At 73.1% G+C, this 56,328-nt stretch carries 47 protein-coding genes (2 of these 47 cut by a window edge); 29 read left to right on the top strand and 18 right to left on the bottom strand.

Features of this window, described 5'->3' with window-relative positions:
• Positions 1–132, bottom strand: partial view of a 1,2-phenylacetyl-CoA epoxidase subunit PaaA gene (gene paaA, locus ACIPM1_RS12180; protein WP_402432561.1) — the start only. The gene continues 876 nt to the left of window position 1, outside the view; 132 of the gene's 1,008 nt are visible here — the first part of the coding sequence; its start codon is at positions 130–132; its stop codon lies off the left edge, out of view.
• 383 nt (positions 133–515) lie between these two features.
• On the opposite strand from paaA, the gene ACIPM1_RS12175 reads away from it, so the two are divergent.
• The 3 genes from ACIPM1_RS12175 to ACIPM1_RS12165 are packed head-to-tail and all read left to right on the top strand — an operon-like array spanning position 516 to position 3,534.
• Positions 516–1,574, top strand: a complete 1,059-nt coding sequence (locus ACIPM1_RS12175) for a DUF5819 family protein (protein WP_402432558.1) — start codon at positions 516–518, stop codon at positions 1,572–1,574.
• A complete protein-coding gene (locus ACIPM1_RS12170) occupies positions 1,571–2,782 on the top strand; it encodes an HTTM domain-containing protein (protein ID WP_402432555.1) in 1,212 nt (403 codons plus the stop codon). The genes ACIPM1_RS12175 and ACIPM1_RS12170 overlap by 4 nt, the downstream gene beginning before the upstream one ends.
• Positions 2,779–3,534, top strand: coding sequence for a TrmH family RNA methyltransferase (locus ACIPM1_RS12165; protein ID WP_402432552.1), 756 nt, complete (start codon positions 2,779–2,781; stop codon positions 3,532–3,534). The genes ACIPM1_RS12170 and ACIPM1_RS12165 overlap by 4 nt, the downstream gene beginning before the upstream one ends.
• Positions 3,535–3,540: 6 nt before the next feature.
• On the opposite strand, the gene paaN is transcribed toward ACIPM1_RS12165, so the two are convergent.
• Positions 3,541–5,232 (bottom strand): phenylacetic acid degradation protein PaaN, encoded by a 1,692-nt coding sequence (paaN, locus tag ACIPM1_RS12160; protein ID WP_402432549.1) that lies wholly within the window; start codon positions 5,230–5,232, stop codon positions 3,541–3,543.
• Positions 5,233–5,392: 160 nt separating this feature from the next.
• Here paaN and ACIPM1_RS12155 point away from each other — a divergent pair, with 160 nt between their 5' ends.
• Complete coding sequence (locus ACIPM1_RS12155) at positions 5,393–6,907, top strand: 3-hydroxyacyl-CoA dehydrogenase (protein WP_402432546.1); 1,515 nt, start codon at positions 5,393–5,395, stop codon at positions 6,905–6,907.
• On the top strand, positions 6,904–7,494 hold the full coding sequence (locus tag ACIPM1_RS12150) for a TetR/AcrR family transcriptional regulator (RefSeq protein WP_356181584.1): 591 nt from the start codon (positions 6,904–6,906) through the stop codon (positions 7,492–7,494). Before ACIPM1_RS12155 ends, ACIPM1_RS12150 begins: the two co-directional genes overlap by 4 nt.
• A gap of 39 nt (positions 7,495–7,533) precedes the next feature.
• Here the strand turns inward: ACIPM1_RS12150 and ACIPM1_RS12145 are convergent, their stop codons facing one another.
• Entirely contained in the window at positions 7,534–8,016 is a 483-nt protein-coding gene (locus ACIPM1_RS12145) for an Lrp/AsnC family transcriptional regulator (protein ID WP_356181680.1), read from the bottom strand.
• Positions 8,017–8,206: 190 nt separating this feature from the next.
• On the opposite strand from ACIPM1_RS12145, the gene pdhA (ACIPM1_RS12140) reads away from it, so the two are divergent.
• From pdhA (ACIPM1_RS12140) to ACIPM1_RS12110, 7 genes are all read left to right on the top strand, one after another.
• The gene (gene pdhA, locus ACIPM1_RS12140; RefSeq protein ID WP_356181587.1) at positions 8,207–9,352 is read left to right on the top strand and encodes a pyruvate dehydrogenase (acetyl-transferring) E1 component subunit alpha; all 1,146 of its coding nucleotides are present in this window, start codon (positions 8,207–8,209) and stop codon (positions 9,350–9,352) included.
• Positions 9,349–10,353 (top strand): alpha-ketoacid dehydrogenase subunit beta, encoded by a 1,005-nt coding sequence (locus tag ACIPM1_RS12135; protein WP_402432541.1) that lies wholly within the window; start codon positions 9,349–9,351, stop codon positions 10,351–10,353. The genes pdhA (ACIPM1_RS12140) and ACIPM1_RS12135 overlap by 4 nt, the downstream gene beginning before the upstream one ends.
• Positions 10,353–11,837, top strand: a complete 1,485-nt coding sequence (locus tag ACIPM1_RS12130) for a dihydrolipoamide acetyltransferase family protein (protein WP_402432538.1) — start codon at positions 10,353–10,355, stop codon at positions 11,835–11,837. Before ACIPM1_RS12135 ends, ACIPM1_RS12130 begins: the two co-directional genes overlap by 1 nt.
• Before the next feature lie 55 nt (positions 11,838–11,892).
• A complete protein-coding gene (locus tag ACIPM1_RS12125) occupies positions 11,893–12,915 on the top strand; it encodes an NTP transferase domain-containing protein (RefSeq protein ID WP_402432535.1) in 1,023 nt (340 codons plus the stop codon).
• Positions 12,912–14,507 carry a molybdopterin molybdotransferase MoeA gene (locus ACIPM1_RS12120; RefSeq protein ID WP_402432532.1) on the top strand — a complete coding sequence of 532 codons (1,596 nt, stop codon included), beginning with the start codon at positions 12,912–12,914 and terminating at the stop codon, positions 14,505–14,507. The genes ACIPM1_RS12125 and ACIPM1_RS12120 overlap by 4 nt, the downstream gene beginning before the upstream one ends.
• Positions 14,504–15,601 (top strand): potassium channel family protein, encoded by a 1,098-nt coding sequence (locus tag ACIPM1_RS12115; protein WP_402432529.1) that lies wholly within the window; start codon positions 14,504–14,506, stop codon positions 15,599–15,601. Before ACIPM1_RS12120 ends, ACIPM1_RS12115 begins: the two co-directional genes overlap by 4 nt.
• 80 nt (positions 15,602–15,681) lie before the next feature.
• Positions 15,682–16,662 carry an NAD(P)H-quinone oxidoreductase gene (locus tag ACIPM1_RS12110; RefSeq protein ID WP_402432526.1) on the top strand — a complete coding sequence of 327 codons (981 nt, stop codon included), beginning with the start codon at positions 15,682–15,684 and terminating at the stop codon, positions 16,660–16,662.
• A 78-nt stretch (positions 16,663–16,740) separates the two neighbouring features.
• On the opposite strand, the gene ACIPM1_RS12105 is transcribed toward ACIPM1_RS12110, so the two are convergent.
• Entirely contained in the window at positions 16,741–17,445 is a 705-nt protein-coding gene (locus ACIPM1_RS12105; RefSeq protein ID WP_402432523.1) for a hypothetical protein, read from the bottom strand.
• A gap of 205 nt (positions 17,446–17,650) precedes the next feature.
• Here ACIPM1_RS12105 and ACIPM1_RS12100 point away from each other — a divergent pair, with 205 nt between their 5' ends.
• Positions 17,651–18,193, top strand: a complete 543-nt coding sequence (locus ACIPM1_RS12100) for a bacterial proteasome activator family protein (RefSeq protein ID WP_356181603.1) — start codon at positions 17,651–17,653, stop codon at positions 18,191–18,193.
• 95 nt (positions 18,194–18,288) lie between these two features.
• Here the strand turns inward: ACIPM1_RS12100 and ACIPM1_RS12095 are convergent, their stop codons facing one another.
• Positions 18,289–19,929, bottom strand: coding sequence for a protein kinase (locus ACIPM1_RS12095; protein WP_402432519.1), 1,641 nt, complete (start codon positions 19,927–19,929; stop codon positions 18,289–18,291).
• 366 nt (positions 19,930–20,295) lie between these two features.
• Between ACIPM1_RS12095 and ACIPM1_RS12090 the strand changes: the two genes are divergently transcribed.
• Positions 20,296–21,933 (top strand): protein kinase, encoded by a 1,638-nt coding sequence (locus ACIPM1_RS12090; protein WP_402432516.1) that lies wholly within the window; start codon positions 20,296–20,298, stop codon positions 21,931–21,933.
• A 110-nt stretch (positions 21,934–22,043) separates the two neighbouring features.
• Here the strand turns inward: ACIPM1_RS12090 and ACIPM1_RS12085 are convergent, their stop codons facing one another.
• Positions 22,044–23,087: a phosphotransferase gene (locus tag ACIPM1_RS12085; protein ID WP_402432513.1), complete on the bottom strand. Its 1,044-nt coding sequence runs from the start codon at positions 23,085–23,087 to the stop codon at positions 22,044–22,046.
• A 529-nt stretch (positions 23,088–23,616) separates the two neighbouring features.
• On the opposite strand from ACIPM1_RS12085, the gene pdhA (ACIPM1_RS12080) reads away from it, so the two are divergent.
• The 3 genes from pdhA (ACIPM1_RS12080) to ACIPM1_RS12070 are packed head-to-tail and all read left to right on the top strand — an operon-like array spanning position 23,617 to position 27,228.
• Entirely contained in the window at positions 23,617–24,798 is a 1,182-nt protein-coding gene (gene pdhA, locus ACIPM1_RS12080) for a pyruvate dehydrogenase (acetyl-transferring) E1 component subunit alpha (protein WP_402432510.1), read from the top strand.
• Positions 24,799–24,800: 2 nt separating this feature from the next.
• The gene (locus ACIPM1_RS12075; RefSeq protein ID WP_356181616.1) at positions 24,801–25,781 is read left to right on the top strand and encodes an alpha-ketoacid dehydrogenase subunit beta; all 981 of its coding nucleotides are present in this window, start codon (positions 24,801–24,803) and stop codon (positions 25,779–25,781) included.
• Between the two features lie 10 nt (positions 25,782–25,791).
• Positions 25,792–27,228 carry a dihydrolipoamide acetyltransferase family protein gene (locus ACIPM1_RS12070; RefSeq protein ID WP_356181619.1) on the top strand — a complete coding sequence of 479 codons (1,437 nt, stop codon included), beginning with the start codon at positions 25,792–25,794 and terminating at the stop codon, positions 27,226–27,228.
• A gap of 67 nt (positions 27,229–27,295) precedes the next feature.
• Here the strand turns inward: ACIPM1_RS12070 and ACIPM1_RS12065 are convergent, their stop codons facing one another.
• Positions 27,296–28,198: a D-alanyl-D-alanine carboxypeptidase family protein gene (locus ACIPM1_RS12065; protein WP_402432506.1), complete on the bottom strand. Its 903-nt coding sequence runs from the start codon at positions 28,196–28,198 to the stop codon at positions 27,296–27,298.
• 189 nt (positions 28,199–28,387) lie between these two features.
• On the opposite strand from ACIPM1_RS12065, the gene ACIPM1_RS12060 reads away from it, so the two are divergent.
• Both ACIPM1_RS12060 and ACIPM1_RS12055 read left to right on the top strand, forming a co-directional pair.
• Positions 28,388–29,038, top strand: coding sequence for a GntR family transcriptional regulator (locus ACIPM1_RS12060; RefSeq protein WP_356181624.1), 651 nt, complete (start codon positions 28,388–28,390; stop codon positions 29,036–29,038).
• Positions 29,035–30,336, top strand: coding sequence for a nitrate/nitrite transporter (locus tag ACIPM1_RS12055; protein WP_402432502.1), 1,302 nt, complete (start codon positions 29,035–29,037; stop codon positions 30,334–30,336). Before ACIPM1_RS12060 ends, ACIPM1_RS12055 begins: the two co-directional genes overlap by 4 nt.
• A 75-nt stretch (positions 30,337–30,411) precedes the next feature.
• On the opposite strand, the gene ACIPM1_RS12050 is transcribed toward ACIPM1_RS12055, so the two are convergent.
• On the bottom strand, positions 30,412–31,236 hold the full coding sequence (locus ACIPM1_RS12050; RefSeq protein ID WP_356181630.1) for a maleylpyruvate isomerase family mycothiol-dependent enzyme: 825 nt from the start codon (positions 31,234–31,236) through the stop codon (positions 30,412–30,414).
• Between the two features lie 219 nt (positions 31,237–31,455).
• On the opposite strand from ACIPM1_RS12050, the gene ACIPM1_RS12045 reads away from it, so the two are divergent.
• Positions 31,456–32,265 (top strand): carbon-nitrogen family hydrolase, encoded by an 810-nt coding sequence (locus ACIPM1_RS12045; protein WP_402432499.1) that lies wholly within the window; start codon positions 31,456–31,458, stop codon positions 32,263–32,265.
• Positions 32,266–32,348: 83 nt separating this feature from the next.
• Here ACIPM1_RS12045 and ACIPM1_RS12040 read toward each other — a convergent pair whose 3' ends face one another.
• Positions 32,349–32,852 carry an LURP-one-related family protein gene (locus ACIPM1_RS12040; RefSeq protein WP_356181635.1) on the bottom strand — a complete coding sequence of 168 codons (504 nt, stop codon included), beginning with the start codon at positions 32,850–32,852 and terminating at the stop codon, positions 32,349–32,351.
• Positions 32,853–32,979: 127 nt separating this feature from the next.
• Between ACIPM1_RS12040 and ACIPM1_RS12035 the strand changes: the two genes are divergently transcribed.
• Entirely contained in the window at positions 32,980–34,785 is a 1,806-nt protein-coding gene (locus ACIPM1_RS12035) for an NHL domain-containing thioredoxin family protein (RefSeq protein WP_402432496.1), read from the top strand.
• Positions 34,786–34,797: 12 nt separating this feature from the next.
• On the opposite strand, the gene ACIPM1_RS12030 is transcribed toward ACIPM1_RS12035, so the two are convergent.
• The 3 genes from ACIPM1_RS12030 to ACIPM1_RS12020 form a co-directional block, all read right to left on the bottom strand.
• Positions 34,798–35,040, bottom strand: coding sequence for a DUF6458 family protein (locus ACIPM1_RS12030; RefSeq protein ID WP_356181640.1), 243 nt, complete (start codon positions 35,038–35,040; stop codon positions 34,798–34,800).
• 123 nt (positions 35,041–35,163) lie between these two features.
• The gene (locus tag ACIPM1_RS12025; RefSeq protein WP_356181643.1) at positions 35,164–36,456 is read right to left on the bottom strand and encodes a M18 family aminopeptidase; all 1,293 of its coding nucleotides are present in this window, start codon (positions 36,454–36,456) and stop codon (positions 35,164–35,166) included.
• 145 nt (positions 36,457–36,601) lie between these two features.
• A complete protein-coding gene (locus ACIPM1_RS12020; RefSeq protein ID WP_402432491.1) occupies positions 36,602–38,428 on the bottom strand; it encodes an acyl-CoA dehydrogenase in 1,827 nt (608 codons plus the stop codon).
• Between the two features lie 169 nt (positions 38,429–38,597).
• Here ACIPM1_RS12020 and ACIPM1_RS12015 point away from each other — a divergent pair, with 169 nt between their 5' ends.
• The 3 genes from ACIPM1_RS12015 (at position 38,598) to ACIPM1_RS12005 (ending at position 41,404) form a co-directional block, all read left to right on the top strand.
• Positions 38,598–39,071, top strand: a complete 474-nt coding sequence (locus ACIPM1_RS12015) for an SseB family protein (RefSeq protein WP_356181649.1) — start codon at positions 38,598–38,600, stop codon at positions 39,069–39,071.
• A gap of 136 nt (positions 39,072–39,207) precedes the next feature.
• A complete protein-coding gene (locus ACIPM1_RS12010) occupies positions 39,208–40,185 on the top strand; it encodes a pirin family protein (protein ID WP_356181652.1) in 978 nt (325 codons plus the stop codon).
• A 184-nt stretch (positions 40,186–40,369) separates the two neighbouring features.
• Positions 40,370–41,404: an AI-2E family transporter gene (locus tag ACIPM1_RS12005; RefSeq protein WP_402432487.1), complete on the top strand. Its 1,035-nt coding sequence runs from the start codon at positions 40,370–40,372 to the stop codon at positions 41,402–41,404.
• A 28-nt stretch (positions 41,405–41,432) separates the two neighbouring features.
• On the opposite strand, the gene ACIPM1_RS12000 is transcribed toward ACIPM1_RS12005, so the two are convergent.
• Positions 41,433–43,565, bottom strand: coding sequence for a SpoIIE family protein phosphatase (locus tag ACIPM1_RS12000; RefSeq protein WP_402432485.1), 2,133 nt, complete (start codon positions 43,563–43,565; stop codon positions 41,433–41,435).
• 274 nt (positions 43,566–43,839) lie between these two features.
• Here ACIPM1_RS12000 and aspS point away from each other — a divergent pair, with 274 nt between their 5' ends.
• Complete coding sequence (gene aspS / locus ACIPM1_RS11995) at positions 43,840–45,603, top strand: aspartate--tRNA ligase (RefSeq protein ID WP_402432482.1); 1,764 nt, start codon at positions 43,840–43,842, stop codon at positions 45,601–45,603.
• Positions 45,604–45,757: 154 nt separating this feature from the next.
• Positions 45,758–46,105: a DoxX family protein gene (locus tag ACIPM1_RS11990; protein WP_356194826.1), complete on the top strand. Its 348-nt coding sequence runs from the start codon at positions 45,758–45,760 to the stop codon at positions 46,103–46,105.
• Positions 46,106–46,207: 102 nt separating this feature from the next.
• On the opposite strand, the gene metG is transcribed toward ACIPM1_RS11990, so the two are convergent.
• From metG to ACIPM1_RS11975, 3 genes are all read right to left on the bottom strand, one after another.
• The gene (gene metG / locus ACIPM1_RS11985; RefSeq protein WP_402432479.1) at positions 46,208–47,923 is read right to left on the bottom strand and encodes a methionine--tRNA ligase; all 1,716 of its coding nucleotides are present in this window, start codon (positions 47,921–47,923) and stop codon (positions 46,208–46,210) included.
• A 180-nt stretch (positions 47,924–48,103) separates the two neighbouring features.
• Positions 48,104–49,924, bottom strand: coding sequence for a VWA domain-containing protein (locus ACIPM1_RS11980; RefSeq protein WP_402432476.1), 1,821 nt, complete (start codon positions 49,922–49,924; stop codon positions 48,104–48,106).
• Between the two features lie 303 nt (positions 49,925–50,227).
• Positions 50,228–51,049 (bottom strand): alpha/beta fold hydrolase, encoded by an 822-nt coding sequence (locus tag ACIPM1_RS11975; protein WP_402432473.1) that lies wholly within the window; start codon positions 51,047–51,049, stop codon positions 50,228–50,230.
• Positions 51,050–51,138: 89 nt separating this feature from the next.
• On the opposite strand from ACIPM1_RS11975, the gene ACIPM1_RS11970 reads away from it, so the two are divergent.
• Positions 51,139–52,497 (top strand): PLP-dependent aminotransferase family protein, encoded by a 1,359-nt coding sequence (locus ACIPM1_RS11970; RefSeq protein WP_402432954.1) that lies wholly within the window; start codon positions 51,139–51,141, stop codon positions 52,495–52,497.
• On the opposite strand, the gene ACIPM1_RS11965 is transcribed toward ACIPM1_RS11970, so the two are convergent.
• On the bottom strand, positions 52,388–53,344 hold the full coding sequence (locus ACIPM1_RS11965; RefSeq protein WP_402432470.1) for a hypothetical protein: 957 nt from the start codon (positions 53,342–53,344) through the stop codon (positions 52,388–52,390). The two genes, ACIPM1_RS11970 and ACIPM1_RS11965, sit on opposite strands and share 110 nt — an antisense overlap.
• Positions 53,345–53,574: 230 nt before the next feature.
• A complete protein-coding gene (locus tag ACIPM1_RS11960; protein ID WP_402432467.1) occupies positions 53,575–54,006 on the bottom strand; it encodes a hypothetical protein in 432 nt (143 codons plus the stop codon).
• 183 nt (positions 54,007–54,189) lie between these two features.
• Between ACIPM1_RS11960 and ACIPM1_RS11955 the strand changes: the two genes are divergently transcribed.
• Positions 54,190–55,407 carry a PP2C family protein-serine/threonine phosphatase gene (locus tag ACIPM1_RS11955; RefSeq protein WP_402432464.1) on the top strand — a complete coding sequence of 406 codons (1,218 nt, stop codon included), beginning with the start codon at positions 54,190–54,192 and terminating at the stop codon, positions 55,405–55,407.
• 87 nt (positions 55,408–55,494) lie between these two features.
• Positions 55,495–56,328 carry the 5' portion of a hypothetical protein gene (locus ACIPM1_RS11950; protein WP_402432461.1) on the top strand. Its footprint extends 510 nt past the window's final position, so 834 of the gene's 1,344 nt are visible here — the first part of the coding sequence; it begins with the start codon at positions 55,495–55,497; its stop codon lies off the right edge, out of view.

Here is a 56,328-nt window from a genome sequence, read left to right as displayed (position 1 = left end):
GTCGCGCGGCTCGACGCGCTCGTCGGCGGCCACGGCGGCGTCGAAGGCCCGCTGCCGGGCGTCGGTGCTCTCCGCGCCCGAGGCGTCGTGCGCCTGGGTGCGGGCCGGCTGGTGCGCGGCTGCTGTCGCCATGCGGTCCCCCTCGACCTCGACTTCGCTCCATGTCTCCCGACCGATCGTTCGGTCCGGTGGGATCCATGGTGGGGCGCGGCGCCGCGGGGTGTCAACCGCTGTGGACGACCGCGGGCTCCCTGTGGACGAACCGCGGACTCTCGTCTCGGCCGCTCGTCGTCGGGTTCGTCTCCGCGGTTCGTCTGGGCGGCATGTCGTCGCGGTTCGTCTCCGCGCTCCCGTTCCTGCGATCCTGTGTCCGGTCTTTTGTCTGTGTCCGGTCATCGCGGCACGGCGAAGGATCGTCGGCGTACCGGCCGGGGGTGTGCCCGGAGGACGGGCATGAGTACCGTTCCGTGCGGCGCCGAGGACCGTGAGACGGACGGGGATGGGAACGGGGCGGAATGGACGCGTACGACGAGGACCCGAACGCCCCGGACGGCGGGGCGCCGGCAGGCGAGGCCGCGGCCGGCGGCCCGTCCGGTGCCCACGACCCGCTCGGCGCCGGGGGCCCACCGAGTGCCGGCGAACGGCCCGGTGACGGCGAGCAGTCCGGTGCGCCGCCCCGGCCCGGCGACGGCGACCCGCCCGGCGCAGGCGACCCGCCCGGGCAGAGCGGTCACTCCGTCGAGCCCGGCCATGGCGGTCACTCCGTGGCGCCGGACCCGGACGATCATCCCGTCGCGCCGGTCCCGGACGGTCGCCCTGTCGCGTCGGACCCGGACGGTCATCCCGTCGCGCCCGGCTCGGGTGGTCACTCCGTCGTACCCGACCCGGACGGTCACCCCGTCGTGCCCGGCCCCCGCGCCGAGGCCCGGGGCGGGGTCGCCGCGCTCTCCACGCCCTACCGGGTCGGTGCGGCGCTGGCGCTCGCGGTGGTGGCGGTGACCGCCTGCGTGCACCTGGGCATGGTGTTCCTGCACGTCGCGCCGTCGAACACGATGACGAAGCAGCACGGCAAGGCCGTGGACGACTGGGTCTACCCGGAGTTCGAGCAGAACTGGAAGCTCTTCGCGCCGAACCCGTTGCAGCAGAACATCGCGGTGCAGGTGCGGGCCGAGGTCGCCACCGGCGCCGGCGGCCTGCGCACGACCGGCTGGTACGACCTGTCGGCACAGGACGGCCGGGCCATCGACGGCAATCCGGTGCCCAGCCACACCGAGCAGAACGAACTGCGCCGCGCCTGGGACTTCTACGGCGCCAGCCACACCAACGAGAACCGCCCGGCGGGCCTGCGCGGCATGCTCGCCGAGCAGTACCTGCGCCGGATCGTCGTGCTGCGCCTCGGCCGCGACCACGCGGCCGGCCCGGACGGGGTGATCCAGCGCGTCCAGGTCCGCAGCCGTACCACCAACGTGCAGCCGCCGGTGTGGAGCGGGGAGAAGGTGCCGGACGCACCCGCCTACCGCGTGCTTCCCTGGTGGACGGTGCCGAGTGGCGAGCTCGAAGGGGGTGTGCGGTGAACCGGCTCTCGCTCTGTTTCTCCCGGGGTATAGCCCGGGTCACCGAGGCGGCCCTCGGCCCGTACCAGGCGGCCGTGATCCGTATCGGCTTCTCGCTGACCTGGCTGCTGTTCCTGCTGCGCGAGTTCCCCCACCGCCAGGAGCTCTACGGGCCGGACGCGCCGTGGAGCTGGGACCTCGCCGAGCAGCTGACCGCGAGCAACGGCTCCTTCACGGCCCTGCTGTGGTCCCGGGGGCAGCTGTGGTTCGAGATCGTCTACGTGCTGGCCGTCCTGGCGAGCCTGCTGCTGATGCTCGGCTGGCGCACTCGCACCCTGTCCGTGCTGTTCATGGTCGGTGTGCTGTCGCTGCAGAACCGCAGCGTCTTCGCCGGTGACGGCGGCGACAACGTCCTGCATCTGATGTCCCTGTACCTGGTCTTCACGCGCTGCGGCCAGGTGTGGTCGCTGGACGCGCGGCGGGCCCGGCGCGCGGCGGCGGCCCACGCGCGCGGGGAGCGGACGCCCGACCGGGCCGGTCCCGTCCTGTGGGCCGTGCTCGGGCTGGTCCTGGTCGCGGTGACCGCGGCGGGCAGGATGCGGGGCGAGTGGCTCGTCCCCGCGCTCCTGTGGGGTGTGTGGGTGGCGCAGGCCCTGTGGTGGGCCGTCGGGCGCCGGGACCGGTGGTCGCAGCCGCGGATCCTGCTCGACGTGATCGCCAACCTGGTGCACAACGCCGCGCTGATGGTGATCGCGGCGGAGGCGTGCCTGATCTACGCGACGGCCGGCTGGTACAAGATCCAGGGCTCGCGCTGGCAGGACGGCACCGCCGTCTACTACCCGCTCCACCTGGACTACTTCTCGCCCTGGCCCGCGCTCGGCGGCCTGCTGTCGGCCAGCGGCACCATGGTGATGCTGGTGACCTACGGGACGGTGGCCGTCCAGGTCGCCTTCCCGTTCACGCTCTTCAACCGGCGGGTCAAGAACGTCCTGCTGGCGGCCATGATGACCGAGCACGCGGTGATCGCCGTCGTCCTGGGGCTGCCGTTCTTCTCACTCGCGATGATCGCGGCGGACGCGGTGTTCCTGCCGACCTCGTTCCTGCGCCGCGTGGGCGGCTGGGCGGCCCACGCGCGGGGGCGGCTGCGCTCACGGGCGGGCCGGCCGGCGCCGCAGGACGCGCGCTCCCCGGGGGACGGCGAGCCCGTCCACGTAGGCTTCGGGGCATGACCGACCCCGTTTCCCGCTGGCGCCGGCTCGCCGGGGACTGCGTGCTGCTCGACGGCTTCCACGCCCTCAAGCACGCGGTGCGTTTCGGTGCCGAGGTGCCGGTGGCGGTCACCGCCGACCGGCGGGCGGCGCTCGCCCTCGCCGACGAACTGGCGCCGGACGTACGGGACCGGCTGGGCGTCCTGCTGGCCGAGGTGCCGCGGGAGACCTACGCCTCCCTCGTGGCCCGGCCCCACCCGACCGCCGTCGCCGCCCTCGCCGTGCGGCCCTCCCGCGAGGACCGGCTGGCGGCGCTGGCCCGCATGCCCCGCAGCGCGCCCGTGGTGGTCCTCGACCAGCCGCGCAACCTGGGCAACGCGGGGGCCGTGATCCGGCTGGCCGCCGGGTTCGGGGCGACCGGGGTGGTCACCACCGGAACCCTCGACCCGTGGCATCCCACCGTGGTGCGCGGCGGGGCGGGGCTGCACTTCGCGACCGCCGTGGAGCGGCTCGGCGTGGACGAGCTGCCGCCCGGTCCGCTGTTCGCCCTCGACCCGGAGGGCGAGGACATCCGGGGGCTGAAGCTGCCGGACGACGCCGTGCTCGCCTTCGGCTCCGAGCGCAGCGGCCTGTCCGGCGGACTCCGCGCGCGCGCCGATCACCTGGTGGCGCTGCCGATGCGCCCCCAGGTCTCCAGCTACAACCTCGCCACCAGCGTGGCGATGACGCTGTACCACTGGAGCGCCGGCGGGGGCGCACCGCTCGCGTCCTGAGGGTGCCTACGCCTCCCGGCGGACCTCCACCACCCGGAACCGGTTGGCCACGAACGCCCCGTCGCACAGGGCCGCGTTGGCCGCCGGGTTGCCGCCCGAGCCGTGGAAGTCGGAGAAGGCGGCGGTCTGGTTGACGTACACCCCGCCGGTGAGGTTGAGGGACAGCTGGGCGGCCTCCTCCAGGCACACCTCCCGCACGGCCTGCTCGACCTCGTCGTCGGTGGTGTAGGCGCCCACCGTCATCGCGCCCTTCTCTCGGACCGTGCGGCGCAGCAGCTCCACCGCGTCCGCCGCCGAGTCGACCGCGACGGTGAAGGAGACGGGCCCGAAGCACTCGCTCATGTAGGCGGACTCGGCGTCCGGCTTGGCGCCGTCCAGCTTGACGATCACCGGGGTGCGGACGACCGCGCCGGGGAAGTCCGGGTTGGTGACCTCGCGGGAGGCGAGGGCGACCTCGCCGAGGCCGGCGGCGGCCTCCAGGCGCGCCTTCACGTCCGGGTTGACGATCGCGCCGAGCAGGGCGTTCGCCCGGGCGTCGTCGCCGAGCAGGCCCTCGACGGCCCTGGCGAGGTCGGCGGCGACCTCGTCGAAGGACTTGGGGCCCTCATCGGTGCGGATGCCCTCGCGCGGGACGAGCAGGTTCTGCGGGGTGGTGCACATCTGGCCGCTGTAGAGGGAGAGCGAGAAGGCCAGGTTGGAGAGCATCCCCTTGTAGTCGTCGGTCGACTCCACGATCACCGTGTTGACGCCGGCCTTCTCCGTGTAGACCTGCGCCTGGCGCGCGTTGGCCTCCAGCCAGTCGCCGAAGGACGTCGACCCGGTGTAGTCGATGATCCTGATCTCGGGGCGGGTGGCCAGGGTCTTGGCGATGCCCTCGCCGGGACGCTCGGCGGCCAGCGCCACCAGGTTCGGGTCGAAGCCGGCCTCGGTGAGCACCTGGCGGGCCACCTGCACGGTGAGCGCCAGCGGCAGCACCGCGCGCGGGTGGGGCTTCACCAGGACCGCGTTGCCGGTGGCCAGGGACGCGAACAGGCCCGGATAGCCGTTCCACGTCGGGAACGTGTTGCAGCCGATCATCAGCGCGATCCCGCGCGGGACGGGCGTGAACTGCTTGGTGAGGGCGAGCGGGTCGCGCTTGCCCTGGGGCTTGGTCCACTCCGCGGTGTCCGGGGTGCGCACCTGCTCCACATAGGCGTACGCGACGGCCTCCAGACCGCGGTCCTGGGCGTGCGGGCCGCCCGCCTGGAAGGCCATCATGAAGGCCTGGCCGGAGGTGTGCATGACGGCGTGGGCGAACTCGTGCGTCCGGTCGCTGATCCGCTTGAGGATCTCCAGGCAGACCACGGCACGCGCCTCCGCGCCCGCGTCGCGCCAGGCGCGCTGCCCGGCCCTCATCGCGGGCAGCAGCTCGTCGAGGTCCGCGTGCGGGTAGGTCACGCCCAGGTCGATACCGTACGGCGAGACCTCGCCGCCCACCCAGTCGTCGGTGCCGGGCTGGCCGAGGTCGAGGCGGGTGCCCAGCAGGGCGTCGAAGGCGGCCTTGCCCGCGGCCGCGTCCAGGCTGCCGTGCTCCCCGTAGGCCTTCGGGTGCTCGGGGTGGGGCGACCAGTACGCGCGCGTGCGGATCGCCTCCAGCGCCTGGTCGAGAGTGGGCCGGTGCCGTGCGATGAGCTCGTGCGCGGTCAGTTCGGCGGCCATGTGGGACCAACTCCTCGTCTCAAGAACTCTTCTTCGAGCTCATGACCTGGGCAGAACCATGGGCAGGAACGACTGGACAGGGCTAGAGTAACCGAACGATCGGTCGGGACAAGGGGGCCTGCCGCATCTGTGGAAAACCCCGTGCGGGAGGATCGCGCACATGACAGCACTCGACCTCAGCAGCCCCGTGGCCGTCGTCGGCACCGGCACCATGGGCCAGGGCATCGCCCAGGTCGCGCTGGCCGCCGGCCATCCGGTGCGGCTCCACGACGCCGTGCCCGGGCGGGCCGGGGAGGCGGCCGCCGCGATCGGCGCGCGCCTGGACCGGCTCGTCGAGAAGGGCCGGCTCTCCGCCGCCGACCGGGACGCGGCCCGCGCCCGGCTGCGGCCCGTCGAGGACCTCGCCTCCCTCGCGGACTGCGCGCTCGTCGTCGAGGCCGTGCTGGAGCGGCTGGACGTCAAGCAGGAGCTGTTCCGCGAGCTGGAGGGAGTCGTCGGCGACGACTGCCTGCTCGCCACCAACACCTCCTCCCTGTCGGTGACGGCCGTCGGCGGCGCGCTGCGCAACCCGGGCCGCCTCGTGGGCCTGCACTTCTTCAACCCGGCGCCGCTGCTGCCGCTGGTGGAGGTCGTCTCCGGGTTCGCGACCGACGTCACGTCGGCCACCCGCGCGTACGAGACGGCCCGCGCCTGGGGCAAGACGCCGGTCGCCTGCGCGGACACCCCGGGCTTCATCGTCAACCGGATCGCCCGGCCGTTCTACGCCGAGGCGTTCGCCGTCCTCGAGGCGCAGGCCGCCGACCCCGCCACCATCGACGCCGTGCTGCGCGAGTCCGGCGGCTTCCGGATGGGCGCCTTCGAGCTGACCGACCTCATCGGGCAGGACGTCAACGAGTCGGTCACGCACTCCGTGTGGCAGTCGTTCTTCCAGGACGTCCGCTTCACGCCCTCGCTCGCCCAGCGGCGCCTGGTCGAGTCCGGCCGCCTCGGCCGCAAGAGCGGACACGGCTGGTACGACTACGCCGAGGACGCCGAGCGCCCCGAGCCGCACACCGCCGAGAAGGCGCACGCGCCCGCGTACGTCGTCGCCGAGGGCGATCTGGGCCCGGCGTCCGAACTGCTCCCGCTGATCCGCGAGGCGGGCATCGCCGTCCGTGAGGAGGACGAGGACCACGGCACCCGCCTGGTGCTGCCCGGCGGCGGCCAGCTGGTCCTCGCCGACGGCCAGACGTCGGTCGAGTTCCGTGACGTCGTCTACTTCGACCTCGCGCTCGACTACCGCAGGGCCACCCGGATCGCCCTGTCCGCCTCGCAGGACACCTCCCCGCAGACCCTGGCCGAGGCCACCGGGCTCTTCCAGGCGCTCGGCAAGGACGTCAGCGTCATCGGCGACGTCCCCGGCATGATCGTGGCCCGTACGGTCGCCCGGATCGTCGACCTGGCGCACGACGCCGTCGCCAAGGGGGTCGCCACCGAGGAGGACATCGACACCGCGATGCGCCTGGGCGTCAACTACCCCCTCGGGCCCTTCGAGTGGAGCCGCAGGCTCGGCCGGACCTGGGCCTACGGCCTCCTGGACGACCTGCACCTGCGCGACCCCTCGGGACGCTACGCGCCGTCCCTGGCGCTCTACCGCCACGCGTACGCCACCGACAAGCGGGAGGGCGCCTCATGACCACCGCCAGGCGCGACACCTACACCCCGGAGACGCTGCTCACCGTCGCCGTGCGGGTCTTCAACGAGCGCGGCTACGACGGCACTTCCATGGAGCACCTGTCCAAGGCTGCCGGCATCTCCAAGTCGTCGATCTACCACCATGTCGCCGGCAAGGAGGAGTTGCTGCGCCGGGCCGTCAGCCGGGCGCTGGACGGGCTCTTCGGCATCCTCGGCGAGGAACCCGCGCGCGTGGGGCGCGCGGCGGGCCGCCTGGAGTACGTCGTGCGGCGCATGGTGGAGGTGCTCATCGCCGAACTGCCGTACGTGACGCTGCTGCTGCGCGTGCGCGGCAACACGGGCACCGAGCGCTGGGCGCTGGAGCGGCGCCGCGAGTTCGATCACCGGGTGGCCGAGCTGCTGAAGGCGGCGGCCGCGGAGGGGGACGTGCGCGGCGACGTGGAGGTGCGGCTCGCGACCCGGCTCGTCTTCGGGATGATCAACTCGATCGTGGAGTGGTACCGGCCGGACGGGCGCGGCATGAACGAGCGCGAAGTGGCCGACGCGGTGGTGCAGTTGGTCTTCGGGGGCCTGCGAAGGGCGGACTGAGCGGCTGCCGCAGGCCGCCGCCGGCCGCCTCCCGGCCGGTCAGCCCTGGGGCTCCAGGTCCTCCTCCTCGAACACCAGCAGCGTGCGGGTGCTGAGCACCTCGGGTATCGCCTGCAGGCGGGTGAGCACCACCTCGCGCAGGGCCCGGTTGTCCGGGGTGTGCACGAGGAGCAGCACGTCGAAGTCGCCGCCCACCAGCGCGATGTGGGACGCGCCGGGCAACTGCCTGAGCTGCTCGCGCACCGTGCGCCAGGAGTTCTGCACGATCTTCAGGGTGATGTACGCCGAGGTGGCCTGACCCGCGCGTTCGTGGTTCACACGGGCCCCGAACCCGCGGATCACGCCGTCGTCGATGAGGCGGTTGATCCGCGCGTAGGCGTTGGCGCGCGAGACGTGGACCCGGTCGGCGACCGACCGTATCGAGGCGCGGCCGTCCGTCTGGAGCATCTGCAGGATGTCCTGATCGATGGCGTCCAGCGGGCGCGGCGGCGGAAGCGCGGCACCGTTCGGGCCCTCGGCCATTTGTTCAGACGCCATGTCCCCCCGCCTCTCCGCTGTGGACGTACTGCGTACATCTCAGGTTGTGGAGAACCGTTTGTCCACAGCCTGGGGCCGCCTGTAGCCAAAATGTGCCGACGACCGAACAATCGGTAGGTGAGGCGGGTCACAGCCGACACGCCTCCCGTAGCCACTCCCACGAGGAGGTGCCGTCATGACGGTCATGGAGCAGCGGGGCGCGTACCGGCCATCGCCGCCGCCCGCCTGGCAGCCCCGTACCGACCCCGCGCCGCTGCTGCCCGACCCGGAGCCGTACCGCGTCCTCGGCACGGAGGCCGCCGCCAAGGCCGATCCGGAGCTGCTGCGCCGCCTGTACGCGCAGCTGGTGCGCGGCCGTCGGTACAACGCGCAGGCAACCGCGCTCACCAAGCAGGGCCGTCTGGCCGTCTACCCCTCCAGCACCGGCCAGGAGGCCTGCGAGGTCGCCGCCGCGCTCGCCCTGGAGGACCGGGACTGGCTCTTCCCCAGCTACCGTGACACGCTCGCCGTCGTCGCGCGCGGTGTGGACCCCGTCGAGGCCCTCACCCTGCTGCGCGGTGACTGGCACACCGGCTACGACCCCTACGAGCACCGGGTGGCGCCGCTGAGCACCCCGCTCGCCACCCAGCTCCCGCACGCCGTGGGCCTGGCCCACGCCGCCCGACTCAAGGGCGACGACGTGGTCGCGCTGGCCATGGTCGGCGACGGCGGCACCAGCGAGGGCGACTTCCACGAGGCGCTGAACTTCGCCGCCGTCTGGCAGGCCCCGGTCGTCTTCCTCGTCCAGAACAACGGCTTCGCCATCTCCGTCCCGCTCGACAAGCAGACCGCCGCCCCCTCCCTGGCCCACAAGGCCGTCGGGTACGGGATGCCGGGGCGCCTGGTCGACGGCAACGACGCCGCCGCCGTCCACGAGGTCCTCTCCGACGCCGTACGCAACGCGCGCGCGGGTGGCGGTCCGACGCTGATCGAGGCGGTGACGTACCGCATCGACGCCCACACCAACGCCGACGACGCCACCCGCTACCGCGGCGACGCCGAGGTCGAGACCTGGCGCGACCACGATCCGATCGCGCTGCTGGAGCGGGAGCTGACCGGGCGGGGCCTGATCGACGAGGATGGGATCCGGGCCGCGCGCGAGGACGCCGAGACGATGGCCGCCCGGCTGCGCGAGCGCATGAACCAGGACCCGTCGCTCGACCCGGCGGACCTCTTCGCCCACGTGTACGCCGAGCCCACCCCGCAACTGCGCGAGCAGCAGGCCCAGCTGCGGGCCGAGCTGGAGGCCGAGTCCGAGTCCCAGGAGGGTACGGCCCGATGACCACCGTCGCGCTCAAGCCGGCCACCATGGCCCAGGCCCTCACGCGCGCGCTGCGCGACGCGATGGCCGCCGACCCCGCCGTGCACGTCATGGGCGAGGACGTCGGCACCCTCGGCGGGGTCTTCCGCGTCACCGACGGACTCGCCAAGGAGTTCGGCGAGGACCGCTGCACGGACACCCCGCTGGCCGAGGCAGGCATCCTCGGCACCGCCGTCGGCATGGCCATGTACGGACTGCGCCCGGTCGTCGAGATGCAGTTCGACGCCTTCGCCTACCCGGCCTTCGAGCAGCTCGTCAGCCATGTCGCGCGGATGCGCAACCGCACTCGCGGCAGGATGCCCCTGCCGATCACCGTCCGCGTCCCCTACGGCGGCGGCATCGGCGGCGTCGAGCACCACAGCGACTCGTCCGAGGCGTACTACATGGCGACTCCGGGGCTCCATGTCGTCACGCCCGCGACCGTCGCCGACGCCTACGGCCTGCTGCGCGCCGCCATCGCCTCCGACGACCCGGTCGTCTTCCTCGAACCCAAGCGCCTGTACTGGTCGAAGGACTCCTGGAACCCGGAGGACCCGCAGACCGTCGAGCCCATCGGCCGTGCGGTGGTGCGGCGCACCGGGCGCAGCGCCACGCTGATCACGTACGGCCCGTCCGTGCCCGTCTGCCTCGAGGCCGCCGAGGCGGCGCGGGCCGAGGGCTGGGACCTGGAGGTCGTCGACCTGCGCTCCCTGGTGCCGTTCGACGACGAGACCGTCTGCGCGTCGGTGCGGCGCACCGGGCGGGCGGTCGTCGTGCACGAGTCGGGTTCCTTCGGCGGTCCGGGCGGGGAGATCGCCGCCCGGGTCACGGAGCGCTGCTTCCACCACCTGGAGGCGCCGGTGCTGCGCGTGGCCGGATTCGACATCCCCTACCCGCCGCCGGTGCTGGAGCGGCACCACCTGCCGGGTGTCGACCGGATCCTGGACGCCGTGGCGCGTCTGCAGTGGGAGGCGGAGGGCTGATGGCACAGGTGCTGGAGTTCAAGCTCCCCGACCTCGGGGAGGGGCTCACCGAGGCGGAGATCGTCCGCTGGCTGGTGCAGGTGGGCGACGTCGTCACCGTCGACCAGCCGGTCGTCGAGGTCGAGACGGCCAAGGCGATGGTCGAGGTGCCCTGCCCGTACGGGGGCGTGGTCACGGCCCGGTACGGCGAGGAGGGCACCGAACTGCCCGTCGGCGCCCCGCTGCTGACGGTGGCGGTCGGCGAACCGGCCGCCGGGGACGACGGCCAGGGCTCCGGCAACGTCCTGGTCGGGTACGGCACCGGAGCCCCCCCGGCGCGCCGTCGGCGGGTGCGCCAGGCGCCGGTCGCCCGGGCATCGGGCGGGCCGGCTTCGGACATGTCCGCTCCGGGTAAGCCGGCCGCGGGCGCGGGCGAAGGGGTGGCCGCCGCCAACGGCGGTCCGGCAGCGTCTGCCGCCGCCCAGGCGATGACGGCGGGGGTAGCGGCCCTGAACGGCCGCGCCGGTACGGCCGTCCCCGGCCCGTCGGCCGACCGTTCGGCCGACGGACCCGTCCCGGTCATCTCCCCGCTCGTCCGCCGGCTCGCCCGGGAGAACGGCCTGGACCTGCGCCGGCTCTCGGGTTCCGGCCCCGACGGGCTGATCCTGCGCGCGGACGTCGAGGGCGCGCTCAGGGCCGGCACGGCGCCGGGCCGTACGGGGGCGCCGGGCACGGCGGTCGCGACCGCGTCCGGCACGGCCGTGTCCGCCGCCGAGCGGCCCGCCGGTACCCGGGGTGCCTCCCGCGCCGGTGCCGGAGGCACGCGCATCCCTCTCAAGGGTGTGCGCGGTGCCGTGGCCGACAAGCTGTCCCGGAGCCGCCGGGAGATCCCGGACGCCACCTGCTGGGTGGACGCCGACGCGACGGAGCTGATGCGGGCGCGGGCGGCGATGAACGCGGCCGGGGGCCCGAAGATCTCCCTTCTCGCCCTCCTCGCCCGCATCTGTACGGCCGCGCTCGCGCGCCATCCGGAACTCAACTCCACGGTGGACATGGAGGCCAGGGAGGTCGTCCGGCTGGACGAGGTGCACCTCGGCTTCGCCGCGCAGACCGAGCGCGGGCTCGTCGTCCCGGTCGTACGGGACGCGCACGCGCGGGACGCCGAGGCGCTGACCGCCGAGTTCGCCCGGCTGACCGAGGCGGCCCGCGCGGGCACCCTGACGCCCGCGGAACTGACCGGCGGCACCTTCACGCTGAACAACTACGGGGTGTTCGGCGTCGACGGCTCCACGCCGATCATCAACCACCCCGAGGCCGCCATGCTCGGCGTCGGCCGCATCGTCCCCAAGCCCTGGGTGCACGAGGGCGAGCTGGCGGTGCGGCAGGTCGTCCAGCTCTCGCTCACCTTCGACCACCGGGTGTGCGACGGCGGCACGGCGGGCGGTTTCCTGCGGTATGTGGCGGACTGCGTGGAACAGCCGGCGGTGCTGCTGCGCACGCTGTGACGCCGAGCTCCCGCCCGCATTCCCTGTGATCGCGGGCGGGACGCATACTCGGGGGGTGACCGCCTACGAGCCCCCCGGCGCACCCGGCGCCCGTGACGTGCCCGACGAACCCGGCACGCACGGCGCGGTGGACGCGGCCGGGCGTGTGCCGAACGAAGGTGCCGGGTACGACGCCGTCGTGCTCGCCGGCGGTGCCGCCCGGCGGCTCGGCGGCGCGGACAAACCCGGGGTGCGGGTCGGTGGCCGCGCCCTGCTCGACCGGGTGCTGGGCGCCTGCGCCGGAGCGCGCACGACCGTCGTCGTGGCCGAACCCCGGCCGACCGCGCGGCCCGTGCTGTGGGCGCGCGAGGAGCCGCCCGGCGCCGGTCCGCTCGCCGCGCTCGACGCCGGGCTGCGCCGCACCACCGCGGACCATGTCGTCGTGCTCTCCGCCGACCTGCCGTTCCTCGAAGAGACCACCGTGCGACGGCTGTTGGACGCCCTGCGGGCGGGCCGCGCGGACGGCGCGCTGCTCACCGACGCCGAGGGGCGCGACCAGCCGCTCGTGGCCGCGTACCGGACGGCCGCGCTGCGCCGCGGGCTGGCGGCCCTCGCCGCGTCCGTACCCGGCGGCGGCTCCGTACCCGGCGGCGGTTCCGCACCCGGCGGCGGCGCGGGCGGCCCCCTCACCGGGCTGCCGCTGCGCCGGCTGACCGCCGACCTCGACCTCACCCGCGTCCCCGACCCCGTCGCCTCCTTCGACTGCGACACCTGGGACGACATCGCCGACGCCAGGGCACGCATCAGGGAGCATGGGCACGTGTTGGATGAATGGATTTCCGCAGTCAAGGACGAGCTGGGCATCGACCTGGACGTCGACACCGGCGGTCTGCTGGACCTGGCCCGCGACGCCGCCCACGGCGTGGCCCGGCCGGCGGCACCCCTGACCACCTTCCTCGTCGGTTACGCCGCCGCGAAGGCGGGGGGCGGCCCCGAGGCGGTCGCCGAGGCCGCCCGCAAGGCCGTCGCACTCGCCCAGCGCTGGGCGGACGAGAGCGCCGCCGACCCGGGGTCCGGCGCGGGCCGGGACGCCGGATGACCGCCCGCGGCGTCCGCACCGGCGAGGACGCCGAGGATCTCGACGTCGAGGAGGTGCTCGCGCTCGTGAAGGAGGGCAATGTCCCCGCACCGGGCGACGGCCACGACGACAGCCGAACTCCGGGCCACGGCCACGGTGACGGCCCCGGGACCGCCCCGGGGTGCGGCGCCGGAGACGCCCCCGGTCCGGCCCACGTCCGCGACACCGCCCCCGCGGGATACGACGACCTCCTGTGGGACAGCCGTGACACCACCGCCTCCGCACCCGGCGCCGCGCCCCCCGAGGGGGAGCACTCCGGCCGGGGCGGCGCCGCGGCCGGCCACGGCGGCCCGCACTCCGCGGCGGCCCGCCACCGGGCCACTCCCTGGCCCGCCGCCCGCGAGATCGCCGCCCGGGCGGCCCGTGCCTCCGTCCCCCGGGGAGCCGCCGCCGGTGACACCCCCGCCGGCGCCCGCCGCGCCACCGTGTCGGTGCCCCTCGACGCCGCCCTGGGCCTGGTCCTGGCCGCCCCCCTCGCCGCCCTCACCGACCTGCCCTCCTTCGACACCTCCGCCATGGACGGCTGGGCCGTGGCCGGCCCCGGCCCCTGGGACGTCCGGGACGAGGGAGTTCTGGCCGGGCACGCGCGGCCCGAGCCGCTGACCGACGGCGAGGCGGTGCGGATCGCGACCGGCGCCCGCGTCCCGCAGGGCTCCACGGCGGTGCTGCGCCGCGAGCACGGCCGCATGGACGACAAGGACCGGCTGCACTCGACCCGCGAGGTCGTGCACGGGCAGGACATCCGCCCGCGCGGCCAGGAATGCGGCAGCGGCGACCAGTTGCTGCCCCTCGGCACTCTCGTCACCCCGGCCGTGCTGGGCCTCGCCGCGGCCGCCGGGTACGACACCCTCACCGTGATCCCGCGGCCCCGCGCCGAGGTCTTCGTGCTCGGCGACGAACTGCTCGCGGAGGGCCTGCCGCACGACGGCCTGATCCGGGACGCGCTCGGCCCGATGCTGCCGCCCTGGCTGCGGGCGCTCGGCGCCGAGGTCACCGCCGTACGCAGGATCGGCGACGACGCCGGAGCCCTGTACAAGGCGGTCACCGGATCCGGGGCCGACCTGATCGTCACCACCGGGGGCACCGCCGCCGGTCCCGTCGACCACGTCCACCCCGTCCTGCGCCGCATCGACGCCGAGTTCCTGGTGGACGGCGTCCAGGTGCGCCCCGGCCACCCCATGCTCCTGGCCCGCACCAAGGAGCACCAGCACCTCGTCGGCCTGCCCGGCAACCCCCTGGCGGCCGTCTCCGGTCTGCTCACCCTCGCCGAACCGCTGCTGCGCACTCTGGCGGCGCGCCCGGCGCCGGAGCCGTACACGCTGCCGCTGAGCGACGCGGTGCACGGGCATCCGTACGACACCCGGCTGGTGCCCGTCGTGCTGCGCGGAGACCACGCGGTTCCGCTGCACTACAACGGACCGGCCATGCTGCGGGGCGTCGCGGCCGCCGACGCCCTGGCCGTCGTACCACCGGGCGGCGCGCGGGCGGGGCAGGAGGCGGAGCTGCTCGATCTGCCCTGGGCCGCGGCCGGCATCGGGGTGTGTTTCACGTGAAACTTCCGGGCCATGACGCGATCGCCCGGCAAGCGGACGAACACCTCGTGACCCATCGGGTGAGACTCCCGAAGAGGGTGGTGGAGCGCCCGGTCCGGCAGGTGGGCAAGCGGCTGGCCCTCGCCCTGCTGGTGCTGATGGCGACGGTCCTGATCGTCTACGCAGACCGCGAGGGCTACAGCGACAGCTCGGACGGCTCGGTCGACTTCCTGGACGCGGCGTACTACGCGACGGTCACCCTCTCCACCACGGGCTACGGCGACATCACGCCTGTCAGCGACGCCGCCCGGCTCACCAACATCCTCGTCATCACGCCGTTGCGCGTGCTGTTCCTGATCATCCTCGTCGGCACCACGCTCGAGGTCCTCGCCGAACGCACGCGGGAGGAATGGCGCCTCAACCGCTGGAGGTCCACCTTGCGTGACCACACCGTCGTCGTCGGCTTCGGCACGAAGGGGCGGTCGGCCCTGCAGACCGTGTGCGCGACGGGGTTGCAGAAGCAGCGGGTCGTCGTGGTCGACCCGAGCGCGAAGGTGGTCGACGCGGCCACGGCGGACGGGTACGCGGGGGTGATCGGGGACGCCACGCGCAGCGAGGTCCTCAAGCGGGCGGAGGTGCAGCGGGCGCGGCAGATCATCGTGGCCACGCAACGGGACGACACCGCGGTGCTCGTGACGCTGACGGCGCGGCAGCTCAACCGGGGGGCGAAGATCGTGGCGGCGGTGCGCGAGGAGGAGAACGCGCCGCTGCTCCGGCAGTCCGGGGCGGACGCGGTCATCACGAGCGCGAGCGCGGCGGGGCGTCTGCTGGGGCTGTCCGTGCTGAGTCCGGCCGCCGGCATGGTCCTGGAGGACCTCATCCAGCAGGGGAGCGGCCTGGACATCGTCGAACGGCCCGTCATACGGGCCGAGGTGGGCAGGGGCCCGCGGGAGACCGACGACCTGGTGGTCAGCGTCGTACGGGGGCACCGGGTGCTCGGATACGACGATCCGTCGGTCGGCACACTGCAACTGACGGACCGTCTGATCACCATCGTGCGGGCCACACCGGGCACCCAGGTCACCCCGCACGCGCGGCCGCTGCCCACGGACTGAGCGCCGTCCGCCCCGTGGCCGGGCGCCCGCCGGGGCCTTGGCACGCCGTTCCCGCGGGGGCGAGGAGTAGCGTCGGCCCCATGCATGCGATCACGATTCCCGAACCTGGCGGACCCGAGGCGTTGGTGTGGGACGAGGTGCCGGATCCGGTGCCCGGCGAGGGCGAGGTGCTGGTCGAGGTGGTGGCCGGCGCCGTCAACCGGGCCGACATCCTGCAGCGCCAGGGCTTCTACGACCCGCCGCCCGGTGCCTCCCCGTACCCCGGTCTGGAGTGCTCCGGACGGATCGCCGCTCTGGGGCCCGGCGTGTCGGGCTGGGCGGTCGGCGACGAGGTGTGCGCGCTGCTCTCGGGCGGCGGCTATGCCGAGAAGGTGGCCGTGCCGGCGGGTCAGCTGCTGCCCGTGCCCGAGGGCGTCGACCTGAAGCAGGCCGCGGCGCTGCCCGAGGTGACCTGCACGGTCTGGTCCAACGTCTTCATGATCGCCCACCTGCGTCCCGGCGAGACGCTGCTCGTGCACGGCGGCTCCAGCGGCATCGGCACGATGGCGATCCAGCTCGGCCGGGCCGTGGGCGCCCGGGTGGCCGTCACCGCGGGCACCAAGGAGAAGCTGGAGCGCTGCGCCGAGCTGGGCGCCGAGGTCCTGATCAACTACCGGGAGCAGGACTTCGTGGCCGAGGTGAAGCAGGCCACCGGCGGCGCCGGGGCCGATGTCATCCTCGACAACATGGGCGCCAAGTACCTCGACCGCAACGTCAAGGCGCTCGCCGTCAACGGCCGGCTCGCGATCATCGGGATGCAGGGCGGTGCCAAGGGCGAGCTCAACATCGGCGCCCTGCTCGCCAAGCGGGCCGCGATCAGCGCGACCTCGTTGCGGGCCCGTCCGCTGGAGGAGAAGGCGGCCATCGTCGCGGCCGTGCGCGAGCACGTCTGGCCGCTGATCGCCGCCGGTCACGTCCGGCCGGTCGTCCACAGCGAAGTGCCGATGAGCGACGCGGCGGCCGCCCACCGGATCGTGGAGGAGAGCAGCCACGTCGGCAAGGTGCTCCTCGTCGACGGCTGACCTTCCTGGTCCCGGGCCCCCGAACGTCGGCGCGCCCGCCACGGCGAGACCAGCCGTGGCGGGACCAGCCCCGCGCGACTATCCGCGGCGCACCCTGAGGCCGACGAACGCCAGGCCCAGGCCGAGGCCGATCAGGACGAGCCCGCTGCCGAGGGGCAGGATGCGCAGCACGGGCTCGGCCGCGGAGTCGTTCCGGGCGGCGGACCGTGCCTGCGGGTCGCCCGGAGGCACGGACGCGGCGGGAGTGGCCTCCTCGGGTATCCGGGGGGCGGCCGTCTGCGTCTGCGCACCGGTCGGGTCCGCGCCTTCCTCCCGCGCACCGTCGTCCCACGCGCCGTGGTCCCGTCCGCCCTGGTGCCGCCCCCTCGCGCCTTCGTCCTCCGGCGGGGCCGTGTCGTCGCCCTCCACCCGGGCGTCCGGTTCCGTCGACCGCCCCGGCCGCTGCCGTCCCTCGCCCGGCCGGCTCCCGGCCCGGGACGGCTCGGCGGAGTGCGGGGAGGAGGCGGCGGAGGGCGCGGCAGCCGGACGGGCGGAGGCGGGCGCCGGGGCCGGGCGGTGGGCGGACGAGGCCGTCGGGGACGTACGGGCGGAGGCGGGCGCCGGGTGCCCGGGGGCACCGTCGGGCGCCGGGCGCGCGGAGGCGGGCGCCGGCCGGGCGGCCGTGGGGCCCGGGGAGACCTTCGCCCGGTCGTACGCCGAGGCGGAGCCGCAGGGCAGGGCGACGGCTCCCAGTACGGCCAGCACTCCCGTCGTGCGCAGTGCGATGCGCGGCCATGGAGTCACGTCGTGGACCCCCTCACGGTGCCCGGTCGGTGGATCGGTGGATCCGTGGCACCACACTCACATCACCCTCCCGCCCCGGCACTCCGGGCGCGGCCGATGGGTCGACACGGCCTCGCGGGGCGCCCCGGTCCGGGGCGACACGGTGGATCAGCTTCCTCGGGGGGCACCACGGAGGTGAGGTGTACGGGTGCGAGAGAATGGCGGCATGGAGATGCCGAGGAACGAACGGTCGCCGGAGAACCCCCAGATCCTGGTCGTCGGCCAGGACGGCATGGCGCTCGGCGGTGGTGGTGGCGACGACGACGTCCGCGAGATCCCGGTGACGGAGCAGGTGGAACAGCCTGCCAAGGTCATGCGGATCGGGAGCATGATCAAGCAGCTTCTGGAGGAGGTGCGGGCGGCTCCTCTGGACGAGGCGAGCCGGAACCGGCTGAAGGAGATCCACGCCAGCTCGGTCAAGGAGCTGGAGGACGGCCTGGCGCCGGAGCTCGTCGAGGAGCTGGAGCGGCTGTCCCTGCCGTTCACGGACGAGGGGACGCCCAGTGACTCGGAACTGCGCATCGCGCAGGCCCAGTTGGTCGGCTGGCTGGAGGGCCTCTTCCACGGCATCCAGACCACGCTGTTCGCCCAGCAGATGGCCGCGCGGGCCCAGCTGGAGCAGATGCGCCGCGCGCTTCCCCCGGGCCTCGGCCACGAGGGGGGCGACGACCCCCGCGCCGGCGGCCGTTCGGGCGGACCGTACCTGTAGGCCGGTGAGCCCGCGGGCCGCGGGCCCGCGGGAACCACGGAAGGGGCCCGGCAGCCGAACTGCCGGGCCCCTTCACCGTGTCACGGACGGACCGCTCAGGAGGCGGGGTTGCCCGTCGAGACGCCGAGCTGGATCTCGGGCATGTTCTTCGGGTCGACGTCCGTGCCCGCGGCGGGGAACTGGTTCATGACGGTGCCGTCGCCGTAGGTGTTCTCGTCCATGTCCTTGACGCTCACCTTCCAGCCCGCGGCCTGCAGGCAGGCCTTGACCGACTTGACGTACTTGTACTGGAAGTTGGGCACCTTGATCTTCGCGGGGTCGTTGTACGACTCCTGCGGCTCCGTGCACTCGCTGCTGTCGATCGTCCTGGACGGGTCCGGCCCCCGGTAGCCCGCCGCCTTGGACGCCGAGGCGCTCGCGCTGCCGCTCGCGCCGCCGGTGCCGCCGTTGTCGTCGCCCTTGTTGTGCAGCACCAGGGCCAGGATCAGGCCGAGGACGGCGATGCCGGCGACGGCGACCGAGCCGATGACCACCGGCCGGCCGCTCCGGCTGCCCGGGCCGCCGCCCATGGGCGTGGTCTGCGGCGACATCGTGTACGGCGGCGGGGTCGAGGCCTGCTGGTGCGCGTACGGCGACGGGGCGGGCGTCTGGTAGCCGCCCTGCTGCGGATAGCCGTACGCCGGGGACGGCCCGGAGGGGACCGGGTTGCCGTACGGGTTCGGGACCGGCTGGTACGGCGTCCGGACGTTGCCCGAGGGCGCCGGGTTCGCCTGGTCGACCGGCGGGAAGACCGCGGAGCCGACGCCCGCGCCGCTGGAGGTCTGGACGCCGGGGACGATGCTCGGCGGGGCCGCCTGGACGGAGGACGCCACGCGCAGGCACTCGTCGCGCATGGCCTCGGCGTTGGGGAAGCGCTCGTTCGGGTTCTTCTTCAGCGCGCGGGCGACCAGCGCGTCCACCGCCGGCGGCAGGGAGCGGTTGATCGAGGAGGGCGCCACCGGCTCCTCCTGCACGTGCGCGTAGGCGATGGCCAGCGGCGAGTCGGCGTCGAACGGCAGGCGTCCGGTGACCAGCTGGAAGAGCATGATGCCGACGGAGTACAGGTCGGACCGCGCGTCCACGCCCCGGCCGAGGGCCTGCTCCGGCGACAGGTACTGCGGGGTGCCGACGACCATGCCGGTCTGCGTCATGGAGGTGACGCCGGACTGCATGGCGCGGGCGATGCCGAAGTCCATCACCTTGACGACGCCGCGCTTGGTCATCATCACGTTGCCCGGCTTGATGTCGCGGTGGACCAGGCCCATCTCGTGGCTGATCTCCAGCGCGGCGAGCACGTCCGCGGTGATCTTCAGGGCCTTGTCGGCGGGCATGGCGCCCTGCCGGCGGACGTCCTCGTCGAGCACCGAGCCCAGCGGCCGTCCCTCGACGTACTCCATGACGATGTACGGCATCGTGGTGCCGTCGAGCTCGTCCTCGCCGGTGTCGAAGACCGAGACGATGTTCGTGTGCGTGAGTTTCGCCACTGACTGGGCCTCGCGGCGGAACCGCTCCCGGAACGCCTGCTCCCGGCCCAGCTCGGTGTGGAGCGTCTTGATGGCCACCTGGCGGTCGAGTACGGAGTCGTAGGCGAGATGCACCGAGGCCATGCCGCCCTCACCGAGCAAGTCGCGCAGCTGGTAGCGGCCGCCGGCCAGTGCCCGCCCCGCGAACCGGCCCTGTGCGCCGTCCTGGCTCATGTTCTGCGTCCCCCATAGGCGCGGCGGCAGCGGATGCTGTGCTCCCGCGTTCGGCTGTCCGTCGACCGGATCCGGTGATCGAAAGTGCTATTCCCGGCCAAGTCTGCCCGAGGGCACGGACACGTCAAGCTCGGTGCCCGTTCCGTGACCGTACGCGAAAGAAGCGTCGCGCAAGCGTTACAGCCGGCGTACGGCTGGTACACGCAATTTGCACGACCGCACCCGTACGGGGTTTCATGGCCGGTCCGTCTCGGGCCGGTTCCCGCGACGCTTCTGGACCGGCGGCTTGCGCCGAACCTGTAGCGTGGCCGACGGAGACCGTGACAACACCGCGCGCACCGCGGGCAGAAACGACGGCGAGGACTGATGGCACAGACGCAGCGCGCCCAGGGCCCGTCCGACCCCGAGGCGTCCGGCGGCGGCATGTCAGAGACGCCGGAGATGTGGGGCAACGGCGGCCTGGTCGGCGACGGCCGGTACCGGCTGACCCGCAGACTCGGGCGGGGCGGCATGGCCGAGGTGTTCGCCGCCGAGGACGTGCGCCTCGGACGCACCGTGGCCGTGAAGCTGCTGCGCGCCGACCTCGCCGAGGACCCGGTCTCCAAGGCCCGCTTCACCCGCGAGGCCCAGTCGGTGGCCGGCCTCAACCACCACGCGATCGTCGCCGTGTACGACTCCGGCGAGGACCAGGCGAACGGCCAGGCCGTGCCGTACATCGTGATGGAGCTGGTCGAGGGCCGCACCATCCGCGACCTGCTGCTCAACGCCGAGGCGCCGGGTCCTGAGCAGGCCCTGATCATCGTCTCGGGCGTCCTGGAGGCGCTGGCCTACTCGCACCAGCACGGCATCGTGCACCGCGACATCAAGCCCGCCAACGTGATCATCACGGACAACGGCGCCGTGAAGGTGATGGACTTCGGCATCGCCCGCGCCCTGCACGGGGCGTCCACGACGATGACGCAGACCGGCATGGTGATGGGCACCCCGCAGTACCTGTCGCCGGAGCAGGCCCTCGGCAAGGCCGTGGACCACCGCTCCGACCTGTACGCGACGGGCTGCCTGCTCTACGAACTGCTCGCGCTGCGTCCCCCGTTCACCGGTGAGACCCCGCTGTCGGTGGTGTACCAGCACGTCCAGGACATCCCGGTGCCGCCGTCGCGGACCTCGGAGGGCACGTGCCCGCCGGAGCTGGACGGCCTTGTCATGCGCTCGCTCGCCAAGGAGCCCGACGACCGTTTCCAGACGGCGGAGGAGATGCGCGGGCTGGTCCAGTACGGGCTGCAGATGCTCTACGACCAGGGCGGCCACACCGGCACCTGGAACACCGGCCCGGTGGGGGCGCACGACGGCCGCCACACCCCGGCGGCGGGCTTCGCCGGCACGACCGTGATGCCGCACCCCGCGGACTCCGGCTCCGGCACCGCGCAGATCCCGCAGCCGATCCTGCCGGGCGGGTACGGCGGGGGCGACGACGGCGGCTTCGAGGGGCACGGCAACCGGGGCAGCGGCCGCGGCAAGCTGTGGATCCTGGCCGCGCTCGCGCTGATCGCCGTCGCGGCGGGCGTCGCGCTGGCGCTGAACAACCAGGGCGGCGGAGGCGGCGGAGGCGGCGGCGCCACCAAGTCGCCGACGAGCACGCACGCCACCAAGGACCCCAAGTCCAGCTCCACGCCGAGCGACTCGACCACGGACCAGCCGACGGACACGTCGACGGACAACGGCGGCGGGGCTGGAGGCTCCGGAGGGGACTGGACCCCGTCCAGCCAGCCCTCGTACACGCCCTCGCAGTCCGCGCCGGACCAGCAGTCCGGCCAGCCGTCGAACCCCGCCAGCTCCGCCCCGCCGTCCAGTTCCCCGACGGCGGGGAGCACGACCGGCGGCGGGACGACGGACGGCGGCACGACGACCGGCGGCACGACGACCGGCACCACCACCGGCGACACCAGCGGAGGCACCCCCGGTACGACCACGGGGGACCTCACCAACGGCGGCACCACCGGCTGACCGTTCTCCCACGCGCGCGTGGAGCCCCCTCGGGCCGCACGCGCGCGTCCCGGACGCCACCGGCACGCCGGACGCGCCTGAGCCGGTACGCCGGACGCGCCTGAGCCGGATCACTCCGCGAACGCCCCGCACACCGCGTCGTACTCCCGCGTCCACCACACCACGAGCGCCGAGGCGGCCGGGAACTGCGGGTCCGCGCGGGTGTCGCCGCGTTCGTAGTGCCAGCGCAGCATCCAGAAGTCGTTCAGGCGCTCCCACCACACCCGGTGCACCGCCGCGGCGAGCTCCGAGGGCGTCGCCCCGGCCGCCCGGCGGTACGCGCGCACGTACGCCCTGACCTTCGGCAGGTCGAGGGTCCCGACGGGCCGGACGAAGAAGATCGCGGCCGCCCGTACGGCCTCCTCCGCGCGGGGCTGCACCCCGAGCCGGTCCCAGTCGACGATCGCCGCGGGCGCGTCCCCCCGGTAGAGCAGGTTGAACGGGTGGAAGTCCCCGTGCACCCAGCCCACCGGGCCGCCGGGCGGCGGACGCCGGTCCGTGTGCTGCTCCAGCAGCGCCCGCCGCTCCAGGAGGCGGTACCTGGCCAGCTCGTCGAAGGTGTCGAGGGGGCGCCGCCGGCGGACGTGGGCGAGCAGGCCGTCGATCAGGGCGAAGGTGTCGTCGGGGTCGGCGCTCTCCACCGGGTGGGGGCCGGTGGCCGGGCGGGTGCGCCCCTTCGGCGGCATCACGCGCTCCAGGCAGGCGTGCACGGCTCCCAGCAGCGCCCCGAGGCGCGCGCACTGCTTGGTGGTGAGCTGGCCGCCGTGGCGGTGCCGGCCCTCGACCCAGGGGTGCAGGGCGTACGCGTGGCCGCCGACGACGGCGACCGTGCGCCCGTCCCGGCCGGGGAGCGGGGGCGCCACCGGGACGCCGAGATCGGCCAGCCGCTGGGTGGCGCGGTGCTGGCGGGCGATGGCCGCGGGGTCGGCGGTGTCCGGATCGAAGTGGTGCTTGAGGAAGTAGCGGCCGCGGGTCGTGCACAGCCGGTAGCCGCGGTTGAGCAGGCCCTGGTCGACGGGTTCACAGGTGAGGGCGGATCCGGCGGCGTACTGGCGCAGCAGGGCGCTCAGAGGGGGCGCGAGGGGTACAGGGGGTGGTACACAAGGGCGCGGCACGCGCCAGATGCTAGGGCACCCGGCGAGGCCGTGAGCTGCGCGTTGTCACAGGCAGTCTCCGGCAGTCGCTTTCGGTCACTACAGGTCGCATGCCGTTCCCTCCCCGACGCCGGTGCGCACCCCGCCGGCTACGCGGAGTCGTCCCCCGGCGGGAGCATTTCCGGCCGTCCGCTAACCCTTCCCGTCGCCGGGGTGACCGGGATAACGTGCCGGTGTTCCGGCCCCCTGCAAGGCTGTGACCAGCGGCTGTCCCGAAGACCGGCGAGGTACTTGGACTTCCTAGTGAAAATACTTGGAAATCCAAGGAAAAACGCAGGTCAGGAGGGGTTTCACAGAAATGTGGAGCACTGGGTAACGTGACTGTTGCAGGGCGCTCGCCGGGGCACCTGTCACGCCTGTTCCCGGCTGAGTGGCACCCACCCCGTGCCCGGTGGTCGGACCAGGCGAGCCTCCCCGGGCTCTCGACGAGCAAGGGGAGACCCCCAGGCCGACCGGCAACCCCGGGGGCCGGACCGACGGAGGAGCACACGTGACCGTGGAGAGCACTGCCGCGCGCACATCGCGACGCAGCGCCGGAAGCAAGGCCGGCACCACCGGCACCAAAAGTCGCGGGGGCGCGCGGAAGAGCGCCGACCCCGAGCTCGTGCAGCTGCTGACCCCCGAGGGGAAGCGCGTCAAGAACGCCGAGTACGACAAGTACGTCGCCGGTATCACCCCCGAAGAGCTCCGCGGCCTGTACCGCGACATGGTGCTCACCCGCCGCTTCGACGCCGAGGCCACCGCGCTGCAGCGCCAGGGCGAGCTGGGCCTGTGGGCCTCGCTGCTGGGCCAGGAGGCCGCGCAGATCGGCTCCGGCCGGGCCACCCGCGAGGACGACTACGTCTTCCCGACCTACCGCGAGCACGGCGTGGCCTGGTGCCGCGGGGTCGACCCGACCAACCTGCTCGGCATGTTCCGGGGTGTGAACAACGGCGGCTGGGACCCCAACAGCAACAACTTCCAGCTCTACACGATCGTCATCGGCTCCCAGACGCTGCACGCCACGGGCTACGCGATGGGCATCGCCAAGGACGGCGCGGACTCCGCGGTCATCGCGTACTTCGGCGACGGCGCCTCCAGCCAGGGCGACGTGGCGGAGTCCTTCACCTTCTCCGCGGTCTACAACGCCCCGGTCGTGTTCTTCTGCCAGAACAACCAGTGGGCGATCTCCGAGCCGACCGAGAAGCAGACCCGCGTCCCGCTCTACCAGCGCGCGCAGGGCTTCGGCTTCCCCGGCGTCCGCGTCGACGGCAACGACGTGCTGGCCTGCCTGGCCGTCACCAAGTGGGCGCTGGAGCGTGCCCGCGGCGGCGAGGGGCCCACCCTGGTCGAGGCGTACACCTACCGCATGGGCGCCCACACCACCTCCGACGACCCCACCCGCTACCGCCACGACGACGAGCGGGTGGCCTGGGAGGCGAAGGACCCGATCCTGCGTCTGCGCCGCTACCTGGAGGCCGAAAACCACGCGGACGAGGGATTCTTCGCGGAACTGGAGGCCGAGAGCGAGGCGTTGGGCAAGCGAGTGCGCGAAGCGGTCCGCGCCATGCCCGACCCGGACCACTTCGCCATCTTCGAGAACGTGTACGCGGACGGGCACGCGCTCGTCGACGAGGAGCGCGCCCAGTTCGCCGCCTACCAGGCGTCGTTCGCGGACGCAGAGGGGGTCTGATCATGGCAGCGGAGAAGATGGCCCTGGCCAAGGCGATCAACGAGTCGCTGCGCCGTGCCCTGGAGTCGGACCCCAAGGTCCTGATCATGGGCGAGGACGTCGGCAAGCTGGGCGGCGTGTTCCGGGTGACGGACGGCCTGCAGAAGGACTTCGGCGAGAGCCGCGTCATCGACACCCCGCTCGCGGAGTCCGGCATCGTCGGCACCGCGATCGGTCTCGCCCTGCGCGGCTACCGCCCGGTGGTGGAGATCCAGTTCGACGGCTTCGTCTTCCCGGCGTACGACCAGATCGTCACGCAGCTCGCGAAGATGCACGCCCGCTCGCTGGGCAAGGTCAAGCTGCCCGTCGTCGTCCGCATCCCCTACGGCGGCGGCATCGGCGCGGTCGAGCACCACTCGGAGTCGCCCGAGTCGCTCTTCGCGCACGTGGCGGGCCTGAAGATCGTCTCCCCGTCGAACGCGTCGGACGCGTACTGGATGATGCAGCAGGCCATCCAGAGCGACGACCCGGTGATCTTCTTCGAGCCGAAGCGGCGCTACTGGGACAAGGCCGAGGTCGCCACGGAGGCCATCCCCGGCCCCCTGCACAAGGCACGCGTGGTCCGTGAGGGCACGGACCTCACCCTCGCCGCCTACGGCCCGATGGTGAAGCTCTGCCAGGAGGTCGCGGACGCGGCGGCCGAGGAGGGCAAGGCCCTGGAGGTCCTGGACCTGCGCTCGGTCTCCCCGCTCGACTTCGACTCGATCCAGGCCTCGGTGGAGAAGACCCGCCGCCTGGTCGTCGTCCACGAGGCGCCGGTGTTCTTCGGCTCGGGCGCGGAGATCGCCGCCCGGATCACCGAGCGGTGCTTCTACCACCTGGAGGCCCCGGTGCTGCGGGTCGGCGGCTACCACGCGCCGTATCCGCCGGCGCGGCTGGAGGAGGAGTACCTGCCGAACCTGGACCGCGTGCTCGACGCCGTCGACCGCTCGCTGGCGTACTGAGGAGAGGGTCGTGACGACGATGACGGAAGCGTCCGTGCGCGAGTTCAAGATGCCGGACGTGGGCGAGGGGCTCACCGAGGCGGAGATCCTCAAGTGGTACGTCCAGCCCGGTGACACGGTCACGGACGGTCAGGCGGTGTGCGAGGTGGAGACGGCCAAGGCGGCCGTCGAGCTCCCCATCCCCTACGACGGCGTGGTCCGCGCGCTGCACTTCCCCGAGGGCACCACGGTGGACGTGGGCACGGCCATCATCGCGGTGGACGTGTCGGGCGGCGCGCCCGCCGAGGTCCCGGCCGCCGCCGAGACCCCGGTTGCCGCCGAGGCCCCGGCCCCGGCCGAGCAGACGGCGGAGGAGCCCAAGCCGGAAGGCCGCCAGCCGGTGCTGGTCGGCTACGGCGTCGCGACGTCCTCGACGAAGCGCCGCCCCCGCAAGGGCCCCGAGGCCGCGGCGACCGCCGCCACGGCGGCGGTCCAGGCCGAGCTGAACGGGCACGGCGCGGCCGCGCCGGCCGCCGGGCCCCGCCCGCTGGCCAAGCCGCCGGTGCGCAAGCTCGCCAAGGACCTCGGCGTGGACCTGGCCACGGTGGTCCCGTCCGGCCCGGACGGCATCATCACGCGCGAGGACGTGCACGCGGCGGTGGCGGCGGTCCCGGCCCCGCCGCAGGCCGCCGAGCCGGCGCCGCAGGCCCCCGCGGCCGCCGCACCGGCCCCGGCCGCCCCCGCGCCGGCGGTGACGTACGACGGTGCGCGCGAGACCCGCATCCCGGTCAAGGGCGTCCGCAAGGCCACCGCGGCGGCCATGATCGGCTCGGCCTTCACGGCGCCGCACGTCACGGAGTTCGTGACGGTGGACGTGACCCGGACGATGCGCCTGGTCGAGGAGCTGAAGCAGGACAAGGAGTTCGCGGGCCTGCGGGTGAACCCGCTGCTGCTCATCGCCAAGGCCCTCCTGGTCGCCATCAAGCGCAACCCGGAGGTCAACGCGTCCTGGGACGAGGCCAACCAGGAGATCGTGCAGAAGCACTACGTCAACCTGGGCATCGCGGCCGCCACGCCGCGGGGCCTGATCGTGCCGAACATCAAGGACGCGCACGCCCAGACCCTGCCGCAGCTGGCGGAGTCGCTCGGCGAGCTGGTGTCCACGGCGCGGGAGGGCAGGACCTCCCCGTCCGCGATGCAGGGCGGCACGGTCACCATCACCAACGTCGGCGTCTTCGGCGTCGACACCGGCACGCCGATCCTCAACCCGGGCGAGTCCGCGATCCTCGCGGTCGGCGCGATCAAGCTCCAGCCGTGGGTCCACAAGGGCAAGGTGAAGCCGCGCCAGGTCACCACCCTGGCGCTGAGCTTCGACCACCGCCTGGTCGACGGCGAGCTGGGCTCCAAGGTCCTCGCGGACACCGCGGCGATCCTGGAACAGCCCAAGCGCCTGATCAGCTGGGCGTAGGGAGCCGAAAAGGGACGGGCCCGCCGCGCGTGCGGCGGGCCCGTCCCCTTGTTCGGGTGCTGGGGCGTCAGCCCAGCCTGGCGAAGCCGTAGTTCAGGATCTTGGTCGAGTCCGTCGCGCGCTGCGCGTACGTCGTCGACGCCAGAACCGTGCCGATGACGGTCTTGCCGTTGCGGGTGGCGGCGAAGACCAGGCAGGCGCCCGCCTCGGGGCCGGAGCCGGTCTTCACGCCGATGGTGCCGCTGTAGCTGCTCAGCAGCGAGTTGGTGTTCGTCCACGTCGCCATCGTGCGGGTGCTGCCCGTCTTGGTGATGGTCTTGGCCGTGTACGACTTCGTCTTCACGACCGTGCGGAACGTGGAGTTCTTCATCGCGCTGCTCGCGATCTTCGTCAGGTCGCGCGGCGTCGAGTAGTTGGACCCGTTGCCGATGCCGTCGAACGAGTCGAAGTGCGTGTTCTTCAGGTTGAGGGCGACCGCGGCGCTGTTCATCTTGCCGATGAACGACTTCACGCGCGCCGCCCGGGTCGAGCCCGAGCCGAACTTGTCGGCCAGCGCGTACGCGGCGTCGCAGCCCGACGGCAGCATCAGCCCGTACAGCAGCTGGCGGACGGTGACCTTGTCGCCCACGATCAGGTGGGCCTGGGAGGCGTTGTTCGCCACCACGTAGTCGCTGTACGCCTTCTGGATGGTGACCTTGGCGTCGAGGTTCAGGTTCGGCTGCGCGAGCACGACCTTCGCGGTCATGATCTTCGTGGTGGAGCCGGTGGAACGCCTGGTGTCCGCGGCCTTGGTGAACAGCGTCGTACCGGTCGCGTTGTTCATCGCGTAGCCGCCCTTGGCCACGATCGAGGGCGCGGTCACGGCCTGTGCGGGCGCCGCGGTGAGGGCCCCGGTGGCGAACACGGCGCCGGTCGTCACGACGACGGCTGCGGCTCTGCGGACACGGAAACCCTGAATGCCGGTTTTCAAGTGAGGTACCCCGATTACGTCGAATGCCCCTGGATGCGGCCGAGTTGAGTGCCACGGAGAAAGTGGGGCCGCACCTGTGTGACTCGTAACTAGCACAGATGGTTGTGCGCGCGCTGGGAATGACTTCCCGTCCGGTCCGCATCGTGGACGGACGGGGGCATGCGTACGTGTTGTATCTATGCTGTGGGCATGAGCCTGGCCGTCAAACAACCTCCCGCCGCGGACCGCGTCTACACCCACGTCAAACAAGGAGTTCTGGACCGCCGTTACGAGGGCGGGACGCTGCTCACCGAGGGAGAGCTGGCCGAGGCCGTCGGGGTCTCGCGCACACCGGTGCGCGAGGCGCTGCTGCGGCTGGAGGTCGAGGGGCTCATCAAGCTCTACCCGAAAAAGGGAGCCCTCGTCCTCCCGGTCTCCGCGCAGGAGATCGCCGACGTCGTCGAGACCCGGCTGCTGGTCGAGGAGCACGCCGCGCGCAAGGCCGTACCCGCGCCGCCCGCTCTGCTCGAACGGCTTCAGGAGCTGCTCGACCGGCAGAAGCGGCAGGCCGCCGCGGGCGACTTCGCCGAGGCCGCCGTCACCGACCGCTGCTTCCACGCCGAGATCGTCCGCAGCGGCGGCAACGAGATCCTCTCCCGCCTCTACGACCAGCTGCGCGACCGCCAGTTGCGGATGGGCGTCGCCGTCATGCACTCCCACCCCGACCGGATCGCCAAGACGCTCGCCGAGCACGGGGAGATCCTCGACGCGCTGCGCTCCGGCGACGCGGAGGCGGCCGTCGACGTCGTCCACCGCCACGTCGGCTGGTTCTCCCACCTGGCCCGGGGAGAGGTGCGATGAGCTCGTCGTCCGTCTCCCTGCCGGGGGACCCGCCCGGCGGCCGGCGGGCCGTCGCCGTCTGGGGCATCGGCGTCGCCGTCTACTTCGTCGCCGTCATCTTCCGTACCTCGCTGGGGGTCGCCGGCCTCGACGCCGCCGTCCGCTTCCACGTGAACGCCTCGGCGCTGTCCACCTTCTCGATCCTCCAGCTCCTCGTCTACGCGGGCATGCAGATACCCGTCGGCCTGCTCGTCGACCGGCTCGGCACCAAGAGGGTGCTCGGACTCGGCGTCGTGCTGTTCACGGCCGGGCAGCTGGGCTTCGCCTTCTCCACGTCGTACGGCACGGCGCTCGCCTCGCGCGCACTGCTCGGCTGCGGCGACGCCATGACCTTCATCAGCGTGCTGCGGCTGGGCACCCGCTGGTTCCCCGCCCGGCGCGGGCCGCTGGTCGCCCAGCTCGCCGGGCTGGTCGGCATGGCCGGCAACCTGGTGTCCACGCTGGTGCTGGCCCGGCTGCTGCACTCACTGGGCTGGACCGCCGCCTTCGCCGGCAGCGCGCTGGCCGGCGTGACCGTGCTGGTCCTGCTGCTCCTGTTCCTCCGGGACCACCCCGAGGGCCACGAACCGGCGCCGCTGTCCCACCATGGCGCCGCCTATGTGCGCCGGCAGATCGCCGCGGCCTGGCGGGAGCCGGGGACCCGGCTCGGGCTCTGGGTGCACTTCACCACGCAGTTCCCGGCGATGGTGTTCCTGCTGCTGTGGGGGCTGCCCTTCCTGGTGCAGGCGCAGGGGCTGTCCCGCGCGAGTGCCGGGGAACTGCTCACCCTGGTCGTCCTGTCCAACATGGTCGTCGGCCTCGTCTACGGCCAGGTCGTCGCCCGGCACCACGCGGCCCGGCTGCCGCTCGCGCTCGGCACGGTGACGGCCACGGCCGGCATGTGGGCCGCGACGCTGGCGTACCCCGGTGAACGGGCGCCGATGTGGCTGCTCGTCGCGCTGTGCACGGTGCTCGGGGCGTGCGGTCCGGCCTCCATGATCGGATTCGACTTCGCCCGGCCCGCGAACCCGCCGGAGCGTCAGGGCACGGCGTCCGGAATCACCAACATGGGCGGTTTCGTCGCCTCGATGACGACCCTGTTGGCGATCGGCGTCCTCCTGGACGCCACCGGGGACGACTACACGATCGCCTTCTCGGCGGTGTTCGTGCTCCAGGCGCTGGGCGTCAGCCAGATCCTGCGGCTGCGCGCGCGGGCGGCACGCAGGGAGCGGGAGCGGCTGGTGGCGAGCCGGGTGGAGACGGTGCACGTCCCCGCGTAGGGCACCCGCCGCCGGCATGCCCGGGGGCGGGAGCCCCCGGGCCCCCGCTTCGGGGCGGACCCCAGGAGAAGTCCCCTACTGCGTCACCCTGAAGTTCCGCAGGATCGCCTCCGTCAGATCCGGGTCGCCCTCCGCCTTCACCCGGTCCGCCACCGCCTCCGGAGCGACCCGGCCGCAGGCGAGGCGGACGTACGTCTCCCAGTCGAGGGTGAGGGTCGCGGCCGGGCCGAGAGCCGGTGCGGTCTCCAGCGTGCCGCGGCCCTGGATGTCCACGCGGATCGTGCGCAGGAACTCCACCGGCCCGTGCACGTCGAAGACGATCGCCGAGCTGCGCGGGGCGTCGGCCTTGACCGCGACCACGTCGGGCAGCTCGCCCAGCAGGTAGTCACGGGCCACCAGCGCACCGGGCGCGTCCAGCCCGCCCGGGCGGCCGAGGGCGGCGCGCAGGTCCTGCTCGTGCACCCAGATGTCGAACGCGCGGTAGCGCATCGCCTCTTCGAGGGTGATCTCCGTGCCGAGCGGCCCGCGGATCTTGGTGCCGGGGTCACGGGACTCGTTCCGCAGCTGCCGGTTGCGGCGGATGATCGTGTACTCCAGCTCGGAGGTCATCTCCGGCGCCGTGTGATGGCGGCGGACGTCGACCTGCATCTCCATGTAGCGCTGGTGCTCGCTGGCGACATGGAACAGGTCGCGCGGGAGCGAGTGGATGGGGCGGGGGTCGCCGAGCATCTCGCAGTCCATGCCGATGACGTGGGAGACCAGGTCGCGGACCGACCAGCCCGGGCACGGTGTCCGCCGGTTCCACTCGCCCTCCACGAGCGGCTGCACCAGCTCGGATATCGCTTCGACGGAGTGGGTCCAGGCGTCGGCGTAGGGCTGGAGGGTGGGATGCAGACTCACGGAACGGGACCCCTCGGCGGTCGGTACACGGGCTGATGGCGGCGGCGTTGCCAGGCAGAGGTGGCTGCTGTCGGCGGGTGTCTTCGAGCTCCCCCAGGCTCTCCGCTCCGCTTCGAGCAGGGGACCCCCAAGTTACGCTGCTGTGAGGCACCCCGGCAGTGCTTTCGTGTGACGATCGTAGGCCCGTGTGGACGACTCGAATGTCAGGACGGTGGTAGTGTGCGCGCCTCGCTGATCCAGATCGCCGTAAACGAGGACGAACCCGTCGAATCGCGTCGTGAACGGGTGGCCGCGCTGGTACGAGAACAGGCCGGAGCCGATCTCGTGGTCCTGCCGGAGCTGTGGACCACCGGAGCCTTCGCCTTCGAGGAGTTCGCGGGCCGGGCCGAACCGCTCGAAGGCCCGACGTACGAGGCGATGGCCAAGGCGGCGAGCGACGCCGGCGTGTGGCTGCACGCCGGCTCGATCCCCGAGCGAGACCCCGACGGCCCGCTCTACAACACCTCCCTGCTGTTCACCCCCTCCGGGGAACTCGCCGCCGCCTACCGCAAGATCCACCGCTTCGGCTTCGACAAGGGCGAGGCCGTGCTGATGGGCGCGGGCAGCGAACTGGTGACGGTGCGTCTGCCCGAGACGACCCTGGGCCTGGCCACCTGCTACGACCTCCGCTTCCCCGAACTCTTCCGCGGGCTCGTCGACGCCGGGGCCGAGATCCTGGTGGTCCCGGCGGGCTGGCCCGAACGCCGCCGCGCGCACTGGACGCTGCTGGCCCGGGCGCGGGCGGTGGAGGACCAGGCGTTCGTGCTCGCCTGTGGAACGGCCGGGACGCACGCGGGGGTTCCGCAGGCGGGTCACTCGATCGTGGTGGATCCCTGGGGCGAGGTGCTGGCCGAGGCGGGCCCCGGCGAGGAGGTCCTCACCGTGGACCTGGACCCCGGCAAGGTCGCCACGACCCGGGAGCAGTTCCCGGCCCTGAAGGACCGCGTGCTGGGACTGGAACCGCCGCGCCGCCGGGCCGGCGGCCGGTAGCCGGTCGTGCCGGTTGCCGGTCGCCGGCACCCGCCTGATCCGCGGGCGCCAGGAGGGCCGCTGGGACGGGCGCCGGGACGGCCCTAGTCGTCGTCCCGGTCCTCCCGCTCCTTCTCCGCCAGATGGATCACGCACACCGCCACCGCGATCACCAGCGCCGGGTCCATGTCCTCCCGTACGACGTCGACCCCGTACGTCTCCACGACGGTGAGCCACCGACGCGAGATCACCGCCAGCAGTTCGCCCTCGTACTCGACGGCGAACTCGCGGTCGAGGATCTTGCCGCTGACGTCGAGCTCGGTGCCGTCCACCAGGGACACCCGGTAGTGGTTGCGCAGCAGCGACAGCCGCTTGCGGCGGATCTTCGCCAGGGCCTCCCCGCCCCGCTCGATCACCATGGTGTCCCGCAGGGCGAACATCTTCTGGTGGATGTCGATCAGGATCCGGCCCTGGGCGTCCTTCAGCTCGAAGGTGTCCCGCAGCCGCATCGCCTTGCCGTCGACGAGGAAGACCTTGCGGCCCTGCTCGTCCTCGATCCAGTAGTCGTCACCGATGCCGAGGATCCGGTCGCGCACGAGGAATCTCATGCCCTCACCGCTTCCCCGGCGGCCGCTCCGGAACGCCGCCGGTAGGCCGACGGGCTGACGTCCGGGGAACACCGCCCTCACATGTCCCTGGGGAATCGCGTCCCCAGCCGTGTGGTTGGCTTGACGCATGGCAAAGCGCGCACGTGTCCGCGCCCCCGAGCTGACCGGCAGGGGCGGCTGGCTGAACACCGGTGGCAGGCATTACACCCTCGCCGACCTGCGGGGTCGCATCGTCGTCCTGGATTTCTGGACCTTTTGTTGCGTGAACTGCCTGCACGTTCTCGACGAGCTGCGGGAGCTGGAGGAGAAGCACCGGGACACGGTGGTGATCATCGGGGTGCATTCGCCGAAGTTCGCGCACGAGGCGGAGCACCGGGCGGTGGTCGACGCCGTGGAGCGGTACGGGGTGGAGCACCCGGTGCTCGACGACCCGGAGCTGGCCACCTGGAAGCAGTACGCGGTGCGGGCCTGGCCGACGCTGGTGGTGATCGACCCGGAGGGGTACGTCGTCGCGCAGCACGCCGGCGAGGGGCACGCGCACGCCATCGAGCGGCTGGTGGAGGAGCTGGAGGCCGAGCACGCGGCGAAGGGCACCCTGCGGCGCGGCGACGGGCCGTACGTGGCGCCGGAGCCGGAGCCGACCACCCTGCGCTTCCCGGGGCGGGCGCTGCTGCTGCCGAGCGGGAACTTCCTGGTCAGTGACACGACCCGGCACCAGCTGGTGGAGCTGGAGCCGGACGGGGAGACGGTCGTCCGGCGGATCGGCCAGGGTGGCCGGGGGCTGACCGACGGCGCCCCGGACCGGGCCCGGTTCCAGGAGCCGCAGGGGCTCGCGCTCCTGCCGGACGGCACCGTCGTGGTCGCGGACACGGTGAACCACGCCCTGCGGCGCTTCGATCCGGAGACGGGACGGACCACGACCCTGGCCGGCACCGGGTACCAGTGGATGCAGGGCGAGGCGACCTCCGGCCCCGGCCGCGAGGTGCGGCTGTCGTCCCCCTGGGACGTGGCCTGGTGGAACGGCAGGGTGTGGATCGCCATGGCGGGGGTGCACCAGCTGTGGGCGTACGACCCGGCCGAGGGGACGGTCGGCGTCACCGCGGGCACCACCAACGAGGGGCTCGTCGACGGGCCGGGCGCCGAGGCGTGGTTCGCGCAGCCGTCCGGCCTCGCCGCCACGCCCGAACGGCTGTGGCTCGCCGACTCGGAGACCTCCGCGCTGCGCTGGGTGGAGCCCGACGGCTCCGTGCACACCGCCGTCGGTACCGGACTGTTCGACTTCGGGCACCGGGACGGGGCGGCCGAACAGGCGCTGCTGCAGCACCCGTTGGGCGTCACGGCCCTTCCGGACGGCTCAGTCGCCGTGTCCGACACCTACAACCACGCCCTGCGCCGCTACGATCCGGCGACCGGCGAGGTGACCACGCTGGCCACCGATCTGCGCGAGCCCAGTGGCGCGGTGCTCGTCGGTGAGGACATCGTGGTCGTGGAGTCGGCCAGGCACCGGCTGACCCGGCTGCGGCTGCCGGAGGAGGCGGTGCGCGTGGAGTCGGTCGCCCACCGCACCCAGCGGGCGGCGACCGAGGTGGCCCCCGGCTCGCTCCGGCTGGATGTGATCTTCGAGGCCCCCGCGGGCCAGAAACTGGACACGCGGTACGGCCCGTCGACGCGGCTGCTGGTCTCCTCCACCCCTCCGGAGCTGCTGCTCAAGGGCGAGGGCGCGGGGACGGACCTCTCACGCGCCCTGGAGCTGAACCCCGCGGTGGCGGAGGGTGTGCTGCACGTCTCCGCGATGGCCGCCTCGTGCGACGACGACTCGGCCAACCAGTACCCGGCCTGTCATGTGCACCAGCAGGACTGGGGCGTCCCGGTCCGCCTCACCGGGGGCGGGGCGGACCGGCTGCCGCTCGTGCTGGCGGGGCTGGACGCCTGATCGGGCGCCCGCTCACACGCCGTAGCCGTCGGTGTAACCGTCGTGGACGTGGTGGTGCCGTTCTTCTTCGACGACTGTCGTGGGCACGACGCGGCGGCGCCGCGCGATGCTGCTGAACGTCACCACGCCGATCAGGCCGACGATCATCAGGATGATGCCGACGAGGTCGAGGTTGACGCCCTGCATGTGCCAGTCGGTCGCGAACGTGAGAATGGCTCCCACGGCGATGAGGACTATGCATCCGCCGAGGCCCATGAGTGTTGCCTCCTGTCCGGTGTCAGGTCCGGTGGTTCCGGCCTGTTCCGGTCCCTTCCGGTCACCGTCGTGTACCCGGACATCCGGCGAGCATGCTGAAGCGATTCCTCATGGGCCGGCCGGTCAGCCCTCCAGGAACGCCGCCAGCGCGTTGGCCAGGAGGAACGGGTCGTCGGCCGCGCACAGTTCGCGGGCGCTGTGCATGGACAGGATCGCCACGCCGATGTCGACGGTCTGGATGCCGTGCCGGGCCGCGGTGATCGGGCCGATGGTCGTGCCGCACGGCATGGAGTTGTGGGAGACGAAGGACTGGAAGGGCACGCCGGCCTTCTCGCAGGCCGCCGCCCAGACCGCCCGGCCCGAACCGTCCGTGGCGTAGCGGTTGTTGACGTTGACCTTGAGGATGGGGCCGCCGCCCGCGCGCGGGTGGTGCGTGGGGTCGTGCCGCTCTGCGTAGTTGGGGTGCACGGCGTGGCCGGTGTCGGAGGACAGGCACACGGTGCCCGCGAAGGCGCGCGCCCGGTCCTCGTACGACCCGCCGCGCGCGAACACCGAGCGCTCCAGCACGTTGCCGAGCAGCGGGCCGTCGGCGCCGGTGTCGGACTGGGAGCCGTTCTCCTCGTGGTCGAAGGCGGCGAGCACCGGGATGCAGGGCAGCTCGGCCCCGGCCACCGAGGCGAGCGCGGCCGTGGCGGCGTGCACCGACAGCAGGTTGTCCATGCGCGGGCCCGCGACCAGTTCGCGGTCCCGGCCGAGGTAGGCCGGCGGCTCCACGGAGTGCACCATCAGGTCCCAGCCGGCCGCCTCGCCCGCCGGGACGCCGGCCTCCTCCTCCAGGAAGGAGACGAGGTCGCCCTCACCGACCTCGTCGCCCAGCCCCCACACCGGCTGCAGGTGCCGCTGCTTGTCGAGCTTGAGGCCCTCGGAGGACACCGAGCGGTCGAGGTGGATGGCGAGCTGGGGGACCCGCAGCAGCGGCCGGTCGACGTTCACCAGGCGGGTGGAGCCGTCGCGCAGGGTCAGCCGTCCGGCCAGGCCGAGGTCGCGGTCGAGCCAGGAGTTCAGCAGCGGGCCGCCGTAGATCTCCACCGCGACCTGGCGCCAGCCGTGCGCGCCGAGGTCGGGCTGCGGCTTCACCCGCAGGTTGGGGGAGTCGGTGTGCGCGCCGACGATGCGGAAGGGGGTGTGCGGCGCGGCGCCCTCCGGGACGTACCAGGCCACGATCGCCCCGCCGCGCAGCACGTACTTGCCGCCGGACGTGCCGTCCCAGGCGTCCGTCTCGGCGACCTGGCGGAAGCCGGCCTTCTCCAGCCGCGCGGCGGCGTTCGCCACGGCGTGGTACGGCGACGGGCCGGCCGCCAGGAAGGACATGAGGTCGTCGGTGTGGCCGCGGTCGAAGCGCTGGCTTGTACTCATGGGTTCACCTTAACGACGGACGAGGGCCCGTTCCCTGTGATCGGGAACGGGCCCTCGTGAGGGCGGTGTGGAGTTTCCGGAAAGCCCGGAGTGCGGGCCGCCGGGCCCCGCGGGAGGGCCGCCGGGCCCTCCCCCCACGGGCGGACTAGAAGGCGGCCTCGTCCAGCTCCATGAGGTCGAGGTCGACGTTCTCCGAGACCTTGCGGGCCAGGGTGACGCCCGGCAGGACGTTGGCCGCGAAGAACTTCGCCGCCGCGATCTTGCCCTGGTAGAACGCCTTGTCCTTGGCGGAGGCGGTCTCCAGCTTCTCGGCGGCGATCGCCGCGCCCTTGAGCAGCAGGTAACCGACGATCACGTCACCGGAGGCCAGCAGCAGGCGGGTGCTGTTCAGGCCGACCTTGTAGATGTTCTTGACGTCCTGCTCGGTGGCCGCGAGGTCGGTCAGCATCAGGCCGACGATGGCCTCCAGCTCGACGGCCGCCTTGGCGAGGTGCTCGCGGGCGCCGGCGAGCTCCTCGCCGCCGGTGCCGAGGGCGAGGAACTTCTTGATGTCCTCGGCGAGCGAGTTCAGCGCGGCGCCCTGGTTGCGGACGATCTTCCGGAAGAAGAAGTCCTGGCCCTGGATGGCGGTGGTGCCCTCGTACAGGGTGTCGATCTTGGCGTCGCGGATGTACTGCTCGATCGGGTACTCCTGCAGGAAGCCGGAGCCGCCGAAGGTCTGCAGCGACTGGGCGAGCTGCTCGTAGCCCTTCTCGGAGCCGTAGCCCTTGACGATGGGCAGGAGCAGGTCGTTCAGCGCGTGCTCGGTGGAGGCGTCCTCGCCGTTGGCCTCCTTGACCGCGATCGTGTCCTGGACCGAGGCGGTGTGGAGGACGAGGGCGCGCATGCCCTCCGCGTACGCCTTCTGCGTCATCAGCGAGCGGCGGACGTCGGGGTGGTGCGTGACGGTGACCTTGGGCGCGGTCTTGTCCATGAAGTTCGCCAGGTCCGGACCCTGGACGCGCTCCTTGGCGTACTCCAGCGCGTTCAGGTAGCCGGTGGAGAGCGTGGAGATCGCCTTCGTGCCGACCATCATGCGGGCGAACTCGATGATGCGGAACATCTGGCGGATGCCGTCGTGCTTGTCGCCGATCAGCCAGCCCTTGGCGGGGTGGCGGTCGCCGAAGGTCATCTCGCAGGTGTTGGAGGCCTTCAGGCCCATCTTGTGCTCGACGTTGGTGGCGTAGACGCCGTTGCGCTCGCCCAGCTCGCCGGTCTCCCAGTCGAAGAGGTACTTCGGGACGAGGAAGAGGGACAGGCCCTTGGTGCCGGGGCCGGCGCCCTCGGGGCGGGCGAGGACGTAGTGGAGGATGTTCTCCTCCATGTCGTGCTCACCGGAGGTGATGAAGCGCTTCACGCCCTCGATGTGCCAGGAGCCGTCCTCCTGCTTGACCGCCTTGGTGCGGCCGGCGCCCACGTCGGAGCCCGCGTCGGGCTCGGTGAGGACCATGGTGGAGCCCCAGGTCTTCTCGACCGCGATCTGCGCGAGCTTCTGCTGCTCCTCGGTGCCCTCCTCGAAGAGGATGCGGGCGAACGCCGGGCCGGAGGAGTACATCCACACGGCCGGGTTGGCGCCGAGGACCAGCTCCGCGTACGCCCAGATCAGGGACGGGGGAGCGGTGGTGCCGCCGATCTCCTCCGGCAGGCCCAGGCGCCAGTACTCGGAGTCCATGAAGGCCTTGTAGCTCTTCTTGAAGCTCGCGGGCACCGGGGCGGTGTTGGTCTCGGGGTCGAAGACCGGCGGGTTGCGGTCGGCGTCCGCGAACGACTCGGCCAGCTCGTTCTCCGCGAGGCGGGTCAGCTCCTCGAGGATGCTCTTGGCCGTGTCGGTGTCCATCTCCTCGAACGGGCCGGTGCCGTAGAGCTTGTCCCGCCCGAGGACCTCGAAGAGGTTGAACTCGATGTCGCGGAGGTTCGACTTGTAGTGCCCCATGGCTACGGCTCCCGTGTGAGGACTCGGGCGAGGCACTGGCTCCTCGCGACTGGTTCACGTACCAACAAGTAGCTCCGATGATGCTACCCGTCGGTAATAAGAAGCAACCCCGATCGGTCATCTGTGACGAGCTCTACTCGGGGCCGGGCCGTTGACTACTCTTGCGGGCATGTACGGCTACGAGCAGAGCGCGGGCGCGCAGCAGGGTTACGTCCCGCCGCAGCAGCAGATGCCCGGCGGCGTCGGCGGATACGGCCAGCAGCCGCCCCTCTACCCGGAGCCGTCTCCGCCGTCGCTCGCCGACGCGGTGCGGGCCTTCACCACGGGCCAGATGCCCGCCGAGGACTTCCAGCAGATCTTCGCCACGTCGAAGGTGTACTGCCCGCGCGGTGACACCCCCGGCTTCCTGGCCCTGCACAACACCCAGCAGCCCGTGATCCCGATGTTCACCTCGCTGAAGGAGCTGCGCCGGTACGCGGGCAAGGAGTCCAAGTACTTCGTGATCACCGGCTCCGAGGTGATCGACCTGCTCCCCACCGGCTACGGCTTCGTCCTCGACATGGAGGGCGAGCACCGGATCGTCTTCGACGCGAAGGCCGTGGAGCAGATGGTCGACTTCGCGATGCGCCGTATGTATGGCTAGACGCCCTTGCTGCGCAGACGGCTGGACGCCATCGCCGTGCACCGAGCCCGGAGGGAATGCCCTCCGGGCTCTCTCTGTTGGGGGTGGCAGAAAGTTCAACGCTCAACTAAAGTGTCCGCACAAGGAGGTACCGACCATGCCTGCAGTGACCGTCGAGAACCCGCTGGCGCTCCCGCGCGTGAGCGCGCCGGCCGACGCCGTGGCACGTCCCGTGCTCACCGTCACGACCGCGCCCAGCGGTTTCGAGGGCGAGGGCTTCCCGGTGCGCCGGGCGTTCGCCGGGATCAACTACCGCCATCTCGACCCGTTCATCATGATGGACCAGATGGGCGAGGTGGAGTACGCGCCGGGCGAGCCCAAGGGCACCCCGTGGCACCCCCACCGCGGCTTCGAGACCGTCACCTACATCATCGACGGCGTCTTCGACCACCAGGACTCCAACGGCGGCGGCGGCACCATCACCAACGGCGACACCCAGTGGATGACCGCGGGCTCGGGTCTGCTGCACATCGAGGCCCCGCCGGAGTCGCTGGTGGTGTCCGGCGGTCTGTTCCACGGTCTGCAGCTGTGGGTGAACCTCCCGGCCAAGGACAAGATGATGGCCCCGCGCTACCAGGACATCCGCGGCGGCAACGTCCAGCTGCTCACCTCCCCCGACGGCGGCGCGCTGCTGCGCGTCATCGCCGGTGAGCTGGACGGCCACCAGGGCCCGGGCATCACGCACACGCCGATCACCATGATCCACGCCACGCTGGCGCCGGGCGCGGAGATCACCCTGCCCTGGCGCGAGGACTTCAACGGACTCGCCTACGTGCTGGCGGGACGCGGCGCGGTGGGCGCCGAGCGCCGGCCGGTCCGCCTCGGCCAGACCGCCGTCTTCGGCACCGGCTCCGCGCTGACCGTCCGCGCGGACGAGAAGCAGGACGCGCACACGCCGGACCTGGAGGTCGTCCTCCTCGGCGGACAGCCGATCCGGGAGCCGATGGCCCACTACGGCCCCTTCGTCATGAACACCCGCGACGAACTCATGCAGGCCTTCGAGGACTTCCAGAAGGGCCGGCTGGGCACCGTCCCGGCCGTGCACGGGATGTCGGAGAGCGGGCCGCGGGCCTGACGCTCCGGCACCTCCCTCCGGAGGGCGCCGGACCCCGCGGGCCCCGCCCGCTCGTCACCGTCGCCGGCCTCCGTCACCTCCACCCCCTCCGCCACCGCAAGCTCCCCTGGCCTCCACCGCCGTCCGTCACCCGGGCGGGCCGTCCGCGCAGGACAGCCCGTCCGGGGCGTGTTCGGCTGGGGACGTGCTGCTGCTCCCCGAGCCCGTCCGGCGTCTCGGCGCCTGGTGCGCCGTCGTCCTGCTGGTGTCCGGGGTGGTCTGGGTCGGCGTCCGGCTGTGCGTGGAGTTCCGCACCGCCGTGACACCGGTGCTGCTGGCCCTGCTCGGCACCGCCCTGCTGCAGCCCTTCTTCCGCCGGCTGGTGGCGGCCGGGGTCAACCGGTCGCTCGCCGCCGGACTCACCTGCGTCGCCGTGGTGGCCGTGGTCGGCGGGGCGGTGTACATCGTGGTGGCGGCGCTGGTGGACAGCGGGGAGCAGATCGTCTCCTCCCTGAAGTCGGCGGGCCGGTCGCTCGCCGAGCACTTCGGCGCGGCGGGGACCTCCCTGGACGACCTGGCCTCGAACTCCCGGAACCTGCTGAGCAAGTTCGGCGGGACGGCCGCCTCCAACGTCATCAGCGGGGTCAGCGTGGTCGGCGAGAGCCTCGCCATGGCCGTACTGGCGCTGCTGCTCGTGTTCTTCTTCCTGCGGGACTCCCACCGAGCCGCCGAAGCCCTGCGCTCCTTCGCCCCGCACGGCACCTCCGACACGGTGGAGGCCATGGCCCGCCGGGCGTTCCGGGGCGTCGAGGGGTTCATGCGGGGCACGACCCTCATCGCCCTCATCGACGCCGTCTGCATCACCGTCGGCCTGCTCGTGCTGCGGGTGCCGGGCTCGGTCGGGCTCGGCGCGCTCGTCTTCGTCGGCGCCTACATCCCCTACCTGGGCGCCTTCCTCTCCGGCGCGGTGGCCGTGCTGGTCGCGCTCGCCGACCGCGGGTTCGTCGTCGCGCTGTGGGCGCTCGGGGTCGTCCTGGCCGTGCAGGTGCTGGAGGGGCATGTGCTCCAGCCGGTGATCCAGAGCCGGACCGTGCAGATGCACCCGGCGGTGGTGATGCTGGCGATCACCGCGGGCGCCTCGGTCGCCGGGATCGTCGGCATGCTGCTGGCCGTGCCCCTCACGGCGGCCGCGTTCGGCGTGGCCCACGAGCTCCGCGACCGGTACGCGTCCCAGGCCTAGCCGGGCTGCGGCCGGTGACGCGCGCGCCTCATTTGGCCGCCGGTTCGTAGAGCTCGAACCAGATGCTCTTGCCCTGGCCGCGCGGGTCCACGCCCCAGGCGTCGGCGAGGAGCTCGATCAGCACCAGGCCGCGGCCGGAGGAGGCCAGCTCCCCGGGGCGCCGCTTGTGCGGGAGGTCGTCGCCGGCGTCGGTGACCTCCACCCGCATCCGGCGCTCGCCCTGCTCGCCCGCTATCTCGGCGAGCAGCAGCGCGTCGGTGTCGGTGTGCAGCAGGACGTTGGCGAGCAGCTCCGACAGCAGCAGCACGGCCGAGTCCACCTGCTCCTCCGACGACCAGTCGTGCAGCAGCTCCCGCAGCTGCTGCCGGGCCACCGAGACCCGCTCGGGCTCCGCCTGCGCGACGCTCAGCAGCGTGCGCCGGACCTCGGGCCGCACGGCCGCCGTGCCGCCCTGCTCCTCGCCCCGGCGGCTGAGCAGCAGTACGGCGATGTCGTCCTCGCGGCGGTCGGCCAGCGGGCCGGTGGTGTGGTGCGAGGAGGGCCCGTGCACGGCCTGTACGAGCGCGTCGGCGAGTTCCTCGGAGCCGCCGTCGTGCTCCTCGAGGATGGTCCGGATCCGCTGCCAGCCGGTGTCCAGGTCGTGGCCGCCGGTCTCGATCAGGCCGTCGGTGCAGATCATCATCGTCTCGCCGGGTTCCAGCGTGAACCGGGTGGTCGGGTAGTCGGCGTCCGGGTCGATGCCGAGCGGCAGCCCGCCCGCCGTCGGCCGCAGCAGCACCGTCCCGTCGGCCATGCGGATCACCGGGTCGGGGTGCCCGGCTCGGGCGATCTCCAGCACCCCGGTGCGGGGGTCCACCTCGGCGTACAGGCAGGTCGCGAAGCGCAGATCGGCGCTGTCGGGGTCGTTGGTGATGCCGTGCAGGAACCGCGAGACGCGGGAGAGCACCGCGTCGGGTCGGTGTCCCTCGGAGGCGTAGGCGCGCAGCGCGATCCGCAGCTGCCCCATGAGCCCCGCGGCGCGCACGTCGTGCCCCTGGACATCGCCGATGACCAGAGCGAACCGTCCCCCGGACGCCGTCCGGGAGGAGCCGCCGGGCAGCGGGATCATGTCGTACCAGTCGCCGCCGACCTGGAGGCCGCCGCCGGTGGGGATGTACCGGGCGGCGACGTCCATGCCGGGGATGCCGGGGCCCAGTGTGGGCAGCATCGTGCGCTGGAGCCCCTCGCTGAGCTCCCGCTCGGTCTCGGCGGTGCCGGCCCGGGACAGGGCCTGGGCGAGCATCCGGGCCACCGTGGTGAGCACGGAGCGCTCGTCGGGCGTGAAGGCGACCGGATAGGTGAAGGCGGCCATCCAGGCGCCCATCGGGCGGCCCTGGACGGTCAGCGGCAGGAACGCCCAGGACTGGCGGTTGAAGCGCTGGGCGAGCGGCCAGGTGAGCGGGTAGCGGCTGCGGTACTGCTCCGGGGAGGAGAGGTAGACGGCGCGGCCGGTGCGGACCGCCTCGGCGGCCGGGTAGTCCGTCTCCAGCGCCATGTGCACGAAGGGGCCCTCGTCGCCGGGGCGCTGCCCGTGGTGGCCGATGATCGTCAGCCGGTCGCCCTCCACGCCGAAGACGGCCAGGCCGTCCGGCGAGAAGCCCGGCATCGACAGTCCGGCGGCGACCCGCAGCACCTCCGCCGTGGACCGCGCCTCGGCCAGCGCCCGGCCCGCGTCCAGCAGGAACGCCTCGCGGGAGCGCCGCCAGTCGCCGGTGACCGCGCTGCGCCCGGCCGGCGAGCCCGGCGTCGGCTCGGTGACCTCCTGGAGGGTGCCGATCAGCTCGTACGCCTTCTTGCCCGGGTCGAAGGTGGGCTTGGAGCGGCTGCGCACGATCCGGACGATCCGGCCGCGCTCGTCCATGATCCGGACCCGCACCTCGGCGAGGGTGCCCTCGGCCACGGCGAGCTGGATGACGCCGGTGATCTCGTTCCAGTCGACCGGGTGGAGGCGGGCGCGCACCTGGGCCTCCGTGAGGGTGGTCCCCTCGGGCGGCAGTCCGAGCAGGCGTGCCGCCTCGCCGTCGACCGCGACCAGACCGGTGGAGGTGTCCCAGTGCCACAGACCGGTCGCGAGCGAGGCGAGGACGTCCCCCACGGCGGGCAGGGGCTCACCAGTGCGCATTGCCCCACTGTAAGAACAGGCCGTCGCACACTGCCACCGATGACGCACAGGTGTGCGATCTCGAAATTCGGGCCGGACGGTCGCGGGGCACCCGTCGGGCCGCGGATCGGCGGCCGCGGGGCCGCCGCCGGGCCGCGGACGGGCAGCCGGTAATGGTGGGGAGGCGATCTCGGGGTGGCCGGTACCCTGGGGAGGTCCGGGCCGTGTGCGTGCCCGGTCGTCCCGGGGAGTGGCCCCCGGGGAAACCCCGATCGCGAAGACTGGATGAACGACGATGCATCGGTACAGGTCCCACACCTGCGGCGAGCTCCGCGCCTCTGACGTCGGCAGCGACGTCCGGCTGAGCGGCTGGCTGCACAATCGGCGCGACCTGGGCGGCATCCTCTTCATCGATCTGCGCGACCACCACGGCATCACGCAGCTCGTCGCCCGTCCCGGCACGCCCGCCTACGAGGCGCTGGACAAGCTGTCCAAGGAGACGGTGGTCCGCGTCGACGGCAAGACCGTTTCACGTGGAACCGAGAACGTGAACTCCGACCTGCCCACCGGCGAGATCGAGGTCGAGGTCGGCGAGGTCGAGGTGCTCGGCGCCGCCGCCCCGCTGCCGTTCACGATCAACGCCGAGGACGGGGTCAACGAGGAGCGGCGCCTGGAGTACCGCTTCCTCGACCTGCGCCGCGAGCGCATGCACCGCAACATCATGCTGCGCACGGCGGTCATCTCCGCCATGCGCCACAAGATGGCGGCGATGGGCTTCAACGAGATGGCCACGCCGATCCTGTCCGCCACCTCCCCCGAGGGCGCCCGCGACTACGTGGTGCCCTCCCGGGTGCACCCGGGCCGGTTCTACGCCCTGCCGCAGGCTCCGCAGCAGTTCAAGCAGCTGCTGATGATCTCCGGCTTCGACCGCTACTTCCAGATCGCGCCCTGCTTCCGCGACGAGGACGCCCGCGCGGACCGCTCGCCGGGCGAGTTCTACCAGCTCGACGTGGAGATGAGCTTCGTCGAGCAGGAGGACATCTTCCAGCCGATCGAGAAGCTCATGACGGAGCTGTTCGAGGAGTTCGGCGGCGGCCGGCACGTCACCTCGCCGTTCCCGCGGATCCCGTTCCGCGAGGCGATGCTGAAGTACGGCTCCGACAAGCCCGACCTGCGCGCCAAGCTGGAGCTCGTCGACATCACCGACGTCTTCGAGGGCTCGGAGTTCAAGGCGTTCGCCGGCAAGCACGTGCGCGCACTGCCGGTGCCGGACGTCGCGTCGCAGCCCCGGAAGTTCTTCGACCAGCTCGGCGACTACGCCGTCACGCTCGGCGCGAAGGGCCTGGCCTGGGTCCGGGTCACCGAGGACGGCTCGCTGACCGGCCCGATCGCGAAGTTCCTCACCGAGGAGAACGTCGCGGAGCTGACCAAGCGCCTCTCCCTCGCCGCCGGACACGCGGTGTTCTTCGGCGCGGGCGAGTTCGACGAGGTCTCCAAGATCATGGGCGCGGTGCGCGTCGAGGCGGCCCGCCGGGCGGGTCACTTCGAGGAGGACGTCTTCCGCTTCTGCTGGATCGTCGACTTCCCGATGTACGAGAAGGACGAGGACACCGGGAAGATCGACTTCTCGCACAACCCGTTCTCGATGCCGCAGGGCGGCCTGGAGGCCCTGAAGACCCAGGACCCGCTGGACATCCTGGGCTGGCAGTACGACATCGTCTGCAACGGTGTCGAGCTGTCCTCCGGCGCCATCCGGAACCACGAGCCGGAGATCATGCTCAAGGCGTTCGAGATCGCGGGCTACGACCGGGACACCGTCGAGGAGCAGTTCGCGGGCATGCTGCGCGCGTTCCGCTTCGGCGCCCCGCCGCACGGCGGCATCGCGCCCGGCGTCGACCGCATCGTGATGCTCCTCGCCGACGAGCCGAACATCCGGGAGACGATCGCGTTCCCGCTCAACGGCAACGCCCAGGACCTGATGATGGGCGCCCCCACCGAGCTGGACGAGACCCGCCTGCGCGAACTGCACCTGTCGGTGCGCAAGCCGCAGCCGAAGTAGTCCCGGCCGGGCCCCGCACGGGCCCGCCGGCACCGAGGTCACAGGGGCCCGGGATCACCTCGATCCCGGGCCCCTGTCACATGTTCCGCGTCTCCCGCGTCAGTGAGGCAGCGGCCGCACGGCCGCCCCGGCCCACCGTCCGAAGGAGACCGTCATGCACACCGCCCTCGTCGTCGTCACCGTCCTGGCCGCCCTGATGGCGGGCCTCTCCGGCACGGTCCTGCTGCTGCGGGTCCGGTGGATCGTGCAGGCCCTCCAGGAGTACGGGGTGCCGCGGTCGTGGTGGACCTGGCTGGGTCTGGCCAAGACAGCCGGGGCCGTGGGTCTGCTGGTCGGCCTGTTCGTGCCGGTGATCGGCCTGCTCGCCGGGATCGGCCTGGTCCTGTACTTCACCGGCGCGGCGATCACCGTGGCCCGGGCGCGCGCCTACGCGCACATCCCCTTCCCCCTGGTCTACGCCGCTCCGGTGGTCGGCGCGCTCGTCCTCGCCCACGCGGCCTGAGAGGCGGCACGCGCGCCCGGCCGTGGGCGCGCCCCGCGCGACGGGGCCCGGTGACCTCGCAGGGAGGTCACCGGGCCCCGGTGCGGACGGCTGGAGCGGCGGCTACGCGGCCTCGCCGCCGAAGCGCTCCTTGTACGCCTCCAGGTCGTCGTCCGTGAGCTTCGCGAACAGGACCGGCGGGACGGTGAAGGGGATGCCCGGGGCGAGCTTGCTCAGGGAGCGGGCCTCGTCCGGGGTGCTCCACGCCGCCGTGTCGTCCGGCAGGGCGAAGGCCTCGCGCATCGCCTTCGCCGTGGTCGGGATGAAGGGCTCCGAGACCACCGCGTACAGGTGGATCAGGTTCATCGCCGTGCGCAGGGTGAGGGCCGCGGCCTCCTGGTCGGTCTTGATCTCCAGCCAGGGGGCCTTCTCCTCCAGGTAGGAGTTGCCGGCCGACCACAGGGCGCGCAGGGACGCGGCCGCCTTGCGGAACTGGAGCGCCTCAATGTGGCCCTCGTACTCGGCGAGCAGCCGTGCGATCTCCTCGCCCAGCCTGGCCTCCGCCTCGCCCGGCTCGCCGCCCGCCGGGACCTCCTCGCCGAAGCGCTTCTTGGAGAAGGACAGGACACGGTTGACGAAGTTGCCGAGGGTGTCGGCCAGGTCCTTGTTCACCGTCGCCGTGAAGTGCTCCCAGGTGAAGGACGAGTCGTCCGACTCGGGGGCGTTCGCGATCAGGAAGTAGCGCCAGTAGTCGGCGGGCAGGATCTCCAGGGCCTGGTCGGTGAAGACGCCCCGCTTCTGGGACGTGGAGAACTTTCCGCCGTAGTACGTCAGCCAGTTGAAGGCCTTGACGTAGTCGACCTTCTTCCACGGCTCGCGGACGCCGAGCTCGGTGGCCGGGAACATCACCGTGTGGAACGGGACGTTGTCCTTGGCCATGAACTCCGTGTAGCGGACGGCGGTGTCGACGTCGTACCACCAGGACTTCCAGTCGCGGTGGTCCGGGTCCTGGTCGGCCCACTCCTTCGTCGCGCCGATGTACTCGATCGGGGCGTCGAACCAGACGTAGAAGACCTTGCCCTCGGCGGCCAGCTCCGGCCAGGTGTCGGCCGGGACCGGGACGCCCCAGTCCAGGTCGCGGGTGATGGCGCGGTCGTGCAGGCCCTCGTTCAGCCACTTGCGGGCGATGGACGCCGCGAGCTGCGGCCAGTCGTCCTCGTGGCGGGCGACCCACTCCTCGACCTCGTGCTGCAGCTTGGACTGGAGCAGGAAGAGGTGCTTGGTCTCGCGGACCTCCAGGTCCGTGGAGCCGGAGATCGCCGAGCGCGGGTCGATCAGGTCCGTCGGGTCCAGCACGCGGGTGCAGTTCTCGCACTGGTCGCCGCGGGCCTTGTCGTAGCCGCAGTGCGGGCAGGTGCCCTCGACGTAGCGGTCCGGCAGGAAGCGGCCGTCGGCCGGGCTGTAGACCTGGCGGATGGCGCGCTCTTCGATGAAGCCGTTCTCGTCGAGCTTGCGGGCGAAGTGCTGGGTGATGTCCCGGTTCTCCGCGGAGGAGCTGCGGCCGAAGTAGTCGAAGGCGAGCGCGAAGCCGTCGTACACCGCCTTCTGCGCGTCGTGCGCCTGCGCGCAGAACTCGTCGACCGGCAGGCCCCGCTCCTTCGCGGCCAGCTCGGCCGGGGTGCCGTGCTCGTCGGTCGCGCAGATGTAGAGGACGTCGTGGCCGCGCTGGCGCAGGTAGCGGGAGTAGACGTCCGCCGGGAGCATGGACCCCACCATGTTGCCCAGGTGCTTGATCCCGTTGATGTACGGAAGGGCGCTGGTGATGAGGTGTCGAGCCATCGCGGGCTGCTCCCAAGTCGCTACGCGGGGTGACGTCCGGGCGGTTTTCCGGACCGCCCGATTTCGTCTACGAACCTTGAAATCGTAGCCGACACGACCGCGCCGCCCGCTTCCCGTTTTACGGGCTGGGAAGCGGGCGGCGCGGTGTGCGGTGCGGCGGCTGCGGGCGGTCGCGAGCGGTTACGGGCGCCAGGCGGCCAGGATGCCCTCGTACAGCTCCTGGTCGGTGAGCTCGCGCGGGGTGGGGCCCGCGTGGAAGAAGGCGGTGTTGCCGGTCTTCAGCTTGCGGAGGTAGTCGAAGGCCTTGTTGTCGTGCTCGCCGAAGGCGACGAAGGAGAAGAACACGGTGGGGTGGTTCTTCGCCGCGTCGGTGAGGGACTGCGTGGCCGGGGTCTTGGCGTCGGGGGCGCCGTCCGTCTGGAAGACGACCAGGGCGGGGGTGCCGGGGGCCGACTTCTCGTGCTGGGCGACCACGGCCTCGACGGCGGCGTGGTAGCTGGTACGGCCCATCCGGCCGAGGGAGGCGTGCAGCTCGTCGATCTTGTTCTCGTGCTCGGTGAGGGTGAGCTCGCCGGTGCCGTCCAGCTCCGTGGAGAAGAAGACGACGTGGACCGCGGCCTCGGGGTCGAGGTGCGCGGCGAGGGCGAGGGTCTGCTCGCCGAGGGCCTGGGCGGAGCCGTCCTTGTAGTACGGGCGCATGGAGGCCGACCGGTCGAGGACGAGGTAGACCTTGGCGCGGGTGCCGGTGAGGCCGGTGTGGGCGAGGGTGGTGGCGGCTGCCTGGTAGGCGGTGGTGAGGGTGGAGGGGACGGCGGCGCCGGGTTCGGTGGGGGTGCCGGCCGCAGCGGGGGTGGACGTCTCGGCTTCGCCTTCGCCGGAAGCGTTCCCACCCGCACCACCCGTGCGGGTCTCGTGGTCGGGTGCGGGTGGCCCCTGCGGGGCGGTCTCACCGTCGGCGGCTTCCGGTTCGGTCGCCTCCTCGGCCTCCGGGACCTCCGGGGCATCGGCGGCGGTCGCCTCCGGCTCGGGGGTCTTCTCGGCCTTCTCGGCCTTCTCGGCCTTCTCGGCCTTCTCGGCCTTCTCGGCCTTCGGCGTCTCCGGCTCGGCGGCGGGAGTGGGCTCGGGCTCGGTCGCCTTCTCGACGTCCGGGGTCTCGGTCTTCGCCGCGAGCGGCTCCGGCTCCAGCTCTGCCTCGGGCTCCGCGGCGGCCTGCGGCTCGGTGGCCTCGGGTGCCGTCGGCTCGGGCGTCCCGTCGGCCTGCGGCTCCATCGGCTGAGGGGCTTCCTCGGCCGACGGGGCCTCCGCCTTCGGCGTCTCCGGCTCGTCGGCGGCCTCGGCCTCGGTCTCGGGCTCGGTGGCCTCCTCGGCCTGCAGGGCGTCCGCCTCTGCGGTCTCCGGCTCGGCGGCCTCCGCTGCCTCAGGCTCCGGGGCCGTCTCCGGCTCGACGTCGGCGGCCTCGGTCTCGGGCTCGGTGGCCTCCTCGGCCTTCGGGGCTTCGGGCTTCGCCGCGACCGGCTCGGGGTCCGTGGCCTCCGGCTCCGCCTCCTCGGCCGTGACCGGCTCCGTGACCTTCGCCGCCTCCGGCTCCGGCTCCGGCTCCTCGGCCTCGGCGGCGGTCGGCTCTTCGGCCTGTGCGGGCTCCGGCGTCTCGGCCTGGGCCGGCTCGGGCTTCGTCGCCTCCGGCTCCGGCGTGGGCTCGTCGAGGGGCTTGGACTGGGCGGGGACGGTGATGTTGTCGAAGGCCTCGCTGACGAGGTCGTGTTCGTCCGGGGAGGACGGGCGGGGGTCCGGGACGTGGGGAGTGGTGGGGGTGGGTTCGGGGGAGGGGGACGGGAGCTTGGCCTCCGGCTGTTCGGCGGGGGCCGCCGGTTCGGGGGACTGAGTCTCCTCGTGCGCGGGGGCGATGTCCTGGGACGGAACCCGTTCCGCACCCTCTGCCTCGGCCGTGCGCCCCTTGCGTGATCGGCCGAACGCGTTCCGCAGGAGAGTGAGAATGCCCATGTGCGCAGCCCTTCGCATGAGTTAAGCCCGTCGATCCCTGGCCAGGACGGACACGTAAGGTTAGCGGCCCGAAGTGATGATCTTGGGCAGGGGCGAGAGCCCGGGTACAAGCCGTGTCCATGGTGCCCGAGCACGCCCGACCGGCCGCCCCTCGACGCGGGGCTGTCCGCCGGTGGAGGGGCAGGTCGGCGAGCGGCGCGCGGTGGTCGGCCCCGGCGCGCCCGAGGCCCCCCGCCGCCCCGGGCCGGGAACCGTCCCGGCGCCTACGGGACGCTGTCCGCCCGTGCCAGGAACCCGCTCGGCCTACGAGACGCCGTCCACCCGTGCCAGGAACCGGCCGAGCGCCTCGTTGAACACCTGCGGGCGTTCCAGGTTGGGCAGGTGCGCCGCCCCCTCGATCACGCGCAGGGCGGAGTCCGGGAGCGCGGCGTGCATCGCCTCCGCGTCGGCGACCGGGGTGAAGGTGTCGTCCGCGCCCACGACGACGAGGGCCGGGACCGGGACGCGGGTCAGCAGGCCGCGGTAGTCGGGGCGTTCGGCGCGGCCGCGCAGCGCCGCCGCGGCTCCCTCGGCGGGGGCGGCCGTCATCATGCGGTGGACATGGGCCTTGACCGCGGCGTCGGCGTACGGGGCGACCATCCTCTCCAGCACCTCGTCGGCGTAGCCGCCCATGCCCTCCCGCAGCAGGCGGTCCGCCATGGCGTTGCGGGCCGCCCTGCCCTGCGCCGTCTCCGGAGCCGGGAAGGTGTCCGCGAGGACCAGGCCCCTGATCCGGCCGGGGAAGCGCCGGCAGCACTCCATCGCGATCTGCCCGCCCATCGACAGCCCGGCGAGGACGAAGGTCTCCACCTTCAACTCGTCCAGCAGGTCCTCGATGTCCTGCGCGAACCGCGCCAGCGGCGTGACGCCCGGGACCACGGGTGAGGCGCCGTAACCGCGCAGGTCGGGGGCCACCACCCGGCGGGCGGCGGAGAAGGCGTCGAGCTGCGGGGCCCACATCGTGCGGTCGAAGGGGTGGCCGTGGATCAGGACGAGAGGGGTGAGAGGTGCGGCGGGCGCGGCGGGGGCGAGGGAGGCCGGTGACTCTTCGGGGCCTTTGTCCTCGTATGCGAGGAAGGGTGCCATGACAGCGACCCTAGAGGCGGTCAACTCCTCGGTGCAATAAAGTCTTTGCCCTCGGAGCAATGGAGGCGGAAGCCGGACGAGGGATCTTCGTGGACGACTACCGGCGCATCGCCGACCGGATCGCCGACGCGATCGCGGACGGGCGGCTCGCGCCCGGCCGGAGGCTGCCGCCGCAGCGGGCGTTCGCGCGACGGCACCGCATCGCCGCCTCGACCGCGGCGCGGGTCTACGGCGAACTCGTGCGGCGCGGGCTGGTGGTGGGCGAGGTGGGGCGCGGCACCTTCGTGCGGGCCGCGGCACCGGGGCCGGCCGGCCGTGCGCTGGCCGAGTCCCCGGCTGTCGCCCCGCCGGCGGTCAACCTCGAGCTCAACTACCCCACCGCGCCCGGCCAGTCCGAGCTGCTCGAACCCGCCCTCGCCGCCCTGCTGCGGCCCGGCGGCCTCACCGACGCGCTGTGCCCGGCCGCCGCCACCGGCACCCGCGCCGCCCGGGAGGCGGCCGCCGCGCTGCTCGCCACCCCGGACTGGCGTCCCGAGCCGGACCGGGTGCTGTTCGCGGGAAACGCCCGCCAGGCCATCGCCGCCGCCCTCGCCTCCCTGGTCCGGCCCGGCGGGCGGGTCGGCGTCGAGGCGCTGACGTATCCGCTGGTCAAAGAGGTCGCGGCCCGGCTGGGGATCATCCTGGTGCCGCTGGCCACGGACGCGGAGGGGATCAGCCCGGACGCCCTGGCCGCCGCCCACCGTTCGGCGCCGCTGTCCGCGCTCTACCTCCAGCCGACGCTGCACAACCCGACCTCGCTCACCACGAGCCCGGCGCGGCTCCTCGGGCTCGCCCGCGCGGTGACCGAACTCGGCCTGCCCGTCGTGGAGGACCGCGTCTGGGCCTTCCTGCACCCCGGCTCCCCCGATCCGCTCGCCGCCCACGCACCCGGCCTCGTCCACGTCGTCGACGGGCTGTCCAAGCGCGTCGCCCCCGGTCTCACGGCCGGCTTCCTCGTCGTACCGGCGGACCGGGTCGAGGCCGTGGCCGCGGCGGTGCGTTCCGGGGGCTGGAGCGCGGGAGGCTTCGCGCTGGCGGCGGCCGTGCGGTGGGCCGGGGACGGGACGGTGGCCCGGCTGGTGGCGGCGAAGCGGGCGGAGGCGGCCCGGCGGCAGCGACTGGTGCGCCGCCACCTGGGCGCCTTCACCGTACGGTCCGATCCGTACGCCTATTTCGCCTGGTGGGAGCTGCCCGCGCCGTGGCGCGCGGACACCTTCACGGCCGCGGCGGCCGCGCAGGGGATCGCCGTCACGCCCGGACCGGCCTTCGCCGTCGACCCTGCCCGCACTCCGGACGCGGTCAGGCTCGGGCTTGCCTCGGCCCCCGAGCCGGAGCTGGACCGGGCGCTGCGGACGCTCGCCGACGTCGCCCGGGGCGGGGCGGACGGGGGCGCCCGGAGCGGGCGGTGACCCACGTGAGGGCGGCGACCGTCAGACCGATCGCCACCAGCAGCCAGGAGGTCGTGCGCAGGGTGGCCGTGAGGGCGTCGTAGACGGCGCCCGCCGCCGGGTGGGACACCTCGCCGGGCAGGTCGGAGAGGGTCAGGTCGCGGCCCACGGCGAGGGCGAGGGCGAGCAGCGCGCCGCCGAGGGCGGTGCCGAGCGCGGTCGCGAGGACCGCGCGGCGGCGGCGGGCGGCCAGGGCGATGCCCGCGACGGCGAACACGACGGCGGCGACGGGGAGCCAGAAGCCGGCGACTTCGAGCACGTGGAACCCTTTCCGCAGGCGGCCCAGCTGCTGGGCCGGGACCAGGGAGACCTCGGTGTGCTCGACGGGGATGCGGCCGGCGAGCGGCACGTGGTCCTGGGTGAGCTGGTGTTTGACCTGGGCGGTCACGGGGGCGAGGTCGACGGTGACCGGGCGGTCGTGCTCGGCGCGCTCGTCGCGCAGGGCGTGCAGCACGGCATGGTGGGCGGCCCGGTTGCCCTCGTTCCACGCCGTGCGGAAGGCGGCGGTCCGCGTGAACGAGCGCACCGCCTCGTGGACGAAGGGGTCCACCGTGCTCCGGATCACGCGCGCGTCCAGCTCGGGGCCGATCCCGCGGGTGTCGATCTCGTGCATGATCCCGTCCCCGACGGTGTCCGCGACGGCGTCACGCACGTCCGGGTCGCCGGCGAGCGGCGCCATCGTGGTGACGTAGCGGCTGGTGTCGGCGAGTCCGTACGCGGCCCAGGCCGACAGCGCGCCGAACGGCACGAGCAGGCACGAGAGCGCGATCAGTGCGGTCGCCGGACCGCTTCGCAGACGTGGGGACACCCTCCCAGGCAACGGCCCCGGGGCGGAGGGCGCGAGTGGGGGTGGGCGAACGGGTGAGGGCCCCGAGGCCCCGAATGGAGGCGTGGGTCCGGCGTCCGGGGCAGGCGTGGCACGGCGCGGGGCCCGACGGACAGGCCGAGTCCCGGCGGAGCGGTGCGCGCCCCGGAGGCCGAGCCCCGGCGGACAGGCCGAGCCCCGGCGGAGCGGTGCGCACCCCTGGCGGGGGTGGGTCAGAGGCGGTGGCCCTCGGCGTCCTCGTGGGTGTAGCACCAGTAGAAGAGCGAGACGCCCACCAGGGCGGCGCAGCCCAGGCCGATGAAGAGGGCGGTGACGACCGAGTTGCCGGTCTGGGCGTAGAGGAAGCCCACGGCGATGCCGGTGAAGGCGCCCCACAGGGTGGCGTGCAGCTCGCGCCTCAGGCGCGGCGCCAGATACAGGACACCGACCATGGCCAGCATGAACACGATCGCGGTGACCCAGCCGAACAGCAGGTTCCAGCCGGTGACCGGCCCGCCGTGGCGCTGGTTGGCCGCGGCCCAGAAGCCGTAGACGAGCCCCAGCACGGCGGGGATCGCCCAGCGGGCGACCGCGTGGGTCCGCTCGCTGAAGACGTCGGGCGGGTGGGTGCGCCTGGTGCCGCCGGGCGCGAGCGCCTGAGTCATGAGAGCTCTCCTCTCTCTCCGCCCCCGCCTACCAGGGCACACCGGGCGGCGGGCGTCGGCAAGTCGGCGGACGGGGATTGTTCCAGAGGCTTTCCGCGGCCGCGCCCGGCGTGTGGGCCGCCCGGCCCCACCCCGCCCCCGGCCCGGATGCGGCCGGTGCGCCGCTGTGTTTCGCTGAGGCGCGTGAATGACGGCGGTGGGGGTGCGGAGCCGCTCGACCGTTATCCGGAGCACGGTCGCGGCGACGTACTGCACCGCGGCCAGCTGCTGCGCGTGCGCGGGCGCAGTGTGGCCTGGGTGCCGCCGCTGCTGCTGCTCGTGGCGATCGCGGTGGTCGACTGGAACACCACCGGCGAGTTCCGGATCATCTCCTGGATCGTGCTGGTCCCCGGCATCTCCGCGGCGATCTGCGGGGTGTGGGCGACGGCCGTGTTCGCCGCGCTGTCGGTCGTCACCTATCTGCTGGTGGACAGCGCCTGGCCGCACCAGTTCCAGACCGGGGTCCCCGACTTCATCCTCGTCGCCACCGGCGGCATCCTCGCCGTGCTGGCCTGCGCGGTCCGGGTGCGCGGCGAGCAGCGCATGCTGCACATGCGGGACGTCGCGGAGACCACCCGCCGCACCGTGCTGCGTCCGCTGCCCCCGGGCTTCGGCGGGCTGGACCACTCGGCCGCCTACCTGGCGGCCGACACCGAGGCCCGCGTCGGCGGCGACTTCTACGACATCCAGCCCGGCCCCGGCAGCACCTGGGTCCTCATCGGCGACGTGCAGGGCAAGGGACTCGGCGCGGTCGAGGCGGCGGCCGCGCTGCTCGGCACCTTCCGCGAGGCCGGCTTCCACGAACCGTCCCTGGCGGCCGTCGCCGAACGCCTGGAGACCCGGATGCTGCGGCACCGCCGCCACACCACGGCGCTCGGCCGCGAGGACGGCGACCGGTTCGCCACCGCCCTGCTCCTCGGCTTCCCCGCGGACGCCACGAACGCCGTGGAGATGGTCAATTTCGGCCATGAGCCGCCGCTCGCGGTCGGCCCCGGCGGGGTACGGCCGCTGCCGCAGGGCGACCGCCTTCCGCTCGGCCTCGGGGAGCTGGCCCCCGGCCGTCCCCAGCCGGTGCGGCGGGTGGAACTCGGCCCCGGCGAGACCCTGCTGCTGTTCACCGACGGCGTCACGGAGTCCCGCGACGGCGCGGGGAGGTTCTACCCGCTGGTCGCCGAGCTGGCCCGCGCCGTGGCCGCCGACCCGCGCACCGCCGAGCCGCGGCGCCTGGTCGCCCACGTCCGGGACGGCACCCTGCGCCACTCCGGCGGCCACCTCGGCGACGACACCACGATCTTCGCCGTCCGCCGCGCCGCCGGGCGGCCCACCGGGCGGGGACCCTGGTACGGCCTCGACCGGCGCTGACCGGTCCGAAGCCCCCCTTCGCAGCCGCAGAGGCTACGGTGCTGACGTACGCGACCGTCAGGATCACCGACAGGACACGGGGGGACGATGCCCGGAACAGTGCTGCTGCTCGCGGCCTCGCCCGTGGGCCGGGGGCGCCTGGTGGACGCCGCGTCGGTGCTTCCCGTGCTGGCCGCCGTCCCGCCCGCCGTGCTCTCCGGCACGGACACCGCGACCGTCGTGGAACTCGTCGACCCGCTCGAACCGCAGGCCGTCCTGACCCGGCTGCGTGCCGCCGCGGCGGCCCCCGGCCCGCTGACGGTCTTCGTCGCCGGCCAGCTCCAGCTCGACCGCCGGCAGCGCCTGCCCCATCTGGCGCTCGCCCGGACCGCCCCCGCGACGGTCCGCTACACCGCCCTGCCCTGGCACTGGCTGCGCGAGGAGCTCCGGCTGCGCCCGGACGGCACCACCACCGTCCTGGCCGACCTGCACGCGGACCCGGAGGTGTGGGCCCGGCTCCGGGAGCGCCCGCTGGACACGGGCCGCAACATCGCCGTGTACGGCCGCATCGCGCCCCCGCCGCCCCGGCGCACGGTCGCGGCGCCGTCGTACATGAAGGCGGTGGCGACCCTCCTGCGCAGCGGGCACCGGCCGCCGCCCGACCGGTTGCACCAGCAGGCGCTGGCGCGTCTCGCCGACGAGGGCGGCGCCGGCGGCGACCTGGTGCTGACGGCACAGCCGCCGGGGGCGGGCGCCCCGTACCCCGCGACGGCCGCGTCCTTCCGTACCGGCCGGCCCGCCGCGACGGCCGCGTCCTTCCACCCCGACCGGCACACCGCGACGGCCGGAGGCGCCCCTGCCGGGTGGCAGCTCCCGCAGCCGCAGGTGGCGTCCGATCCGCTCGCCGCGACGGCGGAAGGCGTTCCTGCCGGGTGGCACACC

The organism is Streptomyces sp. NPDC086766 (genome assembly GCF_044746005.1).
Lineage (GTDB): Bacteria > Actinomycetota > Actinomycetes > Streptomycetales > Streptomycetaceae > Streptomyces.
This window is presented reverse-complemented; position numbering and strand designations above follow the sequence as displayed.

Excerpts from the sequence above, each read along its gene's own strand:
- ACIPM1_RS12175 (WP_402432558.1), top strand. The coding sequence starts at position 516 with ATGGACGCGTACGACGAGGACCCGAACGCCCCGGACGGCGGGGCGCCG.
- ACIPM1_RS12165 (WP_402432552.1), top strand. The coding sequence starts at position 2,779 with ATGACCGACCCCGTTTCCCGCTGGCGCCGGCTCGCCGGGGACTGCGTG.
- paaN (WP_402432549.1), bottom strand. The coding sequence starts at position 5,232 with ATGGCCGCCGAACTGACCGCGCACGAGCTCATCGCACGGCACCGGCCC.
- ACIPM1_RS12155 (WP_402432546.1), top strand. The coding sequence starts at position 5,393 with ATGACAGCACTCGACCTCAGCAGCCCCGTGGCCGTCGTCGGCACCGGC.
- ACIPM1_RS12150 (WP_356181584.1), top strand. The coding sequence starts at position 6,904 with ATGACCACCGCCAGGCGCGACACCTACACCCCGGAGACGCTGCTCACC.
- ACIPM1_RS12145 (WP_356181680.1), bottom strand. The coding sequence starts at position 8,016 with ATGGCCGAGGGCCCGAACGGTGCCGCGCTTCCGCCGCCGCGCCCGCTG.
- pdhA (WP_356181587.1), top strand. The coding sequence starts at position 8,207 with ATGACGGTCATGGAGCAGCGGGGCGCGTACCGGCCATCGCCGCCGCCC.
- ACIPM1_RS12135 (WP_402432541.1), top strand. The coding sequence starts at position 9,349 with ATGACCACCGTCGCGCTCAAGCCGGCCACCATGGCCCAGGCCCTCACG.
- ACIPM1_RS12130 (WP_402432538.1), top strand. The coding sequence starts at position 10,353 with ATGGCACAGGTGCTGGAGTTCAAGCTCCCCGACCTCGGGGAGGGGCTC.
- ACIPM1_RS12120 (WP_402432532.1), top strand. The coding sequence starts at position 12,912 with ATGACCGCCCGCGGCGTCCGCACCGGCGAGGACGCCGAGGATCTCGAC.
- ACIPM1_RS12110 (WP_402432526.1), top strand. The coding sequence starts at position 15,682 with ATGCATGCGATCACGATTCCCGAACCTGGCGGACCCGAGGCGTTGGTG.
- ACIPM1_RS12100 (WP_356181603.1), top strand. The coding sequence starts at position 17,651 with ATGGAGATGCCGAGGAACGAACGGTCGCCGGAGAACCCCCAGATCCTG.
- ACIPM1_RS12095 (WP_402432519.1), bottom strand. The coding sequence starts at position 19,929 with ATGAGCCAGGACGGCGCACAGGGCCGGTTCGCGGGGCGGGCACTGGCC.
- ACIPM1_RS12090 (WP_402432516.1), top strand. The coding sequence starts at position 20,296 with ATGGCACAGACGCAGCGCGCCCAGGGCCCGTCCGACCCCGAGGCGTCC.
- ACIPM1_RS12075 (WP_356181616.1), top strand. The coding sequence starts at position 24,801 with ATGGCAGCGGAGAAGATGGCCCTGGCCAAGGCGATCAACGAGTCGCTG.
- ACIPM1_RS12060 (WP_356181624.1), top strand. The coding sequence starts at position 28,388 with ATGAGCCTGGCCGTCAAACAACCTCCCGCCGCGGACCGCGTCTACACC.
- ACIPM1_RS12055 (WP_402432502.1), top strand. The coding sequence starts at position 29,035 with ATGAGCTCGTCGTCCGTCTCCCTGCCGGGGGACCCGCCCGGCGGCCGG.
- ACIPM1_RS12040 (WP_356181635.1), bottom strand. The coding sequence starts at position 32,852 with ATGAGATTCCTCGTGCGCGACCGGATCCTCGGCATCGGTGACGACTAC.
- ACIPM1_RS12035 (WP_402432496.1), top strand. The coding sequence starts at position 32,980 with ATGGCAAAGCGCGCACGTGTCCGCGCCCCCGAGCTGACCGGCAGGGGC.
- ACIPM1_RS12030 (WP_356181640.1), bottom strand. The coding sequence starts at position 35,040 with ATGGGCCTCGGCGGATGCATAGTCCTCATCGCCGTGGGAGCCATTCTC.
- ACIPM1_RS12025 (WP_356181643.1), bottom strand. The coding sequence starts at position 36,456 with ATGAGTACAAGCCAGCGCTTCGACCGCGGCCACACCGACGACCTCATG.
- ACIPM1_RS12020 (WP_402432491.1), bottom strand. The coding sequence starts at position 38,428 with ATGGGGCACTACAAGTCGAACCTCCGCGACATCGAGTTCAACCTCTTC.
- ACIPM1_RS12015 (WP_356181649.1), top strand. The coding sequence starts at position 38,598 with ATGTACGGCTACGAGCAGAGCGCGGGCGCGCAGCAGGGTTACGTCCCG.
- ACIPM1_RS12010 (WP_356181652.1), top strand. The coding sequence starts at position 39,208 with ATGCCTGCAGTGACCGTCGAGAACCCGCTGGCGCTCCCGCGCGTGAGC.
- ACIPM1_RS12000 (WP_402432485.1), bottom strand. The coding sequence starts at position 43,565 with ATGCGCACTGGTGAGCCCCTGCCCGCCGTGGGGGACGTCCTCGCCTCG.
- aspS (WP_402432482.1), top strand. The coding sequence starts at position 43,840 with ATGCATCGGTACAGGTCCCACACCTGCGGCGAGCTCCGCGCCTCTGAC.
- ACIPM1_RS11990 (WP_356194826.1), top strand. The coding sequence starts at position 45,758 with ATGCACACCGCCCTCGTCGTCGTCACCGTCCTGGCCGCCCTGATGGCG.
- metG (WP_402432479.1), bottom strand. The coding sequence starts at position 47,923 with ATGGCTCGACACCTCATCACCAGCGCCCTTCCGTACATCAACGGGATC.
- ACIPM1_RS11980 (WP_402432476.1), bottom strand. The coding sequence starts at position 49,924 with ATGGGCATTCTCACTCTCCTGCGGAACGCGTTCGGCCGATCACGCAAG.
- ACIPM1_RS11975 (WP_402432473.1), bottom strand. The coding sequence starts at position 51,049 with ATGGCACCCTTCCTCGCATACGAGGACAAAGGCCCCGAAGAGTCACCG.
- ACIPM1_RS11960 (WP_402432467.1), bottom strand. The coding sequence starts at position 54,006 with ATGACTCAGGCGCTCGCGCCCGGCGGCACCAGGCGCACCCACCCGCCC.